The sequence below is a fragment of the Colwellia sp. MB02u-10 genome, assembly GCF_014077185.1.
GTDB lineage: Bacteria > Pseudomonadota > Gammaproteobacteria > Enterobacterales > Alteromonadaceae > Cognaticolwellia.
In genome coordinates this window covers 230,686-288,356 of record NZ_JACGVK010000104.1, presented here as the reverse complement: position 1 = coordinate 288,356, position 57,671 = coordinate 230,686, and the positions used below count along the sequence as shown (strand labels likewise).

43 protein-coding genes and 1 pseudogene (2 of these 44 only partly in view) are annotated in these 57,671 nt (G+C 38.4%); 23 read left to right on the top strand and 21 right to left on the bottom strand.

The window, feature by feature from the left end:
- The 4 genes from glpK to H4J59_RS05310 form a co-directional block, all read left to right on the top strand.
- Nucleotides 1-1,183, top strand: partial view of a glycerol kinase GlpK gene (gene glpK / locus H4J59_RS05325; protein WP_182237428.1) — the 3' portion only. The gene continues 296 nt to the left of window position 1, outside the view; only the last 1,183 of its 1,479 coding nucleotides appear in the window; its start codon lies beyond the left edge, outside the window; its stop codon occupies nt 1,181-1,183.
- A 343-nt stretch (nt 1,184-1,526) separates the two neighbouring features.
- Nucleotides 1,527-4,232: a TonB-dependent receptor gene (locus H4J59_RS05320; protein WP_182237426.1), complete on the top strand. Its 2,706-nt coding sequence runs from the start codon at nt 1,527-1,529 to the stop codon at nt 4,230-4,232.
- 193 nt (nt 4,233-4,425) lie between these two features.
- Entirely contained in the window at nt 4,426-5,946 is a 1,521-nt protein-coding gene (locus H4J59_RS05315) for a tryptophan halogenase family protein (protein ID WP_182189168.1), read from the top strand.
- A gap of 9 nt (nt 5,947-5,955) precedes the next feature.
- Nucleotides 5,956-6,702 carry a SapC family protein gene (locus tag H4J59_RS05310; RefSeq protein WP_182237424.1) on the top strand — a complete coding sequence of 249 codons (747 nt, stop codon included), beginning with the start codon at nt 5,956-5,958 and terminating at the stop codon, nt 6,700-6,702.
- A 72-nt stretch (nt 6,703-6,774) separates the two neighbouring features.
- On the opposite strand, the gene H4J59_RS05305 is transcribed toward H4J59_RS05310, so the two are convergent.
- Together H4J59_RS05305 and H4J59_RS05300 are read right to left on the bottom strand one after the other, a co-directional pair.
- Complete coding sequence (locus tag H4J59_RS05305; RefSeq protein ID WP_182194312.1) at nt 6,775-8,199, bottom strand: SLC5 family protein; 1,425 nt, start codon at nt 8,197-8,199, stop codon at nt 6,775-6,777.
- Between the two features lie 86 nt (nt 8,200-8,285).
- Nucleotides 8,286-10,253 carry a beta-galactosidase gene (locus H4J59_RS05300; protein WP_182237422.1) on the bottom strand — a complete coding sequence of 656 codons (1,968 nt, stop codon included), beginning with the start codon at nt 10,251-10,253 and terminating at the stop codon, nt 8,286-8,288.
- Between the two features lie 232 nt (nt 10,254-10,485).
- Between H4J59_RS05300 and H4J59_RS05295 the strand changes: the two genes are divergently transcribed.
- Nucleotides 10,486-12,621, top strand: coding sequence for an alpha-galactosidase (locus H4J59_RS05295; RefSeq protein WP_182237420.1), 2,136 nt, complete (start codon nt 10,486-10,488; stop codon nt 12,619-12,621).
- 244 nt (nt 12,622-12,865) lie between these two features.
- On the opposite strand, the gene H4J59_RS05290 is transcribed toward H4J59_RS05295, so the two are convergent.
- The 6 genes and pseudogenes from H4J59_RS05290 to H4J59_RS19785 all read right to left on the bottom strand — a co-directional run.
- On the bottom strand, nt 12,866-13,747 hold the full coding sequence (locus H4J59_RS05290; RefSeq protein WP_182237418.1) for an aldose 1-epimerase: 882 nt from the start codon (nt 13,745-13,747) through the stop codon (nt 12,866-12,868).
- 105 nt (nt 13,748-13,852) lie between these two features.
- A complete protein-coding gene (locus tag H4J59_RS05285; protein WP_182237417.1) occupies nt 13,853-14,764 on the bottom strand; it encodes an SMP-30/gluconolactonase/LRE family protein in 912 nt (303 codons plus the stop codon).
- Entirely contained in the window at nt 14,764-15,411 is a 648-nt protein-coding gene (locus tag H4J59_RS05280) for a 2-dehydro-3-deoxy-6-phosphogalactonate aldolase (protein ID WP_182237415.1), read from the bottom strand. Before H4J59_RS05280 ends, H4J59_RS05285 begins: the two co-directional genes overlap by 1 nt.
- A 37-nt stretch (nt 15,412-15,448) precedes the next feature.
- Complete coding sequence (locus tag H4J59_RS05275) at nt 15,449-16,402, bottom strand: 2-dehydro-3-deoxygalactonokinase (protein WP_182237413.1); 954 nt, start codon at nt 16,400-16,402, stop codon at nt 15,449-15,451.
- Complete coding sequence (locus H4J59_RS05270; RefSeq protein ID WP_182237411.1) at nt 16,403-17,170, bottom strand: SDR family NAD(P)-dependent oxidoreductase; 768 nt, start codon at nt 17,168-17,170, stop codon at nt 16,403-16,405.
- An 88-nt stretch (nt 17,171-17,258) separates the two neighbouring features.
- A pseudogene (locus tag H4J59_RS19785) lies at nt 17,259-17,510 on the bottom strand (hypothetical protein); the annotation flags it as partial.
- A gap of 540 nt (nt 17,511-18,050) precedes the next feature.
- Between H4J59_RS19785 and H4J59_RS05260 the strand changes: the two are divergent.
- From H4J59_RS05260 to fadR, 4 genes are all read left to right on the top strand, one after another.
- Entirely contained in the window at nt 18,051-18,749 is a 699-nt protein-coding gene (locus H4J59_RS05260) for a FadR/GntR family transcriptional regulator (protein ID WP_182237409.1), read from the top strand.
- Nucleotides 18,750-19,859: 1,110 nt separating this feature from the next.
- Nucleotides 19,860-20,450, top strand: a complete 591-nt coding sequence (locus tag H4J59_RS05255; RefSeq protein WP_182194226.1) for a GNAT family N-acetyltransferase — start codon at nt 19,860-19,862, stop codon at nt 20,448-20,450.
- Nucleotides 20,450-22,648, top strand: a complete 2,199-nt coding sequence (locus tag H4J59_RS05250; protein ID WP_182237407.1) for a hypothetical protein — start codon at nt 20,450-20,452, stop codon at nt 22,646-22,648. The genes H4J59_RS05255 and H4J59_RS05250 overlap by 1 nt, the downstream gene beginning before the upstream one ends.
- A 347-nt stretch (nt 22,649-22,995) precedes the next feature.
- Nucleotides 22,996-23,706, top strand: a complete 711-nt coding sequence (gene fadR / locus H4J59_RS05245; RefSeq protein WP_182237405.1) for a fatty acid metabolism transcriptional regulator FadR — start codon at nt 22,996-22,998, stop codon at nt 23,704-23,706.
- A gap of 73 nt (nt 23,707-23,779) precedes the next feature.
- Here the strand turns inward: fadR and H4J59_RS05240 are convergent, their stop codons facing one another.
- The 4 genes from H4J59_RS05240 to H4J59_RS05225 form a co-directional block, all read right to left on the bottom strand.
- A complete protein-coding gene (locus H4J59_RS05240) occupies nt 23,780-25,306 on the bottom strand; it encodes a SpoVR family protein (RefSeq protein WP_182237403.1) in 1,527 nt (508 codons plus the stop codon).
- Between the two features lie 23 nt (nt 25,307-25,329).
- Entirely contained in the window at nt 25,330-26,604 is a 1,275-nt protein-coding gene (locus H4J59_RS05235) for a YeaH/YhbH family protein (protein ID WP_182237401.1), read from the bottom strand.
- A 33-nt stretch (nt 26,605-26,637) separates the two neighbouring features.
- Entirely contained in the window at nt 26,638-28,572 is a 1,935-nt protein-coding gene (locus H4J59_RS05230; protein WP_182237399.1) for a PrkA family serine protein kinase, read from the bottom strand.
- A 309-nt stretch (nt 28,573-28,881) separates the two neighbouring features.
- Nucleotides 28,882-29,463, bottom strand: coding sequence for a Fe-Mn family superoxide dismutase (locus H4J59_RS05225; RefSeq protein ID WP_182237397.1), 582 nt, complete (start codon nt 29,461-29,463; stop codon nt 28,882-28,884).
- A 259-nt stretch (nt 29,464-29,722) separates the two neighbouring features.
- On the opposite strand from H4J59_RS05225, the gene H4J59_RS05220 reads away from it, so the two are divergent.
- The 3 genes from H4J59_RS05220 to H4J59_RS05210 all read left to right on the top strand — a co-directional run bounded on the left by H4J59_RS05220 (nt 29,723) and on the right by H4J59_RS05210 (nt 31,365).
- On the top strand, nt 29,723-30,064 hold the full coding sequence (locus tag H4J59_RS05220; protein WP_220469724.1) for a Grx4 family monothiol glutaredoxin: 342 nt from the start codon (nt 29,723-29,725) through the stop codon (nt 30,062-30,064).
- An 84-nt stretch (nt 30,065-30,148) separates the two neighbouring features.
- Nucleotides 30,149-30,754, top strand: coding sequence for a peroxiredoxin (locus tag H4J59_RS05215; protein WP_182135205.1), 606 nt, complete (start codon nt 30,149-30,151; stop codon nt 30,752-30,754).
- Nucleotides 30,755-30,978: 224 nt separating this feature from the next.
- Nucleotides 30,979-31,365: a hypothetical protein gene (locus H4J59_RS05210; protein ID WP_182237395.1), complete on the top strand. Its 387-nt coding sequence runs from the start codon at nt 30,979-30,981 to the stop codon at nt 31,363-31,365.
- A gap of 49 nt (nt 31,366-31,414) precedes the next feature.
- Here H4J59_RS05210 and rnt read toward each other — a convergent pair whose 3' ends face one another.
- Nucleotides 31,415-32,110 (bottom strand): ribonuclease T, encoded by a 696-nt coding sequence (gene rnt, locus H4J59_RS05205; protein ID WP_182237393.1) that lies wholly within the window; start codon nt 32,108-32,110, stop codon nt 31,415-31,417.
- A gap of 196 nt (nt 32,111-32,306) precedes the next feature.
- Here rnt and H4J59_RS05200 point away from each other — a divergent pair, with 196 nt between their 5' ends.
- Both H4J59_RS05200 and H4J59_RS05195 read left to right on the top strand, forming a co-directional pair.
- On the top strand, nt 32,307-33,173 hold the full coding sequence (locus H4J59_RS05200; RefSeq protein WP_182237391.1) for an OmpA family protein: 867 nt from the start codon (nt 32,307-32,309) through the stop codon (nt 33,171-33,173).
- 91 nt (nt 33,174-33,264) lie between these two features.
- Nucleotides 33,265-35,124: a M1 family metallopeptidase gene (locus tag H4J59_RS05195; RefSeq protein WP_182237389.1), complete on the top strand. Its 1,860-nt coding sequence runs from the start codon at nt 33,265-33,267 to the stop codon at nt 35,122-35,124.
- A 159-nt stretch (nt 35,125-35,283) separates the two neighbouring features.
- On the opposite strand, the gene H4J59_RS05190 is transcribed toward H4J59_RS05195, so the two are convergent.
- Complete coding sequence (locus H4J59_RS05190) at nt 35,284-35,661, bottom strand: hypothetical protein (RefSeq protein ID WP_182237387.1); 378 nt, start codon at nt 35,659-35,661, stop codon at nt 35,284-35,286.
- Nucleotides 35,662-36,041: 380 nt separating this feature from the next.
- Entirely contained in the window at nt 36,042-36,797 is a 756-nt protein-coding gene (gene cysZ / locus H4J59_RS05185; RefSeq protein WP_182237385.1) for a sulfate transporter CysZ, read from the bottom strand.
- 218 nt (nt 36,798-37,015) lie between these two features.
- Here cysZ and smc point away from each other — a divergent pair, with 218 nt between their 5' ends.
- The 3 genes from smc (at nt 37,016) to ligA (ending at nt 43,816) form a co-directional block, all read left to right on the top strand.
- Nucleotides 37,016-40,570 carry a chromosome segregation protein SMC gene (gene smc / locus H4J59_RS05180; protein ID WP_220469723.1) on the top strand — a complete coding sequence of 1,185 codons (3,555 nt, stop codon included), beginning with the start codon at nt 37,016-37,018 and terminating at the stop codon, nt 40,568-40,570.
- An 8-nt stretch (nt 40,571-40,578) separates the two neighbouring features.
- Nucleotides 40,579-41,640 carry a cell division protein ZipA gene (zipA, locus tag H4J59_RS05175; RefSeq protein ID WP_182237381.1) on the top strand — a complete coding sequence of 354 codons (1,062 nt, stop codon included), beginning with the start codon at nt 40,579-40,581 and terminating at the stop codon, nt 41,638-41,640.
- Between the two features lie 100 nt (nt 41,641-41,740).
- The gene (ligA, locus tag H4J59_RS05170) at nt 41,741-43,816 is read left to right on the top strand and encodes an NAD-dependent DNA ligase LigA (protein ID WP_182237379.1); all 2,076 of its coding nucleotides are present in this window, start codon (nt 41,741-41,743) and stop codon (nt 43,814-43,816) included.
- 20 nt (nt 43,817-43,836) lie between these two features.
- Here the strand turns inward: ligA and H4J59_RS05165 are convergent, their stop codons facing one another.
- Nucleotides 43,837-44,205 (bottom strand): hypothetical protein, encoded by a 369-nt coding sequence (locus tag H4J59_RS05165; RefSeq protein ID WP_182237377.1) that lies wholly within the window; start codon nt 44,203-44,205, stop codon nt 43,837-43,839.
- 378 nt (nt 44,206-44,583) lie between these two features.
- Between H4J59_RS05165 and H4J59_RS05160 the strand changes: the two genes are divergently transcribed.
- Both H4J59_RS05160 and H4J59_RS05155 read left to right on the top strand, forming a co-directional pair.
- The gene (locus tag H4J59_RS05160; protein ID WP_182237375.1) at nt 44,584-45,321 is read left to right on the top strand and encodes a hypothetical protein; all 738 of its coding nucleotides are present in this window, start codon (nt 44,584-44,586) and stop codon (nt 45,319-45,321) included.
- 264 nt (nt 45,322-45,585) lie between these two features.
- Nucleotides 45,586-46,380 (top strand): M48 family metallopeptidase, encoded by a 795-nt coding sequence (locus H4J59_RS05155; RefSeq protein ID WP_182237373.1) that lies wholly within the window; start codon nt 45,586-45,588, stop codon nt 46,378-46,380.
- Nucleotides 46,381-46,519: 139 nt separating this feature from the next.
- Here the strand turns inward: H4J59_RS05155 and H4J59_RS05150 are convergent, their stop codons facing one another.
- The 3 genes from H4J59_RS05150 to H4J59_RS05140 all read right to left on the bottom strand — a co-directional run bounded on the left by H4J59_RS05150 (nt 46,520) and on the right by H4J59_RS05140 (nt 49,881).
- Complete coding sequence (locus H4J59_RS05150) at nt 46,520-47,869, bottom strand: Na+/H+ antiporter NhaC family protein (RefSeq protein ID WP_182237371.1); 1,350 nt, start codon at nt 47,867-47,869, stop codon at nt 46,520-46,522.
- A 424-nt stretch (nt 47,870-48,293) separates the two neighbouring features.
- On the bottom strand, nt 48,294-48,737 hold the full coding sequence (locus H4J59_RS05145; RefSeq protein WP_182237369.1) for a response regulator: 444 nt from the start codon (nt 48,735-48,737) through the stop codon (nt 48,294-48,296).
- 73 nt (nt 48,738-48,810) lie between these two features.
- Entirely contained in the window at nt 48,811-49,881 is a 1,071-nt protein-coding gene (locus H4J59_RS05140) for a hybrid sensor histidine kinase/response regulator (protein ID WP_182237366.1), read from the bottom strand.
- Between the two features lie 369 nt (nt 49,882-50,250).
- On the opposite strand from H4J59_RS05140, the gene H4J59_RS05135 reads away from it, so the two are divergent.
- The 4 genes from H4J59_RS05135 to H4J59_RS05120 all read left to right on the top strand — a co-directional run bounded on the left by H4J59_RS05135 (nt 50,251) and on the right by H4J59_RS05120 (nt 55,370).
- Entirely contained in the window at nt 50,251-51,954 is a 1,704-nt protein-coding gene (locus H4J59_RS05135) for a GGDEF domain-containing response regulator (protein ID WP_182237364.1), read from the top strand.
- Nucleotides 51,955-52,029: 75 nt separating this feature from the next.
- The gene (locus H4J59_RS05130) at nt 52,030-53,265 is read left to right on the top strand and encodes an ATP-binding protein (RefSeq protein ID WP_182237362.1); all 1,236 of its coding nucleotides are present in this window, start codon (nt 52,030-52,032) and stop codon (nt 53,263-53,265) included.
- A gap of 60 nt (nt 53,266-53,325) precedes the next feature.
- Entirely contained in the window at nt 53,326-53,874 is a 549-nt protein-coding gene (locus H4J59_RS05125; protein WP_182237360.1) for a hypothetical protein, read from the top strand.
- A 59-nt stretch (nt 53,875-53,933) separates the two neighbouring features.
- Entirely contained in the window at nt 53,934-55,370 is a 1,437-nt protein-coding gene (locus H4J59_RS05120; protein ID WP_182237358.1) for an ATP-binding protein, read from the top strand.
- A 299-nt stretch (nt 55,371-55,669) separates the two neighbouring features.
- On the opposite strand, the gene pgi is transcribed toward H4J59_RS05120, so the two are convergent.
- Nucleotides 55,670-57,310: a glucose-6-phosphate isomerase gene (pgi, locus tag H4J59_RS05115; protein ID WP_182237356.1), complete on the bottom strand. Its 1,641-nt coding sequence runs from the start codon at nt 57,308-57,310 to the stop codon at nt 55,670-55,672.
- A gap of 132 nt (nt 57,311-57,442) precedes the next feature.
- Nucleotides 57,443-57,671, bottom strand: partial view of a carbohydrate kinase gene (locus H4J59_RS05110; protein WP_182237354.1) — the final stretch only. 704 nt of this gene lie beyond the right edge of the window; only the last 229 of its 933 coding nucleotides appear in the window; its start codon lies off the right edge, out of view; the stop codon is at nt 57,443-57,445.

The window sequence follows — 57,671 nt, the reverse complement described above, 5'->3', positions numbered from 1 at the left end:
AATTGTTTGGCAGGACCGTCGCACTTCTGAGTATTGCGAGTCAATACAGTCTCCCAGTATAGAAACCCTTATTAATGACAAAACCGGTTTATTGCTAGACCCATATTTTTCAGCGACTAAAATTCGTTGGATACTAGAAAATGTAACCGGTGCGAAAGAAAAGGCAGCAAGGGGAGAGCTTGCTTTTGGCACTGTCGATACTTTTTTGTTATGGCATCTTACCAATGGCACAGTTCACCGAACAGACGCCACTAATGCTTCAAGAACAATGATTTTTAATATTCATGATCAACAATGGGATAAAGAATTACTCGAATTATTCAATATTCCACCATCTATGTTACCTGAAGTAATGGATTCATCGGATGACTTTGGCTATACGGATAGTTCATTGTTTGGTGATGAAATTCCAATTTTAGGGATGGCTGGAGATCAACAGGCTGCTTTGTTTGGTCAAGCTTGTTTTGAGGAAGGAATGGCTAAAAGTACTTATGGTACAGGTTGTTTCTTAATGTTAAATACCGGTGATAAAGCTTTAAAATCCAAGAACAAACTGTTAACTACCGTCGCGTATCGACTCAATGGGAAAACCACCTATGCCATTGAAGGGAGTATTTTCATGGCTGGCGCCACCATTCAATGGATACGTGATGGCTTAAAGCTAATTAATAGCGCATGCGAAACTGAGTCAATTGCTGAAAAGATGCCCTTAGACCATGGTGTGTTTTTAGTGCCAGCATTTACGGGGTTAGGCGCTCCTTATTGGGATCCTAATGCAAGAGGGGCCATTCTTGGCTTAACCCGTGATTCAGGGATAAATGAGATTGTTACCGCGGGCTTACAATCGGTTTGTTATCAAACGAAAGATTTACAAAAAGCAATGGAAAGAGATGGTCTTAGACCGACACTGATTCGTGTTGATGGTGGAATGGTTGCTAATAATTGGTTGTTAAGTTTTCTTTCAAGTATTCTTGGCGCAACCGTTGATCGTCCTGAAATAATCGAAACTACAGCGTTGGGGGTTGCATATTTAGCAGGACTGAAGGCTGGTATTTTTCACTCAACTGAGCAGTTGGCTAATATGTGGCACTGTGATCAACGTTTTACGCCAGTACTTGATGACCAGCAGCGTAATGCATTGTATGGTAAGTGGTTAGACGCAGTAAAAAAAGTACAAAGTTAATTATAGATACGCGATAAATTTTTATTATTAAAATTTTTTGAATTTAGGTACAAACTTAAATATTGATGAAATCAATAGTCGTTAAATTTTAATAAATAAACATCTATGTCTTGTGCTGTTTTAGCATAAATCATATTTAAAAATCCTTAAATACATTGGTTGGCTATGAAAATAATAGTTGATATTATTGTTCAATTAATGTATTTATATGATAAATAAGCTTTATAGGTTAAGTAGTTTAAAAAGCTTAAAAAGCTTAAAAAGCTTTAAAAGTATAAAAAGCTTTAAAAGTATAAAAGCAAAATGTAGAAAAAACATTATAACTAAAATAACGGGGAATAAAATGTATACAAACAACCTTTCAAAATTCAATAAACGAACTGCAATCGCTATTGCGGTGGCAGGTGCGTTAACTAACGCTAGTGCCTATGCAGCTGACACAGCTAGTGCCAAAGAAAAAGAAGTTGAAACCATTGTCGTCACCGGTATGCTTAGTAGTATGAAAGCGTCAATGCTTGACAAGAAAGCATCAAATACTGTTTCAGATGGTATTGCTGCAGAAGATTTAGGTAAGTTCCCAGATCTTAACGTAGCTGAATCATTACAACGTATTACGGGTGTTTCAATTGACCGTAGCGGTGGTGAAGGTCAAGCGGTAACGGTTCGTGGTTTTGGCCCACAATTTAACACGGTTTTAGTTAATGGTCGTCAAATAGCGACTGATAGTGCTGGTCGTGAGTTTAACTTCGACATTTTAGCCGCTGATCAAATTACCGGTGCTGATGTATTTAAAACATCTGTAGCGAATATGCAAGAAGGTGGTATCGGCGGTACTATTGATATTTCTACCGCTAAACCATTTGATTACGAAGGTTTTCAGTTAGTTGGTTCATTAAAAGGCATGTATGAAAGTCTTTCTGAAGAGACATCTCCAGCGGCCTCACTATTAATTAGTAATACATTTGCAGATAATACAGCGGGTGTTTTATTAGCCGTAAGTCACTCAGAGCGTGATGTGCAAATTAACCGTATAGAAACGGCTGGCTGGATGCCAGGCAGATCAATACAGACAACTAGTGGTGAAGAATTATTTTCTAATGCATATATTCCTCGTAACTGGGATCAAATTGTTGATAATCAAGAACGTACACGTACAAATGCGAGCTTAGTATTTCAATATGCACCTTCAGATGATGTAAGTATTACACTTGATGGCTTTGTTTCAAAATTTGAAGTTGACTCTGTTGCGACTGATTTAGCGTCTTGGTTTGAACCGGGTCGTGTTAATAATGCAACTATTGATTCTGAAACTAGAACACTTTTAACGTTTGACCAAGTAGGCGGTGCTACTGATTTCGTTTCACACACACGTAATTCTCGTGATGTATCTACTGATGGTTTTGGCTTAAATGTTGAATGGCAAATTTCTGATCAGTTAGATGCTACATTTGATGTTTCAACATCGAGTGCTGAAAATGATCGTGCTGGCCGAGATCGTTTTAATGTGGTTGGTATTGAAAACAATTATGCATTTGATGGAACAGGCGCTATTCCAACAGTGATACATGAAGGTTTTGGTAATGGCGCATTACCTGATGCTTCGCTATCGCGTCTACATTATAACGAAAAAGGTAATCAATTTACTGATAAAGATGAAGTAAATGAATTTAAAGTAGATTTTGTTTACGAAGCTGATGGCGATATTTTTGAAAGAGCAAAATTTGGTCTTTATCGTCAAGAGCGTGAGAAATCAAGCTTTCAAATATTTGCGAGTCAATGTGGATTTTGTGGGTATGGTACTGCAGCTCCTAATGATGCTATCGATTTTCAATCTTTTACAGCAAATAATTATTTCCCAGGGTTAATCGATACTTTTTATACTTATGATGGTGATAAGTATGTTGATTATTTAGCTTCTGAAGGTTTTCCAATTGAGCCGACATTACAAAATAACCGTTATGCTATTAATGAAGATATTACAAGCTTATACGTAGACTTTACTTTGGGTTATGAGTTAGCTGACATGCCTGTAACGGTTAATTTTGGTGCGCGTTATTCAACCACAAGTGTTGAAGCTAAAGCGGTACAAAGTGATATTGCAGATGTTGTTGAAACAACTGATCCTACCTTATTCTCTAATGTCTTTGGTCCGGCGAAAGATATCAGTAAATCAAGTAGTTATGCTAATTTACTTCCTAGTTTAAACGTGAAGTTAGAAGTTGAAGAAGATATGGTAGTTCGTTTTGCCGTATATGACTCATTAACGCGTCCAACATTATCTCAATTATCTCCAGCGACTGTTTTTGGTGAACCTCGACGTCAAACACTTACGGCTTCTGGTGGTAATCAAAACCTTAAACCATTTACTTCAGAAAACTGGGATATCTCTTATGAGTGGTATTACAGTGATGCAAGCTTATTTTCATTCGCTGTTTTCAGTAAAGAAGTAGCAAACTTCATTTCTGTTTCTACCGGTTTAGAGTCATATGAAATGACTAATCGTTCAGGTCCTGATTTTAATTGTGTAGGTTGTGATTCTGCAACGGCACAACTAGAAGGCGAGTTGAATGGTCTGTTTGAAGAATATACGGTAGCTCGCCCTAACAATGGTGATACAAAACGTGTAACAGGCTACGAAGTTGCCTTGACACATATCTTTGAAAATGGCTTTGGTTTTACAGCAAACGCGACCGTTGTTAACAGTGATGAAGACGGTACTTCATTTGGATTAGAAGGTTTAGGTGATTCACAAAACCTTATTCTTTTCTATGAAGCTGACATGTGGCAAGCACGTATTGCTTATAATAACCGTGAAGGATTCTTACGTTTAGCGGATAACGGATTTAACGGCGAACCTGTTAATACTGATACTTTTGGGCAACTAGATGTTAGTGCTAGTATCGATGTTTCAGAAAATGTATCTGTATTCTTTGAAGGTACTAACATTACTGAAGAAGAGCTAGTACAAACAGGTCGTTACGCTAACCAAACTTACAACATTGAAGATAACGGCTCTCGTTACGCTATAGGTGTAAGAGCTAAGTTTTAATGATAAGTATTTAATTTAAAACAAGTATAACTTGGCCTGACTTGCTAGCAAGCAGGCCATTTTTTTAGTGAAAATAGTTGGTATATTTTCACTAAAAAAATGTAAAATGTTAACCAAGTTTTAAGTTTTCATACGATCAACTTACCGCAAATAATTACAAAAACCAGCGGGTTTTAGTTAGGAATACTCAAATATGTCAAACGCTATAAAAAATATTATTATTATTGGTGGTGGTACTGCAGGCTGGTTAACTGCGTCTGTCATTGCTGCACATCATAAACATGCACATAAAAACGAACTTAAAATCACCTTGGTTGAATCGTCAGACATTCCAACTATTGGTGTAGGTGAGGGTACATGGCCTACCATGAAAAATACTCTACATAAAATTGGTATTAAAGAGAGTGATCTCTTTAAAAAATGTCATGCTTCTTTCAAGCAGGGGGGTAAGTTTGTTGAATGGGTACATGGTAATGGTGACTTTTATTACCATCCGTTTACTTTGCCTTTAGGTTATGGCCGACTTGATTTATCGCCGTACGTATCAAACGTTAAAAACTTTGCTCGTGAAGCTAATTTTCAATACGATATTTGTGAAGCGGGTCTTGCACCACGCTCATTGGCAGAATCAGAATATCAAGGGCAATGTAATTACGGCTACCATGTTGATGCCGGCGCCCTTGCAGAGTTATTGAAAAGTCACTGTATTGATAACCTCAACGTTGAGCATATTATTGATACCGTTGATGAATGCATTAGTGAAAACGGCGAAAAAATTGATGCTGTAGTATTAAACAAGCATGGCAAGTTGACGGCTGACTTGTTTATTGACTGCTCAGGTGCACGTTCGTTGTTATTAGGTCAAACGTTAAAAGTTCCGTTCAAAAAAGTTGATGATGTATTGTTTAACGACACAGCGTTAGCGATGCGAGTTCCTTACGAAAATGAGGATACTCCCGTTGCATGTCATACGATTGCAACGGCGCAAAATGCTGGTTGGATATGGGATATTGGCTTAACTAATCGACGTGGCGTCGGACATGTGTACTCGAGTAAATTTTTAACCGATGAAGAGGCCGAACAAAACTTACGTAATTATTTAGGTGATGCAGCAAAAGGTTTAGAAGCGCGTAAAATTAGTTTTGAATCGGGTCATCGTGAACAGTGGTGGAAAGGTAATTGTGTTGCCGTAGGTATGGCTGCAGGGTTTGTTGAGCCGCTTGAAGCTACCGCTATTATGCTGGTCGAATTATCTGCACGCTATATTGCTGAAAATTTACCGGCGGATGAGAGTTTAATGCCAGTGGTCGCTAAGCGTTTTAACACGCAAATGTCGTATCGTTGGCAACGTATTGTTGATTTTCTTAAGTTTCACTACATGCTTACCAAGCGGCCAGAACCTTATTGGCAAGCACACTGTGATCCGAAAACATTCACTGAAAGCTTAAAAGAAGATATTGCATTATGGCAGTATCGTGGCCCAACAACTGATGACTTTACTAGCGCAATGGAATTATTCCCAGCGGCAAGTTATCAGTATGTGCTTTATGGTATGGAATTTAAACCTGACTTCTCTCGTCAAAGTTACTTACATAATCAACAGCAAGAAGCAGAGCAAGTGATAAATCGTAACGAACAATTAACTCAGCAAATGTTACAGAATTTACCACCGCATCGAGACTATATTGAAAAATGGCTAGCGACTTCAACTTAGAGAATCATAATGACTGAATTAATAGAATTGAGTAATAGTAAACACGGAAAATTGAAAGTGGCTGATAATGCTGCTGTGACCTTCATACAGCAACAACATATGTTAAAAGTACATGTAAAAGAGATCACTCAAGCGATCAGTGGTTTTCCGGTGTTTATCGTGAAAAACTCACAGACAGGCATGTGGAATCTGTCAGCATTAGCAAGTTTTAATATGGGTAAAAATTTATTTGTTCATAATGATAAGTGGGATGCAATATTCACCCCTGCTAGCATGCACACCTATCCATTTTATTTAATGAATTCAGCCGGAGAAAATAAGGGTTATACCATAGGTATAGCACCGAGTGACCCTGTTTTTTCAACAGTAAAAGGGCTTGATATATTTGAGTCAACGGGCAAAGCAAGTTTGATGTTAAGTCGAATTAAAACCTTATTAGAAGCCGATATAAAAAATGACAGACAAAGTTATTTGTTTACTGATAAATTGGCGAGTATGCAATTAATCAAAAGTATTAACCTTGTTGTGCAATATAAAGACGGAGCTGAACAAACGTTAACAGGTATGAACACTATTGATGAAGCTAAGTTACAGCAGTTATCAAATGACGAGTTGGCAGAGTTAAATAAGCTAGGTTATCTGATGCCGATTCATGCGATGTTAATGTCTATTTTTCAATTAAACAACCTTATTAGAAAACATAACCATATCGAAAACAATAAGTTGATATCACAAGTTAAGTTGGCGCTCGAATAAAGCGATTTAATGATAATATTTAACCAATAAAAAGCCACTCAAATGAGTGGCTTTTCTATATCAAATAGAAAGTTATGTTGGAGAAGCACTCGCTTCTTTTGTAAAGGCGAAGCTGGCTTTGTTTTTAAAGACAAAGCGATTTACCAGTAAGGCAAATGAAACACATGCAATTAAAGTGATAAACATTAAGTGGATATAATGTAAACCAAATGGTGCATGAAATGGTGAAAATTCAAATGACAATGAACCGTATAATAAAACACCAAAAAAGACTGCTGCTATACCTGCGTTCGCATGTACGCCCTTAAATAATAAACCAACAATAAATATTGATAGTATAGGCATACTAAATAAACCCCATAACTGCTGAAGTAAATTAATGATACTTTCAGCTTGTTGATATACAGGAACGAGAGCCAGGGTAACTATGGTAAGCCCAGCGGTGATCCACGCACTGAGTTTTTGTACATTTATGTTTTTATTAATATAAGGTTCATGGAAGTCACAAACATACAAAGCGGTTGCAGAGTTTAAATTACTATTATAGGTTGAGAGCACGGCAGCAGCCATTGCAGCGGCAAAAACTCCAGAGAGCCATCCGGGTAATAAATCCCCAACAATCTGTCCATAAGCAGTATCACCTATATCCCCGTAGAGTTTAAAAGAAACTATCCCAGGGATAACTATAATGGCAGGTACGATAATAATTCGAATGAACACCGCAGCAAATACACCTTTTTGGGCTTCCTTAAGGTTAGGGGCTGCCATTGCTCTTTGGGTGATAACTTGGTTTGTTCCCCAATAGAACATTTGAATAAAAATCATACCTGTTAGTAATGTAGGCCAAGGTATTGGAGAATCGTTATCACCAATAAGTGTTAATCTTTCCTCAGGAATACCTGAAAAGTCATAATCAATCGCATTCAAAGATAAAAATAAGACAACAATAGCCATTCCTAGCAGTAACACGCCGGAATAAGTATCTGATACGGCAACCGCTCTAAGACCACCAAATATTGCGTAAAGTGCACCTAACGTTGCAAAAGCAGTAGCAATGTACATTAAAGGAATGTCGACTTTGAACATTGTCTGCATAAATAATGAACCGGAATAAATCACTGCAGGGCAAAATATTAATGCACTACTGAGAAAAAACATCCCACCGATAACGGCGCGAATATGTTTGTTATTATAACGTTTCTCTAATAGCTCTGTGGTTGTGGTGCAGTTGTATTTATAATAGACAGGTAAAAAAACCTTCGCGAGAAGTATCAAGCCAATAACAGCGGCAAACTCCCACCATGCTAACAAGGCCATTTGTGTACCGTTTGACCCAACTAATTGGTCAGTACTTAAGTTAGTGAGTGTTATTGAACCAGCGACAAAATACCAAGCCAAACCACCACCTGCTAAAAAGTACTCCTTATTTTGTTGATTTTTTCCCTTCCCTCTACCGTGCCCTTTGCATTTTAAATAGGTTAAAAATGCAATTAACATAGTGATAAATAAAAATACTGCTATTTGAATATTCACGGATTCCCCTTACTAATCTTAGTTAGTTAATTAATTAATTATTTTATTGGTTATTGGTTATTTAATTTAATAATGGCAACATCATAAGGGCTCATGGAAGCTTGCCCCAATAGATATGTCCCCATATTTTTTGCTGGGAAAGTTTGTGCTATTCCCGCATAGTTAAAGATGTAAGCGAGATCACCACGATACACAATCCGCATATCTTTAGGTAACCTTACCGTGGCAATATCGAGCTCTGTTGCTAAGTGCTCAAACTGTTCAATTAGAAAGTCATCACAAGTTAAGGTGGCGATATAACTTGTATTTTCATGACGAACAACAGCGGGTGATTGATCGTGATACCTAGCATCGACGATAACGTCTTTGGTTATTTCTAACTCTTCACGCCAACATCTGCTTTCAAAGGTTTTATCTTTATACTTCAATTGTTCACTACAATCTGGACGTATGGTTTCAGTTGACAATACTTTGATGGGCAACAAGGCTTGAAGTTTTCCTGGAGGTAAGTTCGGTGCTAATGAAAGCTCGTCGGTTTTCCCCCCTGAACGTGGGCCAAAAACAAAATGAGCATTCGAGTCTTTACATTTTTCTATGAAAGCATCGTCGACAATCGGTAAGCATGGTGCAAGAATTAAATCGTATTGGCTAAAATCACCTTTAATCGAAATAAAATCTACAACTAGGCCTAATTGGCGCAATGCTGAATAGTAGGAGAACTCTATTTGTTGGTGGTTGTAACTGTCGCCTTGGCGTTCAATTTCACTCACCCATTGGTTAGTCGTACCTGATAATATAGCAACTCTTGCTTGTATTGGTGCATCGATAGAAAATTCTACGGTTTTTAGCTCATCGCGCATTTGTTCGATTTCTGCCCATGCGGCTGATTTTGAATTATCATTTCTTTTAACGCCTGCATGCATTTGCTCTTGAGCAAACGGTGCTTGGCGCCACCGAAAATAACAGACACAATCTGCTCCATGTGCAAAAGCTTGCCATGACCACAAACGTACCATGCCTTTTTCTGGACGAGGATTGTGATGTGCCCAATTTACAGGGCCTGGTTGTTGCTCCATGATCCAGAAGTTCTTTTTACTGATACCGCGACTTTGATCAAAGTCATAACTGGCAAAGTCTGGGTGGCCAGTACGCATATAAGGTTTGAATTCTTTAGCAGGTTTATCTTTAAAGAACATGTCAGATCGACCCAGTGGATAATTATCATAACTAACAAAATCTAGATTTTCAGCGAGAGCATAATTATCAGTTTGGGTGTCCACCATGGGAATAAAATTATGGGTGACAAACCTATCAGGTGCATATTGGCGAATTATCGCTATCATTTTGTTATGAAACTGGATCACCTGATCTGAGCTAAAACGTCGATAAGCTAATTGGTGAGCAGGGTGAGTCTCTGTAACCGCTAATATAGGGAGTTCAATTTGATCGAAGCTTTGATATTCCATTGACCAAAAAACGGTGCCCCAATCGGTATTAAGTTTATCAATTGTTTTATAACGCGTTTGACACCAAGCATGAAATGCTTTTTTTGCTGCAGGTGAACCACTGTGAGTGGTATCATGACATGCAATTTCATTATCAGTTTGCCAACCGCATATTGCTGGATGTTCACCATAACGCTTTGCTAAAACTTCAGAAATACGCATAGCTTCACGAAAATAATTTTTGCTAGAAAAATCATAGTGTCGACGAGAGCCAAAGCCACGCTTTGTTCCTGTATTAATATCAACAGGTAAAATATCAGGATATTTATCAATCAACCATTTTGGTGGGGTCGCTGTCGGCGTACACATAATGACTTCTAAACCAGCGTCAGCTAAAGTCTCTATTGCACGGTCTAACCAGTCGAAAGTATAAACACCTTCACTGAACTCTATTCTTGACCAAGCAAATTCGCCAATACGAACATAACGTAAGCCAAGCTCGCGCATTTCTTTAGCATCTTGTGCCCACATTTTTTCTGGCCAATGCTCTGGATAATAACAAACACCTAACATTTACTTTTTACCAATTTATTATTTGAAAGTATATTATGCATATTAACCTTATTTATATGATATATTCCAGTGAAATTATTAATGTGTTATCTTAAGCAGTCGTTTGGCAGTTCTTGATGTTTTAGATCAAATAATGCAATTCAGTAAATATATTAATATAGTAATCATAATTACATTCAATAAACTATAAATAAAATATCAATTTTAAATTTAAATTTGAAGGACGTTTACAATGAAATCAGACCAACACTTTGTTCAGCTCAATAGTTCTAATGCTAGCTTAATTATTGATTGCCAGAGTAAAACACCCGCTATAATTTATTGGGGAAAGCTATTATCTAAACAAACTTCTGCAGATATGTTATCGCTACTGTCTACTCGCCAAGAAGCAAAATGTTCGTTGGTTATTGAAGCGCCTATTTCATTGTCTCCTCTTTTAGGAGAGGGTTTTACAGGATCTCCAGGTATTGAAATTAACAATGACGATTATGCATGGTCACTGGGTGGTGAACTTGTTGATATTATTCAGATAGATGAACATAAAGTTTGTTTTGAAACGCTAGATGATATTCGTCAAATTAAAGTAGTCCATACGCTTTCACTGCATCACGACACTGATGTGCTGAGCGCATATACTGAGTTAGTGAATCTGAGTGAACAATCAGTAACGGTTAATTGGTGTGCGACACCCACAATTCCGTTGTCTGATCAAATGAATAAAATAATGTCTTTTGAAGGACGATGGTCAAATGAATTTCAATGCCATTCACTTGACTTATTTCTGGGCAGTTTTGTACGTGAAAACCGTAAAGGAAAAACCTCTCATGACAACTTTCCTGGGATGGTAATGCACAATAATTTCACCCATGAACAAGCGGGTGAATGCTTCGGCTTTCATCTTGGTTGGAGCGGTAACCATAAAATGCGTGCAGAACTGTTACCTGAAGGTCGCAGTTATGTCCAATTAGGTGAATTATTAATGCCGGGAGAGATAGTATTGTTGCCGCAACAATCGTATCAAAGCCCAATACTCTATGCTGGCTATTCTGATCAAGGCTTTAGTGGCTTATCTAACTGTTTCCATCAATATGTTCGCAGTGAATTATTATCGCCAAAACTCAGCCAAAAGCCCCGTCCTGTACATTATAATACATGGGAAGGGATATACTTTGAGCATGATGTCGACACATTGAAAGAGCTTGCGAATAAAGTCGCAGGATTAGGAGCCGAGCGTTTTGTTTTAGATGACGGATGGTTTAAAGGCCGTCGTGGAGATTTTGCTGGTTTAGGTGATTGGGTTGTTGACAAAGAAATTTATCCTAACGGTTTATCGCCTCTTATTGATCATGTTAATCAACAGGGCATGGAATTTGGACTATGGTTTGAACCTGAAATGGTGAACCCAGACAGTGATTTATATCGCGCGCACCCTGACTGGGTTTTAGCAACAGCAGGTAATCAACAATTAAACTTTCGTAACCAGTTAGTACTCGATTTATCACGTAACGAAGTGGTTGATTATTTATTTCATGCGATTGATGACATTCTTACCGAATATCCTAAAATTGTTTATATTAAGTGGGATATGAATCGAGACATTAATCACGCAGGTAACGCACAAGGCAAGCCGGCTATACATCAACAAACAACAGCTTTATATCAATTAATTGATCGCATAAAGCAAAAGCACTCACATGTTGAAATTGAGAGTTGTTCTTCAGGTGGAGCTCGTGTGGATTATGGTGTACTGGCTCATACTGACCGCGTGTGGACCTCAGATTCGAATGATGCTTTAGACAGATTAACGATTCAACGAGGTTGTTCATTCTTCTTCCCTAGTGAAGTCATGGGCGCTCATATCGGGCCAAGAGAATGCCATATCACAGGTAGAATTGTTAGTATGGAAATGCGTGCTGCAGTGGCATTTTTTGGTCATATGGGTTTAGAAATGGACCCCAGAGAATTAACTGATGAAGACTGTGAACAGTTATCTACAATTATTGCGTTACATAAAAAACATCGTCAATTAATTCACAGTGGTGAGTTAATTCGTTTGAATCAAGATGGTGACTCAATTAATTTTGGTATAATTAACCAGGATAAATCACAAGCACTTTTTGCTTATAATAGTATTAATGAAACGAAAAGAACTACGCCACCTAAGTATAGATTTGTCGGGTTATCTGCAGATAAAGTCTATAAATTAACACTGGTTTGGCCTACTAAACTTAAGGAATATTCACCTTCTGTTTTAAGTAAAATTCAGGGCCAAAAGTTTTCGGGTGAATCACTTATGCAGTTGGGCATGCAGTTGCCAGTATTATTTCCTCAGACGTCATTAATTTTTGAATTGAACGATACGCAATAACTGTTTTAAATATATTTGGATTTTTTAACGTCGACATAAAAGGGATTTAGTCGTTGAAATTAAAAAAATTCAGAGAATGTTTTAATACAAAATGTTCAATACTGAAAGGGCATAAGCCATGTTTTGATTGATTATCTTACAAAACATGGCTGAATACGTTTTTACCTTCTCATTGAAAGCTTAAGCCTGCATTTTATTATTAAGTGAGCAACACCATTGTAGTCAATTGTGTTTCGAGAATAGGCTAAGTTTCTTTAGGAGTAATAGACATTGATATTGTCATTCTTTCTTGAGGGTTTAGCGTCATAATGCCCGTATTATCCATTCCGTTGTTTGACATATTTATAGCATCGGTACTGTGAGTAACAGGTTCAAAACAAAAGTAGTTTTGATTTTTTGGACTGTATACCACTATAAACTTACAGTTTGAAGACGTGGTTATATCGGCTTTAGCCTTCCATTCTGGCCAAACGACTGTCGCTGCAGCAGAAAAACCAGTAAATACATTATCTAAATTACTATTCGTGATTAATAACCCTTCCGACTTAGCCAACGATTTAGGCGCACCCATCAGTGTTGTTGGCATACTTTCGTCATCCACAGCCCACATCTGTTCGACAGAACATTTTAAAGATGTTTTTTTCGTTAAGCTAAAGTAGGGGTGTAATCCTAATCCTGCCGGCATTTGACTCTTTGAGTTATTCATTAATGAAAGCTCAATACTCAACGCACTGCCTTTAAGTGTAAAAACTTGTTGAGCGCTATAAGAGAAAGGCCATTCGGCTTGTTGATAATGATATTCGAGCGTTAAGTTAGTATCGGTTTGATGTATAACCTTCCAAGGTAATTGCCAACCATGTCCATGAATACTGTGCTTTTCAGGTAAATGATTCAGCGGAAGTTGACTACTTTTTTCTTGCCAATTTAAAAGACCATATTTAATACGGTTAGAATAGGGTACAAGCGGGAAACAGCTACTACCTAGCACAGATTTTGCGTTATTGCTGTTTCTCAATATAGGTACAAAGCTATTATGTAATTTGGCATCATAAGCCAAAATAGCCCCACCTAATTCAGGTGAAATCTCTATTCTAGCAATATCACTCTTTAAAAATATTGAGGCCATAATTTAGTTAAATATTATTTATATGATAATTGAACTAAATTAAAACACTAAGATGTAGTCTTGTCTAGTGATAAATTTAGGATAATTAAGAGGATTTGTATTATTTTATGAATACGAGTTAAAGCAAATTGTGCACTGAGGGTCTACTAAACCAGAAGCACCAGTTAACTGATAAATAAAGAGGTTACCTGATAAGGGTTCTTTGGTGAGAGCAGAACTGGATAAGCCTTGTTTAGCGCTGGTGACTATTAACCAATCTAAGTTTGCGCCTCCGATAGTAACACATGAAGGTTGTGATACAGGGAGCACTATTGATAAGTCAATTTCGCCATTACAATTATATCTTATGACTTTACTGCTACCCCATTGCGCATTCCATAAGTAATCTTGGGCGTCTACTATTGAACCGTCAGGAAACGTTGAAGTGTTTGTTGTCGCAAATAATTGTTTATTGCTGATTGCGGCTTTTTCTTTACAAAAATCATATTGAAATATTTGATGGCTAGGAGAATCTGCATGATAGAGAATATCTCCTGCTTTGTTCCAACATAAACTATTAGAAATAAGTAAATCATCCATCTTTTTATGGCAGTTAAGTTGATGATCAACGCAATATAACGCGGATTTCTGTTTGGGTGTACTTGTTGATTCAACCATTGATCCTGCCCAAAATCGTCCTTGTTTATCTACTCGACCATCATTAAGACGGTTACCTTTTATGTGAAGCTCAGGTTGATTTATCCAATCTATCTCAGATGTTATAAAGTTATATCGAGCAAACCCCTGTTCAAAGGCTGCAATGATTTGATTATTAACTGGAGTAAATGCAAAGCTGCCCATACGTTGAGGTAAGGTAAATTTTTCTAATACTTCACTGGAAATATAATATCGGTACAAATCACATGCTTCAATATCTAGCCAATAAATAGCTTGTTGCTCGTCATGCCATAGAACGCCTTCACCTAACTGACATTGACAAGGAATAATTTTCAATAACGTAGCTGTTGTAGTACTCATTATGTTTGCCATTGTTTATTTATATTAGTATTGGGTGTTATATTGAGTACTTTATTTAATTTAATTACTTTAGCCGTAGTTTCATCAAGAGAGTCATTACTTTGATATAAACTACTCCCAAAGCCTAAAGCACTAGCCCCAGATGATAACCATTGTAAAACGTTATTTTGTGAAACACCTCCAACAGGAATGATATGTACGTCATTAGGTAAAACAGATTTTAGTGCCTTAACATGACTAAAACCGTAAGTTTGTGCGGGAAATAGTTTCAACCACCTTGCTCCAGCTTGATAAGCTAAAATGGCTTCGGTTGGTGTTGCTACTCCAGCTATAACATGTAATTTTTTTGATTGGCAATATTGAATTAAATCTGGGTCACAATGTGGTGAAACAATGAGTTTACCGCCAACATTTTCTATTTGTATAATTTGTTCTATGTTGAACACAGTACCAGCACCAATTAAGCAGTCATCTGGCAGAGCATTAACAAGTTTTTCAATCGACTTAATTGCTTGAGGCGAATTTAAAGGCACTTCAATGACACGGATCCCATGAGCGTATAAACATAGTGCTATTTCGACAACATCTTCAGGTGTTATACCACGTAAAATAGCAATGACAGGGTGCTTTTTAATATGTTTTTCCAACGATAATCCTTAGTTAATTGGCTCTTAGCTGTTAGTGTTATGGCTTGGATAATGCTGAAACTTGCTGGTATACGGCATTAAAACCTAATAGAGTCATGTCAGTAACTTCGCATATATTTGTTTTGATCCCATGCATTTCGAGTACTTGTGAAAATTGCTGACTTAAATGCTTAGTACCTATGATTGACACTTCACCTAATTCAGATAATTGCCATTCCTCTGCATTTAATGCGGCGCGTACATCACTACCAATTAACAAACCGGATAAATAGGAGGATGCTTGTGAGTTGGTTAATTCTCCAAAAAGCTGTTTACTCCTGACACTAAATAAACCGTGGGTAAAACTACCTAATTCACTTTTTAGCGTAAAGTCAGCGCCTTTTTTAAATGCCGGTTGATCGAAAGTCGCATTACCTTTTTGAATTAAAATACTGTGATTGGTTAATAAGTCAAAAAGTTCACCTGTCATCGCTGTTTTAAAGAGTTCAACGTTACCTTCTTTAATCAACACCCATTTAGTATGAGTGCCCGGTAAACAAACTAGATGTGTCCCTTTAACTCTTTGAGTATCTTGTTGTAACCACCCAAGCGTTTGCAGCTCTTCACCTCGCATCACATCATAGTTATCATTACTTAAGCGACAGCTCAACCCTGGAATAATAGTGATGTCATGGCCAGCACAAGTAAAGTTAACACCTTGTGCTGCTATGCCTTCAAGCTTGGTTGGGCAAGGGAGGTAGTCAGTTTCTTTCCAACCAATACTTGAGCCAATTTGTCCGATCATAAAAATAGGAATTTTGCCATATTGTGAAAGCCAAGGGGAAATACAGTCAAATAGGGTTTGTTCAAAGCTATGAATAACTTTATTTACCCCTAAGCTATACGCTTTATCAAGCAATTTTAGAGGGTTATCTTTATTTGCTTTACATAAAAAAGCACGTAAATGACTTGTTCCCCAATCAACAGCAACAATATATTCATGAATTAACAATTATGTTCTCCCGCCATCAATTATTATGCTTTGTCCTGTGATTAACGCACTGTCACTCGACGCTAAAAATAAGGCTAAATTTGCAACATCTTCTGGCAAAATTCTTGTTTTAAGCGCCATAGATTCAGTCCATTTGTCTTCTTCTTTATTCGTCAACCAGCTTGCTAATTGACGTTCAGTTGCTACCCAGCCAGGAACTATTGCATTAACCCTAATATTTTGATCACCAAATTCTTTTGAAAGGGCTTTGGTCATGCCTATCAATCCGGCTTTAGCGGTAACATACCCTGTCATATGTTGTTGCCCCATTAATGCATTGATAGAGCTGAAGTTGATGATGCTACCTGAAGCATTTTTTTTCATAATGCTATATGCAGCTTGAGCAGAAAAAAAAGCAGGGTCTAGATTGACTTGCATACATTTATGCCAATCATGTGCCGAAATTTTTTCAATATTTTGACGGTTATCATTACCAACATTATTGACGAGTACATCTAAACCGCCAAAATGCTCTGCGGCATCGGTAATAGCTTGTTGTAATGATTCAGATTTTGTCACGTCAATCGCTCTAAACCAGACATTATTGAGTGCGGTTGAAGGCAAGTTATTTATTAATTCTTCAGCTAGATCTTGATTTAAATCTATAAAAGCTACTTTTGCTTCTTGCTGCACAAACGCTTTAACCATAGATGCACCAATACCACTGGCGCCACCAGTAATAAAAACGACTTTATCTTTTAAATTTTTATATTGAGTTGATAAACCCATTTTAATACTCCAACTAGTTAAAAAGGTTATATATTTTTCTTAATAGCAGACAAAACATTATGATGCCTTGTCTGGTAATTCCCCCATTTTAATGGCGGTCGGTAGTAGACATTTTACTCTGTGTTAGTTTAATTTTTTGAATTGGAGTAATACCACCAATCCCCATGTTAGGTCGCTCATGGTTATAAGTCTATAACCATTGTGTTGCTCAAGTTGCGAATTTATGACTGATATATTCAAGCCCATTATCAGAGCGAATATTTTTATGTTTACCACGCCATTCAATAATTCTATCAAGTGATCTAATAACATGCTCTGCGGGCAAGGATATATCTGTATCGTTGCTTCAACGTTAAAGCTAGAGGAGAATTGCTATTTTTCATGATCACACCTCAGCTTTGGCTGATACCGGTAGCAGGTTTCGTTAATATAGAATATTCTACAGACTAGACTGATGCTGACATTATGATGATGTATCGCTGCTTGAACCATGACTTTACACTCAGAAGCTTTCAGCACTTTTTTGCCAGTGCTTCCTGAATAATTTATGCTTTTACACGCTCTTCAGCAGACATTTTTCAAAGGTCTACTTTATGCTTCTAGCTCTTTCATTCTTGCTATAAGTGAAGCATTTATGCCGCTGTATTTAAAACGCCATTTTCGGCTTGCTTTAAAATAGCTAATATTGGACTGTCACTAAAGTGTTTTTTTCATGAATGTTCTCCTGCTTATAGCATAAGAGAAGATTCTACTTTTGACTTCGATTGTTTTTAGGGGGGATTACCGTATTACTATTGATTAATGGGATAAACTTATATCATATTTTCATAAAATTAAATATGATATAACATATTAATTAACAAGTTCGGAACAGCACTAAATGAAGCCTTATCCTAGACAAAACCTAACCCATCAACTGACTCACGATCTAGGGATGGCAATAGTCAAAGGTACTTATCCAATTGGCCAAGGGCTGCCATCAGAAGCTGATCTTTGTTTGCAACATAATGTTAGTCGCAGTTCGACTCGTGAAGCCGTAAAAATGTTGTCGGCGAAAGGACTTATTTCATCACGCCCTAAACAGGGCATAAGAGTGTTGCCTGAAAGTAGCTGGAATATGTTTGATACTGATGTATTAACTTGGATATTAAGCAACAAACCTTCTCTGTCTTTGTTAAAAGAATTTACTCAAGTAAGACTGGCGATAGAACCTCAAGCTGCTGCATTAGCGTCGATGAATGCTTCCTTTGAACAATTGGAAGCTATTGATAAAGCGCTTATTCGTATGAAAGAAGCAGAACTAGGATTAGATGACCCTTTAGAGGCAGATATTGCATTTCACACCAGTATATTGGTTGCTAGTGGTAATCGATTTTTTGGGCAACTTACCGAGTTTATCAGTACTGCACTTAGAGTGAGTATACGTTATACAAACAATATTAAAGGTGTACCAGGGGCTGATGTTAAAAAGCATGCTGAAATTATTGATACCATAAAATCTAGAAACCCCGAAAAAGCTCGTAACGCAGTGACGATTATTTTAGACGAAGCACTAGAGTTAATTGAGTCTCAATTGTAAAGTTAAAGCGCTTTTTGGTTGACCGTACTCTGTATCTTCACCGGGTGTTAAAGTCCCCGGTGTTGCTTGAATAACTTTATTTACCAGCCATTTATTTACAGGTTAAAAATCTAGATTTGTGTGCCAATATCAGTGCATTTCAATATATGGTAAATCTACCGGTAATTAATAAACAATCAAATTAAGCAATTTTGAATACACTTTAACTGTTGTTTCTTTAGCGGTCAGTAACATATCATTAGCCGCGATAACACTAGATGCTGAAAATGTGTGTTGACACCTCAACTTATTTTACCTTGTTACCCATAACGTGCTAATTCGAAATATTCAAAACTGGCCTGTCGAGCGAGATGTGAAATGGCATAGTTAATGATGAATAGATATGAAAAGCCAGTCGCCTTATATTAAAGTATAGTGCCAAGCCAAACACTTATATTTCAAACAATTAAATATACCAAAAACACACTTTGCATATACTTTGCAAAAGTTAATTCCTGAGCGTACTCTTAATCCCAGTATTATTTACCTCTAAAACACTCAATAAATGGCTAAACAAGTTGCTAGACATGTAATAGATATGTAATAGATAAAACACTACATATTGTTAAATATGACAATAGAAATCTCTGGTACGCCCCTTTAGAATTGATAGAAAATGGTATACAAAAGATACTGAGAAAGAAGAACAAAATGATGCCATCCCAAAACGGCATTGAGCTACGTGCATTATATCCAATGAAGTTTGACCAAGACATACCTATTGAAGGTAAATGTGGGAAGTCCATAATGCGTTTATCTTGCTGAGAAGAAGAATCGACTCAGATACAGAAAAATCTGTAAAGTAAAATTTTTGGATAGGTTATTTATTTTATACCAATCTCATTAAGTTTGTGATCTTGTTGTGCAGAGAAAAATCTATTAAACCGATCATTGTTTCTCCTATAGCTTTCAGTATATCTAGAGCCGAGATTATAGGAATTGTCATAAAAAACATAGAAGGACAATACTCCGCTTGGCCTTATTCATAATCTCTGGTTGTTGTTGAAAAAAGAAAAAACATTTCTGGCCTAGTTTTGATATTATTTAGAAAAAGCAGAAGTAGTTAAATTCATGCAGACTAAACAACTTACACATGCCGAGGGTCCACTCTGGCAAGAGGCTATTGCGTTGTATTGCGATATATTTCCTCAATGGGAGCGAGAGCCGATAGTTGACATTGAACAAGCTATTAATAACGGACAATCTCGATGCATCTTGCTGTGCAAAGATAATCGAGTGCTCGGTATGTCATTAACTGAGCTTTACTCGCCCTTGTCTTTTGCCATGTTAGGTTATTTATTCATTGCGCCGCATCATCAGGGCAAAGGTTTGGGCAAACTGCTATGCAATGAATTGTTTAATTTTTTCGATGCTAATGCTGATTTAAAATGGTTATTAGTCGAGGCCGAGTCGGGACCTGAAGACTTTTACAAGCAATTAGGGTTTACCACGCTCAATGTTGAATATCTTTCACCCCATTATGATAATATGCAATCAACGCCAATGGCATTGATGTATCACGCTAGCTCGAAACACCCCCCCCCCTCTAAATATCAACTTGCTGACATCATTGAACAAATATTCTTGCAAAGCTATTACCTGATGCCTGATGATCCAAGATTAGAGCAACAACGCAACCGTATCTTATCCAAGGAAAATTAATGTCATTCGAGCAGAACATCGGACAACAAATCATTTTAACCAAGTTTTTTGAATATATTCGCTCAGAAAATTTTGAACAATGTTTCCATTGGGCAAAAACAGAGTTACAAGCCAACAATTCTCCCGCTTTTACGCTTGTTAATCAATTAGAAGACCAAGCCACAATAACCACTCAAAGTATCGAGAACATTAACAACGATGAAATATTATTATTGTTTTGTGCTTGCTATGGCTACGCTCGCCACGAGGTCGAAGAGAGTAATTGGTATAATCATGCTGAAACATTAGTGCGCTCAAGCATTACCGCATTAAAAGCGTTACCCTCGTGTGCATTCAACAAAACGCTACAACAGTTCGCCGTAATTCAAGTTGATATTTGCTATATCGATCGCGGTATTTATACCAGTCAAGAATGGTTGATGGCACAAGCAGCTGAAAATATTGATGCCCACTTAGTATGTATTAACGAACTAACCGCTGAGTTTAATGACGTTGAGTGCCAATTATATTCTGAGCATTTAGTGCAAGAGTTCAGTTCATATCGTCACTTTAGTGCAGGCGTTTCAATTATTGCCCAGTTGTGTGCTATCCGCTGGGGAGATCCTGAAATCCTTACTCAACAAATGGCCAAGCTTCGGCCAAAGTTTCTGGAAGCAGTTAAGGCATTAACCGACGATGACAAATACATTATGTCGACGGATTTGGAAGCGCTTTGGCCATCGTTAAGATTTTTTAGTGAAAATAGGCCAAAAGGTTCGGGAGAACTCTTTGTCGAACGTGGGGCAATTAATATTTCATACTTTGCTTGCGTCAATCACACGGTGACACGAGAGTTAAGGCAATCGCTATCAAACATCGTTGACCAAGCACCAAAAACACATAAACTCTATCTTGAAGACTGGGGAGCAGAAGCACCTCAACGCAATATGCTGAATGATATTTGGGCTGGAATTTCAAAAAACTTTGAAGATATTTATTCATGGCAATTACCAGAATTAACTATGCCATTCCGCAATAAAAACGGCAAAGACTCCAATCTTAATTTTGCAGTTGAGTTGATTTATTATCCCATGGGTATTTTTGCACTAAACCTAAAAGCACAATTAAATAATGTTAGCGCAAGTGGCGTTCGACATGCCATGTCACTGGGCACCCCATTTGCTATGGACCAAAAAATGCGCTGGCACAATCAAGATATGGGCTTACTAGAAGAGTTCGCTGAAAATCGTTTTATCGAATTAGCCAATAGCCTCAATAGCAATTTTGATCATTATGAAAAACCTGTTTCTGACATCCTCTCGTTTAATAAAACAGAGAATCGCTACGTATCCACATTGCTGGACCGGATAGTTGAATGTGTCGATGGCGAGTACGCTGCAGTCACGGCTAAATCGATTAAATCACATTTTGCTTACCCTGTTTTTGTCCTGCAGCAACGAGAGCTGCGAAGTGCGGTTGATGACTGGTGCCTTAGGACAGTGAACTCAGAATCGTTTAACTTGAACCAAGATTGCTATAACCATGAAGAGTTTGCTTATACCAATCATCATGAGTGCGTTTTAGGTCTACTTCAACAACCTAATTGGGTGATAGAACAATCTGCCGAAATGATGGGTGTTGCTGCCGCCATTAATAATCTATTTCAGCTCACCAATAAACGGTTAGATAAACAACTGAAATTTAGCTTAGATCAAGCATTGCCAACGCTGAGCGATAAAAAAATTACTGCTTCAAAGCTTAAATCACGTGTAGAAAAGTTACAAACTGAAGGGGAGTGCCTCAAACAGTTCACCAACGATGCTCATTGGTTACTGGATTTGATAAGCGCAGGTAGTATGATGACCTTTCCGGATCATACACGTATGATCCAAAAGGTCTTCAAGCATATGGATTTTGAAAAACTCCATATCCGCACTCAGAGCACTTTAGATAAGATTCAAAATCGCCAAGAAGAAATTATTTCAGAAACAGCCAAGCTGTATGAAAAGATACGCACTCGAAATAGTAAACGCTTCACCCGTGTTTTATCTGGTTCAATGGCATTGATATCTATAGGTGCACTGAAAGATATCTTCGATATCCTTAACGGCAGCAAGTTAGGGGTTAACATTTCAGGTCCCCTACAGGTGAGTATTGTGGCCTTATTCGCAATGATGCTGATTATCTTGCTAGTAAATAAGAATGGCAATGAAAAATAACAGCTAGACGAAATTGTACAGTCTAGGCAAGATATGGATTTAAAATTCTGAATTTAAAAAACAAAAAGCCCCGACTCTTTCGAATCAGGGCTTTCATATTTTGGTACCGCAGGACGGACTTGAACCGTCACTTCTTTCGAAACCGGATTTTGAATCCCCTTAAGCTGCCTAAACAATCCTAGCTGTAATCTGCTGCTAAATTTTAATGATAAAAATTCTCAAGCTGCCTGAATTATCGACTTAAGTGGCACTAGTCAATTATTATCAATTCTATTGCGCTTGTGTCCATTGGATCTTCTGGTACAATCTGTTTCAATTACAGTCAAATTTAAGTGATGTGGAGCCACATGGTTATAAAAGCGAACAGCCCAGCAGGATTTGCCGAGCAGTATATTGTAGAATCTATTTGGAATGGTGGATTTCCACCGGGCACTATTTTGCCCGCTGAACGTGAATTATCAGAACTTATCGGCGTCACAAGAACGACATTAAGAGAAGTGCTACAACGTTTAGCACGCGATGGTTGGTTAACCATTAAACATGGTAAGCCGACAAAAGTTAATAATTTCTGGGAAACGTCTAGCCTTAACATTCTTGAAACGTTAGCGCAGCTTGATCAAGAAGGAATTCCTGATTTAGTGGATAATTTAATGTCGGCGCGTACCAATATTAGTGCAATATATGTCCGTGGCGCAATTAAAAATAATCCAGAAAAAACCATTGAATTATTGTCAGCCATTGAAGATGTTGAAGATACTGGCGAAGCGTTTGCAGAGTTTGATTACAAGCTTAATAAAGACTTGGTTGTAGCCTCAGGAAACTCTATTTATTTATTGATTCTAAATGGCTTCAGAGGTTTGTATTCGCGTTTAGGTAGTTTGTATTATTCTCATCCGCGAGGCCGTGAAATATCACGAAACTATTATAAAAAACTGATTGAACTAGCTAAAGCGGGCCAATGCGATGAAGCTGTATTTGCGGTCAGAAAATATGGTATTGAGTCAGGTAAACTTTGGATTGAGCTAAAAGACGAAGTATTAAAAGAACTTGCTGAATAAGTAATAGCTAAGCAGCAATAACTTGAAGTTAACGTTATTATGTAAAGTAAATCATGTAAAGTAAATCAGGCAACTAAATAGTTGCCTTTTTTTGTACCAATTCATCTGGCTCTGGGCATTGCGCAATAATTTCGTCAACCCCGTATTTATTCTCTTGTAGCAGTTTTACATCAAATTTCCACAGGTAATATAAGTGCTTTAATACTTCATCTTTAGAGTCGGCGAGTGATACTTTTTGATGCGGGATATAGCGTAAAGTTAATGAACGATCGCCACTAACATCGGCATTAATAATTTGGATATTTGCTTCTAGGTTACTTAAATTGTATTGGTCAGATAACATAGTTCGAATTTGTTGATAGCCACTTTGATTATGAATAGCGCCTACTTCAATGTAGTTTTTATCACTGTCATCGTGTAAATGAAATAGTTTAAAATCTCGCATTAATTTTGGTGATAAAAATTGGCTTATAAAGCTTTCATCTTTAAAGTTTTCCATAGCAAAATGCACAGTATCAAGCCAATTACTGCCGGCTATGTCTGGAAACCAAAGCTTGTCTTCCTCGCTTGGATTTTCACATATCCGCCTAATATCCATAAACATATTAAAGCCTAGCGCATAGGGATTTATACCTGAATAATAGCGGCTGTTATAGTCAAGTTGTGCAACCACATTAGTATGGTTATGTAAAAACTCCAGCATGAAGGTATCTGTTACTAAGCCTTCATCGTAGAGATGATTTAGGATAGTGTAGTGCCAAAAACAAGCCCAGCCTTCATTCATCACTTGCGTTTGCTTTTGAGGGTAAAAGTACTGAGATATTTTTCGGACAATGCGCACTAATTCTCGTTGCCAAGGTTTTAATAGCGGGGCATTTTTCTCGATAAAATAAAGAATATTTTCTTGGGGCTCAGTTGGAAAAGTTGCCTTGGTTTTTTTTCCTTCTGTCTCATTATCTGCACCAATTCGCCACAGCATGTTTACTTGTGACTGCAGATAAGTCTCACGTTCTTCTTGACGTTTTAATTCTGCTTCCATCGATATTTTTTGTGGTCGTTTATAACGGTCAACACCATGATTCATTAGGGCATGGCAAGCATCAAGGCAAGCTTCAACCTCGTCAATACCATGTTTGTTTTCGCAGTCAGCAATATATTTTTTAGCAAACAGTAAGTAGTCAATAATCGAATTTGCATCTGTCCACGACTTAAATAAATAGTTACCTTTGAAAAATGAGTTATGCCCATAACAAGCATGTGCCATAACAAGGGCTTGCATCGCCATGGTGTTTTCTTCCATTAAATACGCAATGCAGGGGTCTGAGTTAATAACAATTTCATAAGCTAAGCCCATTTGTCCGCGCTTATAGGTTTGCTCGGTTTGAATAAACCTTTTACCAAAGGTCCAATGATTATAACCAATAGGCATGCCGACACCCGCGTAGGCGTCCATCATTTGCTCGGCGGTGATCACTTCAATTTGGTTCGTGTAGGTATCTAAACGATAATGTTGCGCAACACGCTCAATTTCACTTTGGTATTGTTCAAGCTTAGTAAATGTCCAGTCACTGCTATCGTCAAGTGGTTTACGTTTAGTCATAAAAACTCCAATGTATTGAATTCCTAAGCGGCTTGTACTTTTTTTCTTTTAAATAAGGCTCTAAATACCGGATAAATATCTGCCACTGTTTTAATGTGTTCAATTGAAAAAGCATCATCGGTATCAGCAAGTTGAGCATATTGTTGCCATAGGCTTTGATGAGCACGCTGAGATATTTCTATATAACTAAAGTATCGGGTTTTTGGCAGTATACTTTCGCGCATTAATTGCTGGCAGTGCGGAGAGTCATCGGCCCAGTTATCGCCGTCAGATGCTTGAGCGCCATAAACATTCCATTCTTTTTCGTTATAGCGCTGCGTCATTATCTCAATCATTAGCTCTAAAGCACTTGATGCGATGGTACCGCCGGTTTCTTGCGAATAAAAAAACTCATGTTCGTCAACTTCTTTTGCTTGGGTATGGTGACGAATATAAACCACGTCGATGGTTTTATACGTGCGCGTTAAAAATAGGTATAAAAGAATATAAAAACGTTTAGCCATATCTTTAGTGGCTTGATCCATAGAACCTGAGACATCCATTATACAAAACATCACCGCTTTTGATGTTGGCAGCGCTTGTTTGGCGTAATGACGATAACGTAAATCAAAGGAGTCAATAAAAGGTACTTTACTGATTTTATCTTTAAGATTGCCAATGGCCGTAATAAGTTTATTTTTAGCTAGAGTGTTATCGTGTTTATCTTGCTCTAGCAAGGTTAACTCAGCTTCGAGTATTTTAATTTTACGGCGCTTATCCGCGGTCATGGCAATTCTGCGCGCTATTGAGCCTTGTAATGATTTCACAATATCTATGTTGGAAGCGGCGCCTTCAGCGCAATAACCCGAACGCACAGTTTTATAATTAGTGACTTTATCTAACTGATTTTTTTCTAAGTTAGGCAACTCTAAATCTTCAAAAAGTAAATGTAGATATTCATCTTTGGAAATAGTAAAGACAAAGTCATCATCGCCTTCGCCAGAATCACTTGCATCACCTTGGCCGCCTTGCCCTTGCTGTTCTGGCGGTCGAGCAATGTGATCGCCACTGGTAAACTGGTCGTTACCTGGATGAACGCGGTCTTTAATGCCACCACTACCTTGATGAAAAACTGGCTCATTTAAATCTTTTTTAGTAATGGTAATATTTTCACCACTGGTAATATCAGTGACGCCACGTTTATTAACCGCCTCAGAAACAGCCTGTTTTATTTGGCTCTTATAACGTCTGATAAAACGCTGTCGGTTGACCGTGCTTTTGTTTTTACTATTTAATCGCCTATCGATAAAGTTTGTCATTTATGCTCCTAACTTAGAGGTACTAAGTACAACCTAAGAAGATTTTCTAACGCGTAAATACCATTCAGAAAGCAATCTGACTTGTTTTTTTGTGTAGCCCTTAGTCATCATGCGTTCAACGAAATCATCATGTTTTTGTTGATCATCGTTGGAGGTTTTATTGTTAAATGAAATTACAGGTAATAAGTCCTCGGTATTTGAAAACATTTTTTTCTCAATAACGGTGCGCAATTTTTCGTAGCTGGTCCATAAAGGATTTTTACCATTATTATTGGCTTTTGCACGCAGGACAAAGTTAACAATTTCATTTCTAAAATCTTTTGGATTACTGATCCCCGCAGGTTTTTCTATTTTTTCCAGCTCATTGTTCAGTGCTTCACGGTCAAATAGTTGCCCGGTTTCAGCATCACGGTATTCTTGGTCTTGGATCCAAAAATCAGCGTAAGTGACATAACGATCAAAAATATTTTGGCCATATTCAGAATAGGACTCTAAATAAGCGGTCTGAATTTCTTTGCCGATAAACTCAATATATTGTGGTGATAAGTAACCTTTGATAAAGGCTAGATAACGATCACTGATCTCTTTGGGTAGTTGCTCTCGTTCTATTTGCTGCTCAAGTACGTAAAACAAATGCACCGGATTTGCCGCCACTTCTAAATGATCAAAGTTGAAAACACGAGATAATATTTTAAAGGCAAAACGTGTTGAAAGCCCTGACATACCTTCGTCGATACCGGCATAATCTCGATACTCTTGATATGATTTTGCTTTGGGGTCGGTATCTTTTAAGCTTTCGCCGTCGTACACGCGCATCTTAGAATATATACTTGAATTTTCTGGTTCTTTTAATCGTGAAAGCACTGAGAATTGCGCTAAGGTTTCTAAGGTGTCTGGTGCACACTGGGCATGATTTAATTCACTATTTTCTAATAGTTTTCGATAAATTTTTACTTCTTCAGAAACACGCATACAGTAAGGTACTTTGACAATATAAACCCGGTCTAAAAAGGCTTCATTGTTTTTATTGTTTCTAAAGGTTGTCCATTCAGACTCATTGGAGTGGGCCAGTAAAATACCATTAAATGGCAGGGCGGAAAGGCCTTCGGTCGGATTGTAGTTACCTTCTTGTGTGGCGGTTAAAAGCGGATGTAATACTTTAATGGGGGCCTTAAACATTTCAACAAATTCCATTAATCCTTGATTGGCACGACATAAAGCCCCTGAGTAACTATAGGCATCAGGATCATTCTGAGCAAAGTGCTCTAATTGGCGAATATCTACTTTACCGACCAGAGCAGAAATATCTTGGTTGTTGTCATCTCCTGGCTCTGTTTTAGCTACGGCAATTTGGTCAAGAATGGAAGGATAAATTTTTATCACTTCAAATTTTGCGATATCACCTTTGAACTCATGCAAACGTTTTGCAATCCAAGGTGACATGATAGTACTGAGATAACGTGCGGGTATATTGTATTCTTGTTGCAATATTTTTCCGTCGGCATTGGCATCAAATAAACAAAAAGGGTGATCATTTACTGGACTGCGTTTGCCGTTTGCACTCAGGACATAAATCGGCTCTTGCTGTATTAACGCTTTTAACTTTTCAGCCAATGACGACTTACCGCCACCCACTGGGCCAAGTAAATAGAGAATTTGTTTCTGTTCCTCTAAGCCTTGTGAAGCATGAGTTAAATAGGCCACAATTTGCTCTATGGCTTCCTCCATACCATAAAAATCTTTAAAAGCGGGATAACGGGCAATAACCCGGTTGGAGAATATTCGGCTTAAACAAGGCTCATTCGAGGTATCTATCATGTCTGGTTTGCCAATGGCTTTTAACAACCGCTGTGCTGCGCTAGCATAGGTCATAGGATCATGACGACATAGACTAAGAAAGTCTTGAATTGAATAGCGCTCTTCTTGTGCTTCGTCGTAGCGTGATTGGAAATGTTGAAATATACTCATAACTGCCTCCAGAAGATAAGTCTTTCAGGCTAGGCTGATAATTCGACCATTTGAGATATGTTACTTATCAAACCCGACATAATAATGTGACTTTTTTTATCATTATTATTTTAATTAGTATAAGTTTAGATGTTAATTACGAAAACAGTTAAATAATAGCGAAAATAATTGTAACCACAGGGTGTTAGTGAGGAAGCTATGTTATTGAATAGACGATCAACTTCAAGGTGTATTGGTTGAGTTTAAGGCAAATAAAAAGGCCAGCAATGAATGCTGACCTTTTAAATTGAAATTAATCTGCTTTAGCGATTAAGCGAAGTTTGCTGAGGCAAAATCCCAGTTCGCTAAGGCCCAAAAAGCTTCCATGTAGCTAGGGCGAAGATTACGGTAATCAATGTAGTAAGCATGTTCCCATAAATCTACTGTGATAAGTGGTGTAACACCTTCATCAGTAAGTGGCGTCGCAGCGTTTGATGTATTAACGATAGCAAGGCTGCCGTCAGCATTTTTAACTAACCATGTCCAACTTGAACCAAAGTTATTAATGGCGCTAGCAGTGAATTTTTCTTTAAATTCTGCAAATGAGCCAAAGTTTGCATCAATAGCTGTTGCTAATGCACCTGTTGGTTCGCCACCGCCGTTAGGGCTTAAGCTGTTCCAGTAGAACGTATGGTTCCAAATTTGTGCCGCATTATTGAAAACACCAGCTGTTGATGTTTTAACGATATCTTCTAAAGATTTTCCTTCAAAATCAGTACCTTCAATAAGACCGTTTAACTTTACAACATAAGTATTGTGGTGCTTACCATAATGAAACTCTAGCGTTTCTTTTGAAATATGTGGTGCTAGTGCATCCATAGCATATGGTAGTGCGGGTAACTCGATAGTCATTATATTCTCCAGATAGTGATTATAAAAAATTATTCTTATGCAAATTTAAAGAGGTAGTTTGTTTTTCTAAAACCTAGTAAACTACTCAAGTATTAAAGCTTACATAGTTTACTCATGTATATAGGTATTACCATAGGTTTTATCAAGGCTATTATGTTTTAATATATAAGTTTTTTGCTTTAGTATTTATTGTTCTGTTTATTTTCATGAGTTTTACTTTAAGTACTGAGCACAATAAGTATTAATTTTTGAGGTTATTATGGATACGATCGAACGCATTAAAGAACAAATCAGTGAAAACGGCATCCTTCTTTACATGAAGGGCTCACCAAAATTACCTAATTGTGGTTTTTCTTCACAGGCTTCTCAAGCGTTGATGGGATGTGGTGAAAAATTCGCTTATGTTGATATCTTACTCAATCCTGATATCCGTGCTGAATTACCAAAATATGCTGACTGGCCAACGTTTCCACAACTATGGGTTGACGGTGAACTTGTTGGCGGTTGTGACATCATCATGGAAATGTATCAGCAAGGTGAATTACAAACCTTGATCACTGAATCTGCCGCTAAGCATAGCGCAGCAGAAAGTTCAGAATAACTATTGAATTATCATCTAACACCACCATATCAGGTGGAGTGAACATTAAGTAATTTAAATTTATTTTAAAAATTGGAGAATATAATGAGTGTATTAGTAGGTCGCGCAGCACCAGACTTTACAGCAGCAGCAGTTTTAGGATCAGGTGAAATTGTAGATAGCTTTAATCTTGCACAAGCCATTAAAGGTAAAAAAGCGGTAGTATTTTTCTACCCACTTGATTTTACTTTTGTATGTCCTTCAGAGTTATTAGCTTTCGACCACCGTATTGAAGAATTCAAAAACCGTGGTGTTGAAGTTATCGGTGTTTCTATCGATTCTCAATTCTCTCATAACGCATGGCGCAACACCGCGATAAACGATGGTGGTATTGGTCCGGTTCAATATACTTTAGTTGCTGATGTTAAACATGAGATTTGTAAAGCATATGATGTTGAGCATCCAGAAGCTGGTGTTGCTTTTCGTGCTTCATTCTTAATAGATGAAGAAGGCAATGTTCGTCATCAAGTGGTTAACGACTTACCGCTTGGTCGTAACGTTGATGAAATGATCCGTATGGTTGACGCTTTACAATTTCACCAAGAACACGGTGAAGTATGTCCTGCAGGTTGGAACAAAGGTGATAAAGGTATGACAGCGACGACAGAAGGTGTTGCTGCTTACCTTAAAGATAACGCCGATAAACTTTAACGCTTAAGTTAATTTATCAGTTAAAAAGCCGCTTTTAGCGGCTTTTTTTGTGGCTAAAATTTTAAAAGGCATATAAAAACCATTGAAAAATAGCATTTTATAACTAAGCTAATATCGAGCTCGCTGAGAATTAATTTGTTTGGTATGAAAAAATCACTCTTTACCACAAAGACTAGCTAATGCTGCAAAGACCAGCTAAAAAATAAACTCACAAAGGAATGTTGATGTTTTATCCAAAATGCATTTATGAAAACCGGCCGTACGCTTATTTTTTAGTTTGTGGCTATTTAATTGCTTCTTACGATACCTGGCCTGTGTTTGCCTCTGTCGGTTTATTCTATCTGGCGGGTTGTGCAACCTTGGTCACTCGCTCAAGCTATCGTCGCCTTGACCGTTATAAAGCTAATGAAAAGCAGTCAAATAACAAAAACACTTTACCTGAATGGCTTTACGAATACCTACCTTATAGTTACTTTGCTTTTGCTACGGTTATGTTATTAAACACCAGTTTACCCAGCTTACAGTTTTTAGCTTTTCTTTTAATGATGCTAGCATTAAGAAATTTGCTTTTCAGGGTCAATAATCGCCGAAAAGCAAAGTCATTATTTTAATTTTAGCCCGTTAACTATTGAGATGTGTAGCACAGCGATAGGGTTAAAATTATTCTTCAGCAGAACTTTCCTGTGCAGTTTCTTCGGGTTGAATTAATGGCCAACCGCCTAACTGTTGCCATTTATTAACGATATAACAAAATAACTCAGCGGTTTTTTCTGTGTCATATAATGCCGAATGCGCTTCACTATTATTAAAATCAATTTGCGCTGTTGCGCAGGCTTTTGCTAATACCGTTTGCCCTAATGCTAAGCCTGACAAGGTTGTGGTGTCGAAACTAACAAAAGGATGAAAAGGTGAGCGCTTAATTGAACAACGTTGAGTGACCGCATTAACGAAACCTAAATCAAAGGCTGCGTTGTGTGCCACTATAATCGCGCGCTGGCAACCAACCGCTTTCATTTTTTTTCGCACAAGTTTAAATATTTCAGTTATCGCTTTTTTCTCATCTACTGCGCCACGTAACGGATTAGTGGGATCGATACCGGTAAATTCTAATGCTGCTGGTTCTAGGTTAGCGCCTTCAAAAGGGTCAACATTAAAATGTATGGTCTCATCTAAACTTAGTTGGCCAGTAGTTTCATCTAAGGTCAGTGTAGTTGCGGCAATTTCCAGTAAGGCATCAGTTTGTGAATTAAAACCGGCGGTTTCAACATCAATAACGACGGGGAAATAACCTCGAAAGCGTTGAGCAAATAGTGATTTTTCAGTAGTGGTGTTAGTCGCTGTTTTATTATCAGACATAAAGGCAAAGGGTACGGGTTAGCAAAAATATTATTTGAGATTATCGCAGAAATAAACGGTTAAGACATCACCCAAAACTAAAAGCGGTGGATTTATTTTTGGCTATATTTTAATTAACTGTTAAAGTTATTGACGATTTTGTCGATAGCAAAGATGTCGCTATAAAATTTACCTTAATTGACATGAAATTATTTTTATGAAAAAAACTATTACGCTAGTTACATTATCATTACTGATTGCCCAAACAAATGCGGGGATTAGGCAATATCGCGCAGATATTTCAAACTCTAGCTGGCAGTTAACCGATAATTCTCGCTTGCAATGCACCTTATCACATCAAATTCCACGTTATGGTAAAGCCAAATTTTATAGTTCGGCGAACCGAAAAATGAATATGGAATTTGAACTGGAAATGATGCGTCTGCCTGACAGCTATTCTTTAGCCGAAGTACGTTCTGAAGCACCTAATTGGCGACCTGGCATTGCCGGTAGAACGTTGGCGAATATGACACTACATAAACAATTCTCACCCGGTCTACCGAAAAAAATTGCCTGGAATATGCTTAATGAACTTGATCAGGGCATGAGCCCAACATTTTACTATAACGACTGGTATAGTGATGATGATAAAATTACCGTTGGTTTATCTACCGCACGTTTTCAGCAAGCGTATCAAGCCTTTGTCAGTTGCGTGAGCAATTTACTAGACTTTAACTTTGATGATATTTCTTACACCGTGCTTAACTATCAATTTGGCTCTGATAAATTAACTAAAGCATCACAAAAGCGGATGAATATGATTGTTGAGTACTTAGCACTTGATTCCAAGCTAGACTTAGTGCTCATTGATGGCTATTCAGATAGTTATGGTGGCCGAAACACTAACTTGAAAATGTCACAACGTCGGGCAAATAAGGTCAGAGAACTTATTGTTAGCAGCGGTATCGATGCGAGTCGCATTGAAGCGAATGGTTATGGCGAAAAGCGCCACGTAGCTTCTAATGAAACCATTATCGGCCGTGGCAAAAACCGTCGGGTTGTTATCCGCATGGAACAGCCATAGCTTTATCTTAAGCGGTTAAAAATAAATAGCACTTGAAGAGGCCTGTAGATTCACTGTAACCTACAGGCCTTTTTAGCTTTGGATGTGATTTATGAAATTTTTAGTTCGCCTTGTTGCCACTACGTTTTGCGTTGTACAGCTTGCCTGGGTTCAATTAGCCTCGGCGCAAGCAGCCGATGCATTAACTTATGCAAACTATGACCAAGTAAAAATTAGCCACCTTTATCTAGACTTGAATGTTGATTTTGAGCAAAAGTCATTAAAGGGCTTTGCTGAATTAAGCCTTAACTGGCTGGACGATGATGTTGCTGATATTTATTTAGATACTCGCGATTTAGACATTCATCGTGTTATGGCAAAAAATGCCAGTAACCAGTGGGTGAAATTAACTTACCAGTTGGCTAAGCGTGATGATGTGATGGGTTCAAAGCTAACCATAAACACACCTTTTCAAACGCCAATGATTAGAGTTTATTATAACTCACTGCCGCAAGCCTCTGGCTTACAGTGGTTATCTCCTGAGCAAACCGCCGGTAAAGACAAACCTTTTATGTTTAGCCAAAGCCAAGCCATTCATGCCCGCTCTTGGATACCAGTGCAAGATACGCCTAGTGTGCGCATGACTTACAACGCTCGCATTACCACCAGAGATGACTTGTTAGCCGTGATGAGTGCGAACAATAAACCTAATGCTTTGCGTGATGGCGATTATTCGTTTGCTATGCCGCAAGCTATTCCCGCGTATTTAATTGCTATTGCCGTGGGTGATTTACAGTTTAAAGCGATGAGTAAGCAAACCGGTATTTATGCCGAACAATACATTTTAGATCGGGCCGTCGCTGAGTTTGATGATACGCAGTTGATGATCGATGAAACTGAAAAGCTTTTTGGCGCCTATCGTTGGGGTCGATATGACCTATTAATATTACCACCAAGTTTCCCTTTTGGTGGAATGGAAAACCCAAGATTGTCATTTATCACGCCAACAGTCGTTGCGGGCGATAAAAGTTTAGTCAATTTAATTGCTCATGAGCTAGCACACTCTTGGTCGGGTAACTTAGTGACCAATGAAAGCTGGCGTGATTTATGGTTAAACGAAGGTTTTACCAGTTATGTTGAAAATCGTATTATGGAAGCGGTATTTGGCGCCGACAGAGCCTTAATGGAACGCGCATTAGATGCACAAAATTTAAGTTATGAAATGGCTGAACTACCACCAGGCGATACTCAGTTGTATATCGACCTTAAAGGTCGTGACCCTGACGATGCTTTTTCTGGCGTACCTTATACCAAAGGGCAGTTATTTTTAGTTTACTTAGAAGAAAAGTTTGGCCGAGACAAATTTGATACCTTCATCATGCAATATTTTGATGATCACGCCTTTCAAAGTTTAGGTACCAAAAACTTTGTTATTTATCTAAAAGCTAATTTAACGGATAAATACCCCAATATCGTGAGTGATGTCGAACTCAATGAATGGATTTATGAGCAAGGTTTACCTAGTTACGCCCCTAAACCACGCTCAAATGCATTTATTAAAATTGATGATACTATTTCAAAATGGACCAGTGATCAGCTCGAGTTGGCGCAAATACCGACACAAAATTGGACCATACATGAATGGTTACACTTTATTAATAATCTGCCTTTGAGTATTTCTAATCAGCGTATGGCAAGTTTAGATAAAGCCTTTAACCTCACCAAGAGTAGCAACGCCGAGGTTGCTCATGCTTGGTATTTGTTAGCATTACGCTCTGGTTATGACGTGGTGTATCCGGCGATGGCAAACTACTTAGAATCAATAGGTAGACGTAAACTCATTGTGCCTTTATATAAAGAGTTGGCAACATCTGCAAAAGGCAAGCGTTGGGCACAAGCGGTATATAAAAAGGCACGTCCAGGTTACCACCCATTAGCACAGGGTACTGTTGACGCTATTTTGTTAAATTAAGTTCAACTTAAGTCCAGTTGTGGCGAGCAATGATTGAATTAATGAGCGAGTTAGCCATTTAATATTCAAAAGTTAAGGTAATAGAAAGTAAAAAAAACATCGCTATTTGCGATGTTTTTTATGTCTAGCCATTAGCTTTTGAATTTTTTATACAAATAATTATGGCTCTACTGTGCGTTTATCAACAATGATATCAACTTGGCGCAGCTTGTTTTGCTGTGAAATAACCACACGTATTTGCTGTAAATCTTTTTGGTAGTGTAAAGTTAAACGGCCACGTTTACGCTCTTGCTGAATCGGCTCACCATAATTTTTATTATAAAACGCTATTACGCCATCTTCAGTTACTGAGGTGAAGTAATTGATCACCACAGGTGTTTTATCATCAAATTTGGCAAATACGTGCGCGCCTTCAATGACCGGAATATCAATTGTTTCTGACTCAATACTGGCGGCGTTAATGCTAAAACTTAACATCAGCAGTAATAAAGTACGGGATAAAAATGAGGTTTGGGGTATATAGCCCAGTGATTGCATTGCCAGTTCCTTTTAAATTTCAATGTAATGTGAATGTAATATGAATGATAAATTTTAACCTAGATCACCAAGACTATGATCACTTATATTAAATAAAATCAGCCATGATAGGCTTGTTTATTTAATCATTAGAACGACAAATCATTAAATAAAGGCTGTAATAAAGGCTGTAATAAAGTCGGTAATCTAGATCATTTAATTAATAACACAGGTAGAGTATTAAGTGTGCCCGTTGATTTTTTTGCTGTCAAATTATAGTAAAACCTTCGTTGAGAGCATTGAACCGCATGTCAACGCACGTTTAAACAAACATCACAATATGCATAATGTTTGGGCTTATCGTTTAAAAGCTAGCAACTTATTGATTGTTATTTGATTTGTTATGAACGGTCAACAAATTCATCACGATAATGGTCAACCCAAAGTGCTGTAGCACCGCAAATAGCCACAGGCATCACAACTAAGTTTACTATTGGGATCATCGAGAATACGGCAGTGGTTATCCCAAAACTATAACTTAAGCCTTGGCGTTGCTTCAAGGCTTGACGCATGTGGTTAAAACTAATTTTGTGGTTATCAAACGGATAATCTTTATATTGAACTGCCATCATCCAAGCAAGAAATAAAAACCAAAGCACTTGGCCGATAACCGGTAATAGCCAATAAAGTAAAAAGAAAGCCAGTGCGCGTGGTAAATAGTAAGCCAGTTTAGTTAACTCGCGACTTAGCGTTCTAGGAATGTCTTTAACAACGTCGAAAGCCCCAGCATTATTTAAGGGTTGATTGGTCAATAACGCCTCAACTTTCTCTGATAACAAACCATTAAAGGGGGCGGCTAACCAATTGGCAACAGAGCTGAAAATAAATGAAAAAACAATCAACACAAACAACACAGCTAATGGCCAAATAAAACTACTGAGCCAAGAAAAAGATTCGCCCAGCCAATCGTCTAAGGTCAGCATATAACTTTCGAGCTGCAAAAACATATAATAAAAAGCATAACTAAAAAGAATCAAATTAACCGCTAAGGGTACAAATACAAAACGTCGAATGCCAGGCGTGCGGATCAACTCAAAGCCTTTGATAAAATATCCAGCACCACCATCGGCCAAAAGGGGTTTATTATTATTGTTCATTGTTGTTTTATTAACCTAACTAATTGATATTCATAGCCCGATTATAGGTTCCTTCGGCTAATATGAACAGTATTGTGATGTTACAAAGTACATCAATCTCTGATACAGTTACGTTAGTTACTGATGTTTTATTCTAATTTTATTAGCTAACAGAAATTTAGCGAGTTTCTTGCTTTAATTTTAGCTAACAAAATATTGCGATTAGGTTTTTCGATTTAATGCGACTCAAGCATATAAAGTTGGCAGGTTTTAAATCCTTTGTCGATCCCACCAAAGTTCACTTTGAACAACAAATGACCGCCATTGTTGGACCAAATGGCTGTGGCAAGTCCAATATTATTGACGCTGTGCGTTGGGTCTTGGGCGAAAGTTCTGCGAAAAACCTGCGTGGCGAAGCCATGACCGATGTCATTTTTAATGGTGCAGCCAGTCGAAAACCTATTGGCCAAGCGAGTGTCGAGCTAGTTTTTGATAATACTCAGGGCCGCATTCAAGGTGATATGGCCGACAGAAGCCAAGTTTCGGTGCGTCGAGTCGTTAATCGCGAGAGTATCAATACTTACTTTCTAAATGGCACAAAGTGCCGGCGTCGCGATATTACTGATATTTTTCTTGGCACCGGTTTAGGGCCTCGAAGTTATGCCATCATAGAACAAGGCACTATTTCTCGTTTAATCGAATCAAAACCACAAGAGTTACGGGTGTTTCTTGAAGAAGCGGCGGGCATATCAAAATATAAAGAACGCCGTAAAGAAACCGAAACTAGAATACGTCACACCAGAGAAAACTTAGCACGGCTCAGTGATATTCGTCTGGAACTTGATGTACAAATTGATAAATTGCATCAACAAGCAGAAGCCGCCAAACGCTTTCGTACCTTGAAACAACAAGAACGCAAATATAAAGCCGAACTGGCGGTGTTACGCTGGCAAAAATTTGATCAGCAACGTCAACAACATCAAACGCGAATTTTAGCGCTTGAAAGTAAAGTTGAAAGTCAAAATGCTGAGCTAAGTCAAAATGATTTAGTGATGATTGAATTAAAAGCCAGCATGCAGGCATGCAATGATAATAATCAAACACTGCATCAGCAAAAGCTTAATGTAACGCAAAATATTGCTCGCGCTGAACAGCAAGTTAAGTACTTAAAAGAACAGTCAGAAAAAAGTCAAACCGACAACGAACTCACTCAACAGCAATTACTCAATGCACAACAGTTAATTTTAACCGAGCAAGCGCAGTTGCAATTGTATAATACACAATTAAATGAACAACAACCGCAGCTGCAAGCGACAGAGGCGGCGTTAAAAACTTGTCAAACAACGTTGGCGCAACAGCAAGTAGAACAAAAAGAATTGCAAAACCAATGGCAGCAACATCAGCAAAAGCGTGACAAAAATCAGCAGCAAAAATTGACCATACATGCTCGTATTACTCAACAACAAACCATTATTGAACAGGTTACTCAGCAAAGCATTAAATTGCGTCAGCAAATAGCTTTATTACCACAACAAGACCCGGCTGCTGAGCAGGCATTAGTACAAGAAAAAACGCTGGTAACAGGCGCTATTGAACAATTGCAAAAACAACAGGATCAGATCACTGATAAAGCAGCAAACCTGCAGCAAGTGTCTCAAGAATTAAGTCAAACCTTTGCAGTAGCTGCTGGCCAGCACACGGTTAAAAGTCAAGTGATTGCAGCATTGCAGGTAAAGCTTGCTGATACATCGCCTTGGAGTGAAAAACAAGCCCTATGGTTTAGTCAGCAAAGCATTACTGACGTTGTGTCGTTGCAAAGTCAACTTGACGTGGCTCATGGCTGGGAGCAGGCGGTTGAAGTGGTATTATCACATTGGTTAGCAGGCCATGTTATTGAAACCTTGCCTAACGCTAATACGGATGGCAACTTAACGGCAGATAACTTGTGTTTTGTTTATCGAAACAGCGTTGAAATTTCGGCTCAAAGCTCTGATCAAAGCCCTGATCAAAGTAGTAATCAAAGTATGGATAAACATAGCATCGCGTTAAGCACAATTAACGCGAATACTTTAGCCAATAAAGTGAGGGGTGTTAGCGCGCTAACTCGCTATTTTAATACTATTTTTCTGGCTGAAAATTATCGTGAAGCTAAGCAAGAATTATCGAGTTTAGCGAGTTATCAAAGTATTATTTGCCCAGACGGCACTTGGTTGCATCATCACATGCTAACCAAAGGCAAGCTTGAACAAGGTTACGACTATATTAGCTTGCAACGCCAGCTTGCCAGCGAGAAAAAAGCGCTTCAGGATTTATCGAGCAGACAACAAAATACTGAGCAGCAGCAAAGTCAAACCAGCGCACAGCAAGTGCGATTAGCAAGTGAAAAAAGTACTATTAGTCAAAATATAACCTTAAAACACGCTAAACTTAATGAGCTTAACAACTTAATTTCATTAAAAGCCCAGGCGAGTGAACAACAACAAAGTCAGCAGCAAAAATTAACTGAGCAAATAGATGACTTGCTAAACAGTGAGCATATAGCTAAACAAAAGTTAGCTGATTTTCAAGCACAAATAGCACAAGTATCTGATGACAGCAGTGATAGCGTGGATGATTTTTCTGAACAACAAACACGATTACAAGCGTCAATTGAGCAAATTCAAACGCGCAGCCAAGTATTGTATCAACAACGACATCAATCGAGCTTAGTGGTTGAACAACTTAAAAATCAGCGTATGCAAGGTGAACAAAGTATTGGCTCTAATCAAGAAAATGTTAATTTACTGACCCAAAGGTTGAGCAGTAATAGCCAAGTTTTTACCGATAACAGTCAGCCAATACAAGAGTTTGAGCAACAATTACCCGAATGGCTCGAGAACCTAGTCGCCATTAATGACAAGCTGCAATTTAATCAGCAAACTTTGAATGACAGTCAAACACGTTTAGCGACCTTAGAATTACAGCAAAAAAGCAGTCAAAATAAAATTAGTGCGCTTAATCAGCAGTTAGCGCGTTTACAATTAGATAGCGAAGGTTTTAAATTAAGAGCTGAAAGTAGCTTGGAAATTCTAGCTGAGTTACAACAAAATATTGATAGTGTCATTGAGGCCATGCCCGCCAATGCGAAAGAAGCGCTCTGGCAAGCGCAGTTAATTAAATTGGCTAAAGATATACAGTTATTAGGGGCTATTAATTTAGCCGCTATTGAAGAGTATGAAAGCCAATTCAAGCGTAAAAGTTACCTTGACCAACAAGATCAAGATCTTAATAATGCAATAAGCACCCTAGAAGCGGCAATTGCAAAAATAGATAAAGAAAGCCGTCATAAGTTTAAACTGACTTTTGATCAGGTTAATAAAGACCTACAGGTGTTATTTCCCAAGGTCTTTGGTGGTGGTCAAGCGTACTTAACCTTGACCGGTGAAGACCTACTGGAAACAGGGGTTACCATCATGGCGAGACCGCCAGGTAAAAAAAATAGCACAATTCACCTATTATCTGGTGGAGAAAAAGCGCTGACCGCATTATCATTAGTCTTTGCGATTTTTAGATTGAACCCGGCACCATTTTGTTTACTTGATGAAGTGGATGCACCTTTGGATGATGCAAATGTGAGTCGTTTTTGTAATCTAGTGCGAGAAATGTCGCAAACAGTGCAATTTATATATATAAGTCATAATAAAATAGCCATGGAGATGGCGTCACATTTAACCGGAGTAACTATGTTTGAACCCGGTGTTTCACGTATGGTAGCGGTTGATATTGACGAAGCAATCGCCATGGCAGAAGTATAGGCAAGGTAATGGAAAATAATTTCAGAAACACATTAATTATTATTAGTGCTATTGTGATAGTCGCTATTTTTATTCATGGTTATTGGACGATTAGAAAACAAAAAAATCCTTATAAATTAAAAGCTAAAGTAGATCCTGTGGCATCAAAGCCACGGGGGTTTGATGGCTCAGGTTTTGATCAAGACGGGGTGAGTAAGCCAAAAGTGGTTGGCGCTAGCGCCCAAGATGATGAGCTTGCTGTTAAGTCTCATCGTGTTGAAGGTAGTGCAGATTTTTATAGCGAAGCACCCATGCCAAATGATGTTCCTCCGGCTGACTTTGACGAGAAAAGCCAAGAGCAAGGACTAAATTTTGGTGCTCTGCACAACGATACTGAAGCCGTACCAGAGCATTTAAAGCAACAAGCCTTGTCAGAGACAGCTGATTATGACAAAGACTGCTTTGAAGAGACAGCCGCTAATAAAACGGCCACCATTGAAGCTAATAGAAAAAAAGCTCTGCAAACTAAACCGGTTTATCAACAACCGGTGACACAGGCAAAGCCAGACATATTAGTGAATAAAGCCGCTGCCCTTAACAAAGATGAGCCTACTCCGTCGGCAACACCGGCAAGTGAAAAACCTGCCGCTATCGATATTGAGCCGCAAGTTATCGTGCTCTCGGTTGTTATGCCAAAAGGACAAGTGATGTCAGGCGCTGCGTTATTACCCACATTACTGACTTTAGGGATGAAATATGGCGAAATGAATATATTTCACCGTCATCAAGACAACGCCGGTAATGGAAAAGTGACCTTTAGCCTAGCCAATATGATGAATCCGGGTACGTTTAATCTTGATGATATGGAAAACTTTAGCACCCAAGGCATTACCCTTTTTATGACCTTACCTAATCCAGGTGATGCTTTTTCAGTGTTTGAGCAAATGTTAAATGCGGCTAAACAACTGGCGGTAGAGTTTCATGGGCAATTACTTGATCACAAGCGTAGTGTGATGACCAAACAAACTGAACAGCATTATATTAGCCTTATTCGCGAGTTTGAACGCAAGAGTCGCATCGGCTCACAGTAAAAAATTTCTGCTCGATAAATTTCATGGTCAATAATGTGCACTAGTAAACTTGCCGCACATTATTGACCGTAAAAACTCACTCTCAAAGTAAATAAAAATTATGTCTGAACAAACGGTTACTACACGCATTACTGAAATATGTCAGTTGCTCAATCACTACAATCATCAATATTACGTGCTTGATGAGCCCAGTGTACCTGACATTGAATACGACCGGCTAATGCGGGAATTAATGACCTTAGAAACCGCACACCCAGCACTGAAAACCCTTGATTCACCTAGCCAAAAGATCGGTGGGGCGGCGCTTAAATCTTTTAGTCAAGTAACACATCAATTACCTATGTTGTCGTTAGACAATGTTTTTTCAGCCGATGAATGGCAAGCATTTGTTAAACGACTACTCGATAGGTTAAATCGAGGCGGTGCAAAATCAAGACTTGATTTTGCCATTTGCGCCGAGCCTAAGTTGGACGGTTTAGCGGTAAGTTTACGTTATGAAAACGGTGTTTTTGTTCAAGCGGCTACTCGTGGTGATGGCACAGTGGGTGAAAATATTACCGAAAACGTGCGCACCATAAAATCTATTCCATTACGTTTACAAGGGACAAGTTTTCCTGATATTTTAGAAGTTCGTGGCGAAGTGTTCATGCCAAAAGCCAGCTTTGACGCTTTAAATAAACAGGCGATAAAAAAAGGTGAGAAAGGTTTTGCTAATCCACGCAATGCCGCCGCAGGCAGCTTACGACAGTTAGACTCTAAAATTACCGCCAAACGTAACTTGGGCTTTTATGCTTATGGTATCGGCTTTGTTGGCGCTTTAGTAAACCTAGCAGACCGTGAAAATGACAGAAAAAGTATTGACGAAAGCTGGTTGGAAAATTCTCATTATCAGCGTTTATGCCAAATAAAAGCTTTAGGCTTACCTATGTGCCCTGAAGTAAAACTATTAGAAAATGCCACGCAAGTAGAAGCCTTCTATCAAGATATTTTACAACAACGCGCTGCCTTAAGTTATGAAATTGACGGTACAGTATTTAAAGTCGATGACATTGCCCTGCAGCAGCAACTCGGCTTTGTTGCTCGCGCACCGCGTTGGGCTACCGCCTATAAATTTCCAGCTCAAGAAGAGCTAACCATACTGGAATCAGTCGACTTTCAAGTTGGCCGAACTGGTGCAATAACACCGGTTGCCCGCCTTAAACCCATATCTGTTGGTGGCGTTACTGTTAGCAATGCTACCTTGCATAATCAAGACGAAATCGACCGTTTAGGCATACAGATAAAGGATACTGTTATCATTCGTCGCGCCGGTGACGTTATTCCGCAAATCGTCAGTGTGGTGCTTGAACGTCGCCCTGAAAATGCCCAAGTTATTAGCTTTCCAACCCTGTGTCCGGTTTGCCAGTCTGCGGTTTTAAAGGCAGAAGGGGAGGCGGTATTACGTTGTACTGGCGGTTTATATTGTCAGGCACAACGTAAAGAAGCCATTAAGCACTTTGCTTCGCGCAAGGCGCTTGATATTGACGGTTTAGGCGATAAATTAGTTGAGCAGTTAGTAGATGAAGGCTTGATAAAAACGCCTGCCGACTTATTTAAATTAACCACACTTGATGTCAGTACCATGCAGCGCATGGGGCAAAAGTCAGCTGATAATTTAATTAAAGGCCTTAAGGTTGCAAAAAACACCACCTTAGCAAAATTTGTTTATGCTTTGGGTATTCGGGAAGTAGGTGAAACTACCGCAGCAAATCTAGCACAATATTTTCTTAATTTTAGCGCGATAAAATCGGCGACCGAAGCACAATTACAACAAGTACCCGATGTGGGTGTGATAGTGGCAAAAAATATTATTAACTTTTTTGCCCAAGCGCATAACATTGAAGTCGTTGAAGAGCTTAAAAATATTATATCATGGCCAGATATTGAACCTAAGAGTGACGATGAACTACCGCTAAAAGATCAAACCTTTGTACTCACCGGCACCTTAAGTAAAATGGGCCGCAATGAAGCTAAAGCGGCATTGCAAGCTTTAGGTGCAAAAGTGTCGGGCAGTATTTCAGCCAAAACCCATTATTTAGTTGCTGGCGAAAAATCAGGCTCTAAATTAGTCAAAGCACAAACCTTAGGCGTTAGCGTCTTAACAGAAGATGAGATGATCGCGCTGCTCAATAGCTAAACCATTAACTAGCTAAGCAACTAAATAGCCAAGCGCAGAAAGGCATAAATAAACAATACTATGGGCAAGGGCAGCAATATGGCAAATAGTATTGTTTCACACCATTCAATGCTTCGATAGAACCTAAACCAAGGACCATTTTCTTCTCGTGTTGAGGGCAGCACCTGAAAGAAAAACATAAATGCTGAAACCACTAAGCTTTCAATCGCAACAAATAAAATAAGTATTGCTAACCAAACCAATACACCAGGGGTTTTGAGTTGAATTTGTGATTGCAAAGCAATATAAAGCACAAAAAAGAATAGGCTCCAGGCTAAAAGTTGCCATTTAAAACGGGCAAAGGTAATAGCAATATAATTAAAGAGTTCTGGGGTAATTGAAAATGGCATTAAGTGAAAAGTAACTCCTGCTCGTTATGATTAAGTTAATGTAGAAAAAGACTTGAGAAAACTCAAAGTGATTAATTTTTATTGTCGCTGTTGTCTTACTATTAGGCAAAATACTAACGCAGGTTCAGTATATCGATTAACGTGATGAAATGTCAGTGATACTATGCCAGTAAGATAAAAAATTTAACTGGTCTGCGTTAGTGAAGGTAAACTTTATACCGCATACTAGCTGTCTGCTTACGTGCTTAAGCCCTGAAAAAAATGCTGAAAACACTGTGTTGAAAAAAGTCTGCTGAAACGTCTAGTGAACATAGTGCTAACTTAGGTCAATAAATGACATAACATTAAGGTAAGCGCGCCATGAAGGAAATTAATCGCATGAATAAAAAAATACATTGGGCTGTGATCATCATGATCACCACCCTAGCTAATTCTGCTACGGCAACCCCCTTAACAAAGCATGCAGTGCTTACACAAGAAAAAAAATCACTGGTTCAAAGCCTTGAGCAAGTTGCCATTACTGCTGGCAGTACTTATATAAATAATGATATCAGTACTTATACAGAAGAAAATCCTAAACTAGCAGCCAAGCCACAAAAAGCGACGCCCTTAGCTAGAGTGCTAGCGCAGTCGGAAAATCAATTGTCAGCCGACAGCTTTAACGAAGATATAACCTTAAGCCTAGAGATTAGTGAGCTTAGAGACAATAGTGGTTTAGTTTACTTAGGGGGTAAAGTTTCTCTCGCTGACCTTAGCGGTTACTTAGAGCAACTAAAAACGGTATTAGGCGAAGAGCAATATGCTATTTATCGCCAGTATCAAGCGGCGCGTGATCAGCAAACTTTTCATATTACCTTGGTCAATCCGTATGAATATCAAACTATTAATAAAGCACAATTAAAATTACCTGAGCAATTTCGTGTTGTTTTACATGGTTTAGGCCGCGTTGAAAATGATGAGAAAAACAGCTACTTTGTGGTTGCATCCTCTGCGGATGGACAATTTATTCGTCAAAATTTATTGTTAAAAAATAAAGACTTTCATGTCACCTTAGGCTTCTTTCCTGATGATATCTATGGAGTCAGTAAAGGCCAAGACACGCTAATCAACAAATAATACCAATCTCACTAATTATCTGATCATTTTGACTAGTTAAAATAACCAATTACTGCGTTATTTATTTAATAATTAGAACAACTAGTTATTAAAATAAATGCCTTATATTTGGTCATTTTCCCTGCGTATAAAGTAGACCACCTAATTAATGAAATTAGTATAAATTTCATTCCTTAGCATAAGCGATTAAAGTATTTATGTTAAAATAAATTTTTTAAGCCATTTTTTTTGGCTGTATTTTTAGACTGTATTTTAGGAGAAGAGATGAAACTAACCTTGGCACTATGCCTAGCAATAATGACCTTAACTGGTTGTACAACGTCTTCAACGGGTCGTTCACAGCTAATGATGATGTCAGAAAGTGAGCTTAATAAAATGGGGAGCGCATCATTTGAAGAAATGAAAAGCAAAGAAAAAATTAGCCAGTCGCCCCAAATCAATCGTTATGTACAATGTGTTGCTAATGCGATCACCAAGAATGTGCCAAAATCTGCTCATAACGGCGCTTGGGAAGTAGTGGTATTTGATTCAGAGCAAGTCAATGCTTTTGCACTGCCAGGGGGTAAAATAGGCGTTTATACCGGCATATTAAAAGTAACAGAAAACCAAGACCAATTAGGCGCTATTATTGGTCACGAAGTTGGGCATGTAATAGAACATCATTCTAACGAGCGCTTATCGTCAAATCAGGTTAGCCAAATAGGCCTATCAATTGTCAGCGGGGTACTTGAAAGCCAAAATGTTGAAAGTCGAAATACCGTCATGGCAGGTTTAGGTTTAGGTGTGCAGTATGGGGTGTTAATGCCCTATGGTCGCAGCCATGAAAGTGAAGCGGATATTGTCGGCCAAGACTTAATGGCAACATCAGGTTTTGACCCAAAAGCGAGTATCAAGCTGTGGCAAAATATGGCGAAATTATCAAAAGCTGCGCCACCTGAATTTATGTCGACCCATCCGTCAAACGCCACGCGTATTAAACAGTTAACCGCACACTTACCTATATCAACGCCAATTTTCAAACAAGCAATAGCGCCTAAATGTCTACAACCGGCAATTTAACTTAACTTAACATAACTGGGTAAGTTTAGTTTCAGTTTCAAACTTAAGCTTGAAACTGAAACTAAGGCCGCTAGGCTAATATTTGTTCATGTTAAGTGACCATATTAGCGCAGCGGTTTTTTTAGCTTGAGTAAGTCGCTTATTTTCTCGTAATACGCCAAAAAGCGAAACTAGCCACAAAAAATAAAATCATTGGGTAGTAGGCATTTGCGACCACTTCTAAAGGGGATATTTTTAAGGTAGCGCCCAGCAATAAAGCTTGAGCACCGTAGGGTAATAAACCTTGGTTTATACAAGCGTAAATATCTAATAAACTGGCTGAATGAGCTGGGCTGAGTTCACCATCAGTGGCCAAGTCTTTTGCCGTTTCACCGGTAACAATAATAGAAACCGTATTGTTTGCAGTGAAAAAATTACAACAAAAGGCTAAAGCGCCAATACCAATACCAGCAGCACGCTTTTTATTGTGTGGGCTAATCTTATGCGTTAAGCCTTCAATACTCGCTGTTAAAGCACTTAAACCCCCTTGGCGTTTAATTAATTCACTTAGACCACCAATAAATAACGACAAAATAAAGATATCTTGCATACTGGCAAAGCCTTTATTGATGTCACTTACCCAACTCGCCAATTGATAACCGTTGTTGAGCATACCAATCGCCGCGGCTAAGATAATACCGATAATGAGCACCATAAAAACATTCACACCTGACAGCGCTAATACCAAAATAACGATATAAGGCAAGAAACCGATAACATCAAGGTCTTGGCTAACCTCGTGGTTTAAGGCAACCCCATTGGCGGCTAAAATAGCTAAACAGATTAATGCGGCAGGCACAGCAAACTTAAAGTTTACCCGAAACTTATCTTTCATGTGCGCGCCTTGGCTGCGGGTCGAGGCTATCGTGGTATCAGAAATTATCGATAAATTATCACCAAAAATAGCTCCAGATATAATACAACCAGCAATAAGGCTAGCATCGATATCAGCAGACTCAATAAAGCCTAAAGCAATCGGCGCTATGGCAGCAATGGTGCCCATTGACGTTCCCATGGCGGTTGCAAGAAATGCTGCTACTAAGAAAAGGCCAGGCAGTAAAAAGTAATCAGGAAAAAAAGATAGCCCTAGCTGCACACTCGCATCAACACTACCCGTTGCTTTAGCCACAGTCGCGAAAGCGCCAGCCAAAAGATAAATAATACACATAGTAATGATATTTTGATGACCAGCCCCAGCGATAAATTGGCTAATTTGCTCATTTACTGTCTCTCTACCCATATAAATAGCTAATAATATGGCTGGAATAATGGCAATGCTGGCGGGTAATTGGTAGAAGGCAAAGTCAACGCCTTGCAGTGTTAAAACGATACCCGTACCCAGAAATATGGCCAGAAAAGCCCCAAAAGGTAAGAGGCTTTTTAAACTTTGTTTTGGGTTTTTTTTGGGCAATGACGCTGGCGTAGGTTCAGATGAAATATTATGGCTCATGAATAGGATCTTTTTAGTTATTATTTTATTCAAACTAAACAATAACTGTATTTGGTGGAATGTCTATATTGAATAGCATTATATGGTGTAAATTTCACTTGTCAATCTAGACGTCTAGATGTTCGTTTTTATTTTTCAATAGCTGCTCACAGCACAAGGAGATTACGTCTGGGGCTAATACTACTGAACTTATGCAGAACTTAAATTATGCTTGCTTAGTTAAAGCTTAGTTAAAAATAAAGACCATATGAAAGATAGTGAGAGCATTCGATGAACATCAAGTGAGTTGCCTGGTAGTTTCATAAGGAAAACAATCCCTACTGGTTTTCGCCAGCAGAGATTATCTACTATGGCTGAAGTATTGATACTATTTTCTCACTTGTTACATATGCGAGTTAAAATCAGGCTCACAACAGCTAATATTTTATTTTGGTAACTCAGATGTTAGTACCCAATAGTAGTTTAATTCCTTCATTTTTTTTGAAAAGTCTTCGAATTTCAGGGGTTTAGTAATGTAGCCACTAGCACCTAAACGATAACACTCTTTTATTTCTGGCGCTGTTTTTGAGGTACTGATCATCACAACAGGAATAACGCACAGGTCATCATCGGCTTTCATTATTTTTAGCGTTTCAATACCGCCTTGTCTGGGCATTCTAATATCTAAAAAAACAATATCTGGCCGGGTAAATTTACTCTTGTCTTCGTATGGTGTTTCGTTTTTTAGATAAGCAATAGCCTGCTCACCGTCCATGACATGTGCTATGGTATTTTTAATATTAAAATCGTTAAAAGCATCTATCATCAGCTCTGCATGATCGATATTATCTTCCACCATTAATGCCGAAATAGGTTTGAAATTATCCACACTTGTCTCCTTGTTGGTTTGGGTTTTTTAAAGATAAGTTAGCCCATGGTTGATTCGTGAAACATGAGTATTTTTATGCTTCTTTTTTAAATTTAAGGGTAAATTTACTGCCTACGCCTAATGCTGAGTGTGCTTCGATACTGCCATCGTGGTGCGCAACGATTCGCTTAACGATACTTAAGCCTAAGCCAGAGCCTGAAAATTTCTTACCATTAGCCAGTCGATTAAAAGGTGAAAATATTTTTTGGGCGTGTATTGGATCAAATCCAATACCATTGTCCCGTAAAACAATGTCAATATAATTACCATTATCTTTCATCGTTATGTCAATAATTGGCTGGTTATTATTGAACTTTATGCTGTTAGCGATAAGATTTTGGAACAGCAGTTGCAACAACGCAGGGTTACCTGAAATGGTCGGAAGTTCGTTTGGCATATTAGCTTCAAAATCAATTTGCAGGGCGCTTTTTAGGGACGCCACAACTTTTTTGACGACCAACTTCAAACAGACAGTTTCAAAGCTCTGGTTTACATAGCCAACCGATAAGTAACTTTGCAAGTCAGAGACTAAGTTTTGTACTTCTGAGGTACTTGTTTCAAGATAATCAAACCATTGCAATTCATCTGCCGTGCAACTGGTTCTTTCCATCAAATCTGACTTTAACGCTCTGGATACACCTTTAATACGGTTAATGTGGCCATTGAAATCGTGCGATAAACTATCACAGAATACTTGCATGTCTTGATTATATCCAGTGGCTTCTTGTTGGTGTCTGAAACGTTCAATAGCATACTGGCATGTTTTGTAGAGTAATTGTGCTGTCAGTTCATCTTTAGATAGATAGTCTTGCACACCCTTGTGCAGCAAGTTTTGGGCTATTTCAATACTGTGTAGTGAAGTCAATGTTACCATGGGCAATGGATGGGTTTGTGAGCTTAACCAGTCTACTGTTTGTGCTATTGATGAGTCAGGAAGCTGTAAGTCGCACAAGCAGATATCAAAATACTCAGAAAACAACAGTGATTTTCCAGCGGCTAAAGTGTCAGCTCGAACAACTTGAGCGTTTATCCCAGTAATAGACGCAAACGCATCTTCAATAATCTCAAAATGATCGGGGTTATCTTCTATTACTATCACTTTCATATTAGGTGTTATCCGTGGTCATTAATCCAGATACTTCGTACATAATGCAAACACAAATTGTTTACAAAATAGATACAAAATATGCACATGCAAAGCGATTTATAAATAAAATATGCTTAGACATTATCAACTTATATTGATAATGTCTAAGCATATTACAACGAAAAATTTGTATGAAATAGGCATTGAGCGATCTAAAGTACTACCCGTAATGGATCAGAATATATTTTGCGTATTTAGTCAAAGCCAGCTTTAATTTTGAAAAAAAGGCTTTCAATACACGCATAATATGATCTGATTTTGCAAAAGTTTTAAATAGCCTGATTAATAGCTTTTAAAGCCAATATACATACAGGGATGAGATCAAAAATGAAAATACTAATTGTTGATGATGACGAAATCGATATGGCGATCGTTAAAAGAGCGCTAACCGCGTCTTTGCAAAATAATTACCAAGTAAAATACGCCGACTCTGTTGCCAGCGGTCTTGCGATGATGGATGCCGAATGCTTCGATATTATTTTGCTTGATTATCACATGCCTGAAGTTAATGGCATTGAAATGATTATTGAAATACGCTCCCGCCCAAACTTAGGCAATACGGCCATCATTGTTATCAGTGCAGCGCAAGGCTCCTCAATCGCGCTTAATTGCATTGAAGCGGGTGCGCAAGACTTTATCCCCAAAAGTGATGTTTCATATATTAAACTCCATCAAGCGATTATTCATTCGACCAAGCGCTTTGAGATGGAACAAAGAATGCACCAAAGCTACCTAGCCGTAAAAAATATGGCAGAAAAAGACCAGTTAACGGGCTTGCATAACCGTTATTATTTTGATGAGACGCTTAAATTCATGATTGCCAATAGCAAACGACTGAAGGTCTCAGTTGGCATGTTAGCGCTGGATTTAGACAACTTTAAGTACGTCAATGATACCTTAGGTCATGATGCAGGAGATCAATTATTGGTTGAATGGGTTGCTCGAGCCAAAAAATATCTCCGAGATAACGATGGCTTTGCACGACTCGGTGGTGACGAATTTGCTATCACCTTGGCGAATATACATTCGGCTGAAGAAGTTAACATGATTGGCAATCGCATCTTAAAGTCAGTGCAAGAACCTTTTTATATTGATGGTCAACGTATCAATTGCACGGTAAGTATTGGCGCCGCTTTGTATCCTAATGATGCTGATAGCCGTCATCAATTGGTAAAGTGTGCTGACATCGCGATGTACCGAGCAAAGCAAAACGGTAAAAATTCGTTACGTTTTTATCAGTCACATTATCAGGATGAACTCAACCGTCGCTTCTTAATCCAAAGTGAAATCAGTGACATTCTCAGAGACTCATCGTTCAGGTTATTCTATCAACCGGTTTTTTCTGCCCATAACGAAAAAATACAAGGTGTTGAAGCGCTGATTAGATGGCCTGACACACTAAAATTTTATACCCCCGATGAGTTTATTCCTATAGCAGAGGAAACACGTTTAATTCATGACTTAGGACAGTGGGTTATTAATGCCGCTTTAACTGACTTAGCCTCATGGCAAAAGCGTTTTGATCCTAACTTTACCATGGCCATTAACATTTCAGCGCTGCAATTGCAGGATGCGCAATTGACGCAAAAAATTAAAAATAAAACCCAAGAGCATGGTGTTTCTCCCGATACCATTACCTTAGAGATTACTGAAACAGCATTACTAGCTGATGACGAGGTGACGCGAGATACGCTGAATTCGCTTTCATCACTCGGCTTTAAAATTGCCTTGGACGATTTTGGCATGGGATTTTCCTCCATCGCCCATTTAAACAATTTCCCGATTGACGTGGTTAAACTGGATAAATCACTACAGAAAAATGAATCAGATACTAACCGTAAAAAATGTTTGTTGGAAGCGGTGACACATATGCTGAAGTTACTCAGTTTTACCGTTGTTGCCGAGGGGGTTGAAACAGCTAGCCAGTTGGCTTTATGCCATAAGTTGAAAATTGATAAAATACAAGGTTACTTACTGGGTCGGCCTATGCCAGCCGATTTGCTAGAGGCAAAGTTACTTGAACAAAGTTAATCCCCCAAGCGGCGCTTTATTAGCTGCCGCAATATTAAGCATACAAGTTAATACTAAACCGAGTGAGCTAAAAAGATGAAGTCAGCTGCAATAGCCAATAATGAATTGGCTCGTTTAACCGCTTTGGATGAGTATAACATCTTAGATACGCTAGCAGAGCAGGCTTATGATCAGCTAACTGAGCTAGCGTCTAGTGTTTGCGGCACACCCGTTGCTTTGATTTCTTTAATTGATGAGAAGCGACAATGGTTTAAGTCTCATCACGGGCTTGACGCGCAAGAAACACCGCGCGAGATTGCTTTTTGTTCGCATGCTATTCACCATGATGAATTATTTGAAATACCAGACAGCCGCGAAGACGAGCGTTTTCATGATAACCCTTTAGTGACTGGGCCCACTCAAGTCATTTTTTATGCCGGAGCCCCTCTAGTGACACCCAGTGGTCTGCGATTAGGCACCTTGTGTGTTATCGACCATAAACCATCATACTTGACCGCACTACAAAAAAGGCAGTTGCTCATTATTGCCCAACAAGTGGTTACGCAATTAGAACTGAGAAAAGCGGGGCAAATTCAACATGATCTTTTGGCGCAATCACGGTCATTAGAGCAATCGCTGTTATTAACTAAAAGCTTAGAAGCAAAAAACAAAGAGCTAGAGCAGTTTGTCTATACGGTATCCCATGACTTGAAATCGCCCTTGGTGACCATTAACGGTTTCACCAGTATGTTAGCCAAAGAGTTATCAGCTTATACCACGGAAAAGCAGAAACATCGTTTTCAAAGAATACTTGAAAATTTGACTCATATGGGGGATTTGTTGACTAATTTATTAGCGCTTTCAAGAGTGATGAAAGCTGAAATCAGCAAAGCGCCGATTGATCTAACAACGCTAATTGAACAAAATTGGCAAAGATTGATGACAGGGTACAAAGAGCTGGAGGTCGAATTGGTTTTAACCAAGCCGCTGCACGCTATCTGGGCCAATCAAACCCTGTTGTCTCAATGCATTGAAAATTTGTTAAGTAATGCCATTCGTTATCGAAGTGCTGAGCAGGATTTAACATTAAAAATTTACACCGAAGAGTTGGAAGATTCAGTCTCTTTGTTTATTAGTGACAATGGCATAGGCATAGCAAAAAGCGATCAAAAACGTGCTTTTAATGTCTTTGAGCAAATTAATCCAGGCAAAGGCACAGGTATTGGTTTAAGTCTAGTTAAAGCCACCATGGGAAAACATAACGGCTCGGTAAGCTTAGTGTCTGAATTAGGTCAGGGTAGTTGCTTTGAACTGCGTTTCCCTAAAACGTAACCCCTATCATTTTACTAATAACAATAACAATTAATTAAACAAGCCATAAAAGGAATGCAGATGAACGAATGGTTGCAACAATTCGCTAACCCCAATTTTATGCCTCACGGACACTGTTACCTTTGGCGACCTGACATATTATGGACTCACGTGACAGCCGATATCACCATTGGTGTTGCGTATTATCTGATCACCCTTATTATCGGTATATTGCTGTATAAACGTAAAGAAAGCGTGCCACACAAAGACATATTTGCCTTATTTATGGCATTTATTTTCTTTTGTGGTACCACACATTTTGTGGCAATTTATGTCACTTGGTACCCCGCTTATGAATATCAAGGTTGGATAAAAGCCTTGACCGCTTTTACCTCCATTTTAACCGCGATTGTCTTGGCGCCCAAACTACCTCAGCTTATCCGATTACCCGGTGTGGAAGTCAAATACCATAGCGCTATGGTAGAGCTTGAAGCGATAAAACAAAAAAACAAGCAAATGAGCTCAGTTTATTCAGCCACACTTGACCGAGAGGATCGGATACTTGAGTTGAAAAAAGAGGTGAATGCACTGATGAGCGAACTCGATCGAGAACAGGGCTACGATGTTTAACGACAAAAAATACCTATGTTAAAGTTTTTTATACTGAGCCGTTATTGTCAGGAGTCTAAATGAATACCAAAAATGCTGTACTGACTACCTTGCTGCTGTTTTTTATCACACTTGAAATGCTCATTGCCCTGGATTATAAGTCAAAACAAAAAGAGTTAAATCAAAAGCGTGTTGCGATTTATGCCCAGATCAGTGAACTTAAAAACCAGATTGGTTACGTCGGTTTAATCGATAATTTTAAAAACGCTATTTTGCGCGCCGAAGATAGCCACCATATCGACAAAGCCTCGGAAAATTTACGTGTAGCCACCATTCAATTGCATAAGATTGAGCTGCAAGGTGGGTTAATCCTTGGCGAGCTGAAAATGCCAGCGACTAGGGATATGCTGACAGCTTACAGAGAGCGCTTAACCTTGCTGCCTAGTTTACTTGATAAAAATACCAACGTTCGTGAACTTGGTCATTATCTGCGTTACGACGACAAACCGTCTCATTTGGAAATAGAAGCGATATACCAGAAAGTTTCTGTCTTATTTGCCAGCCAGTTGTCGGATTTACTCGATCGAAAATTTAAGTTGGGTTTCCTGGTGATGGTTGCCTTATTACTCACCTTAGTAGCGATAATACGATTTTTCTTTAAAAAGCAACAAGAAGCACTCGAGTTAAGTAAGGCGCTAAATGTCAAAATGGAAAGTCACGAAATTGATATGGCACGTTCACAAACAATTTTATTGAGTGTGATGCAAGATGTGGAAAAAGAAAAACGTCAGGCCACCACACTTAATGAAAAATTAATCAATAAGAACAAACAGATGGAGCAGTTCATTTACACCGTGTCTCACGATCTTAAATCACCTTTAGTTACCATCGCAGCATTCAGCCAAAAGTTGCAAGCAGAACTTGTTGATACCTTGACAGAAAAGCAAAGCTATCGGTTGAGTCGCATTATACAAAATGCCGATAACATGGAACTACTATTGGCCGATTTACTCGACTTATCTCGCATTGTACAACAAGCTATTACCACCGCTAATGTCGATGTTAATATCGTGATTGAACAGCAGTGTCTTGCGTTAGAAGAAGCTATTTCAGAAGCGAGTGCGAGAATCAATATTGCTAAAAATTTAGATACCGTGAGTGCGAATGAGCGCTTACTGTCTGAAGGAATATTAAATTTGTTAAGTAACGCACTACGTTACTTAGAGCCTGCCCGGCCTTTAATTATTGAGATATTTACCACAAAAACTTCGTCTGCTACCACCCTTCATATCAAGGACAATGGCATAGGTATCGACTCAAAATATCATAAAATAATTTTTGGCTTATTTGAAAGATTATCTACTACCAAAGGCAGTGGGGTTGGCTTGACGATCGTGAAAACAATTATGGACAAGCATAATGGACGGGTGTTAATTGACTCTCAACAGGGCGAAGGATGTTGTTTTTCTCTTGAATTTCCGAATATTGCGGAAAATACAAATACAAAAGCTAGCTGAAAATTTCTCATGAGTTTTTGATCATCAAGCAGCAATGAATAGTCTGAATAATAACGTAAATTTCTTAAGTCATATCTTGCTGAATATTCACTTTAGCGGCTGTTTTTTGGTAAATAGAGTATTGCGTTCCACCTTAGCTTTGTACTCGATGAAACTCTCAACTCTCAACTCCCAACTCTTAAATCTCAACATGAAAAATATTTAACTTAATGTTTTTATTATATAAAATACTCAAATGAAAGAAAGCCTTAACTCATATTGTTAAAGGCTTTCTAGCATTTATTTAAGGTATTATGGTGTTAAGTTATGCTACGTCTTTTTCGACAAATGTTGATCAGGCCTTTAGTTGAGCCATCCATATCTAAAGGTATATCAATATTTGACAGCTTACTAAATATGTCATTCCCGAGTGCTTTGCCTAATTCTACACCCCATTGATCAAATGAGTTTATTTGCCAGATAACGCCTTGAACAAATACTTTATGCTCGTACAGGGCAATTAAGCTACCTAAAGCTTTCGGGGTTAATTTTGGCATTAAGATGGTGTTACTGGGTTTATTGCCTTTCATGACTTTATGAGATGATAAGTAACTTATCTCATCGGTGCTGCATTTTGCTTTGGTCATCGCGGCAATAACTTGTTCTTCAGTTTGACCTTCCATTAACGCTTGGCTTTGTCCCAAACAGTTGGCAATTAACATGTCATGATGATCTGAAATATCAACATCAGGGTTAAGCGGGAGAATAAAGTCGACCGGTATGGGTGTTTTACTTTGATGAATTAACTGATGAAAAGAATGCTGTCCATTGGTTCCTTCACTACCCCAAATAATAGGGCCGGTATCGTAGTTGGTTTCTTTATTATCTAAGTTGACCGATTTACCGTTACTTTCCATATCCAGTTGTTGAATGTATGCCGGTAAACCACGTAAATAATGGTAGTAGGGCAATAATACTTGCGATTGCGCACCATGGAAATTTCGATACCAAATACCTAATAGTGCCATAATTACCGGCATATTTTCTTCAAATGGTGCTTGTCTAAAATGTTCATCCATTTCAAAGGCGCCATGTAAAAACGCTAAGTAGTTATCAAAGCCAATACCCATAGCAAGCGGTAAACCAATGGCTGACCAAATAGAATAGCGTCCACCGACCCAATCCCACATGGGGAAGATATTTTTTTCACTGATACCAAAACTTTTAGCCGCTGCAATATTAGCCGATACACAAGCAAAGTTATGTTGAATATCACTGAATTTGGCTTGTTTTAAAAACCATTCTTTCGCCGTTTCAGTATTTCTTAGGGTTTCTTGGGTGGTTAATGTTTTTGATGAGGTGATCACCAAGGTGGTTGCTGGATCTAAACCCGACAGCACATCATGAATATGACAACCATCAACATTGGCGACATAATGTACATTCAAGTGTTTTTGACGATATGGTTTTAAGGCTTCAGACATAATTTTAGGCCCTAAAAATGAGCCGCCAATACCAATAGCAACAATATCTTTAAAAGCCTTGCCGCTATAACCTTTGGTAACGCCCGAGGAAACATCATTCACAAAACCTTTGATTTTTTCTAAGGTGTCATTGACCAAGGGCATAATATTCTCGCCATCAACATACACCGGCTCATTAGAAAAATTACGTAAGGCGGTATGTAACACTGGGCGATTTTCAGTGGTATTTATTGGCGCGCCAGAAAACATTTTTTCTATTTTTTCATCAACACCGCACTGTTTCGCCAAATCAACAAGCAAGTTCTTTGTTTCTGGCACCAAATGATTCTTGGAGTAATCTAAGGTTAATCCTGCCGCGGTTATGGTGAATTTATCAAAGCGTTCAGGGTCGATACGAAATAAAGATTTTAAGTGTATTATTTTGCTGTCTAAATAATGAATTTGTAAGTTTTGCCATGCCAGTGAATTAGTTAACATGTGTAATAAGCCTTTCTAATAAAATTTAAGTTTTTGTCAAAAAATGGAGTCGTGCGCAAAAATTACTTTTGCCGAACGATAACAGTGCTATCTATTCAATGTTAGTGCTATTGGCTTTAACAAGCCAAAGCGTTAATCTAATTTACTGAGCACTGCTTGATGAGTCGGTGGTTGGCAACCTATTTTTGAGACGTTAATAGCCGCCGCCAAAGAGCCAAATTTTAACGCGTAAGCTAAGTCTTGCTGTTTTGCTGCGGGTGTTAGCGCATTATCACGCAGTAATTGAGCTAGCATCGCTGAAAAGAAGGTATCTCCAGCGCCTACGGTATCGCCCATAGGCACAGCTTTAAATACATCTTGC

Bases quoted from the DNA above. Each gene is read 5' to 3' on its own strand.
- H4J59_RS05320 (WP_182237426.1), top strand. From the start codon at position 1,527: ATGTATACAAACAACCTTTCAAAATTCAATAAACGAACTGCAATCGCT.
- H4J59_RS05315 (WP_182189168.1), top strand. From the start codon at position 4,426: ATGTCAAACGCTATAAAAAATATTATTATTATTGGTGGTGGTACTGCA.
- H4J59_RS05310 (WP_182237424.1), top strand. From the start codon at position 5,956: ATGACTGAATTAATAGAATTGAGTAATAGTAAACACGGAAAATTGAAA.
- H4J59_RS05305 (WP_182194312.1), bottom strand. From the start codon at position 8,199: ATGTTAATTGCATTTTTAACCTATTTAAAATGCAAAGGGCACGGTAGA.
- H4J59_RS05300 (WP_182237422.1), bottom strand. From the start codon at position 10,253: ATGTTAGGTGTTTGTTATTATCCAGAGCATTGGCCAGAAAAAATGTGG.
- H4J59_RS05295 (WP_182237420.1), top strand. From the start codon at position 10,486: ATGAAATCAGACCAACACTTTGTTCAGCTCAATAGTTCTAATGCTAGC.
- H4J59_RS05290 (WP_182237418.1), bottom strand. From the start codon at position 13,747: ATGGCCTCAATATTTTTAAAGAGTGATATTGCTAGAATAGAGATTTCA.
- H4J59_RS05285 (WP_182237417.1), bottom strand. From the start codon at position 14,764: ATGAGTACTACAACAGCTACGTTATTGAAAATTATTCCTTGTCAATGT.
- H4J59_RS05270 (WP_182237411.1), bottom strand. From the start codon at position 17,170: ATGGGTTTATCAACTCAATATAAAAATTTAAAAGATAAAGTCGTTTTT.
- H4J59_RS05260 (WP_182237409.1), top strand. From the start codon at position 18,051: ATGAAGCCTTATCCTAGACAAAACCTAACCCATCAACTGACTCACGAT.
- H4J59_RS05255 (WP_182194226.1), top strand. From the start codon at position 19,860: ATGCAGACTAAACAACTTACACATGCCGAGGGTCCACTCTGGCAAGAG.
- H4J59_RS05250 (WP_182237407.1), top strand. From the start codon at position 20,450: ATGTCATTCGAGCAGAACATCGGACAACAAATCATTTTAACCAAGTTT.
- fadR (WP_182237405.1), top strand. From the start codon at position 22,996: ATGGTTATAAAAGCGAACAGCCCAGCAGGATTTGCCGAGCAGTATATT.
- H4J59_RS05240 (WP_182237403.1), bottom strand. From the start codon at position 25,306: ATGACTAAACGTAAACCACTTGACGATAGCAGTGACTGGACATTTACT.
- H4J59_RS05235 (WP_182237401.1), bottom strand. From the start codon at position 26,604: ATGACAAACTTTATCGATAGGCGATTAAATAGTAAAAACAAAAGCACG.
- H4J59_RS05230 (WP_182237399.1), bottom strand. From the start codon at position 28,572: ATGAGTATATTTCAACATTTCCAATCACGCTACGACGAAGCACAAGAA.
- H4J59_RS05225 (WP_182237397.1), bottom strand. From the start codon at position 29,463: ATGACTATCGAGTTACCCGCACTACCATATGCTATGGATGCACTAGCA.
- H4J59_RS05220 (WP_220469724.1), top strand. From the start codon at position 29,723: ATGGATACGATCGAACGCATTAAAGAACAAATCAGTGAAAACGGCATC.
- H4J59_RS05215 (WP_182135205.1), top strand. From the start codon at position 30,149: ATGAGTGTATTAGTAGGTCGCGCAGCACCAGACTTTACAGCAGCAGCA.
- H4J59_RS05210 (WP_182237395.1), top strand. From the start codon at position 30,979: ATGTTTTATCCAAAATGCATTTATGAAAACCGGCCGTACGCTTATTTT.
- rnt (WP_182237393.1), bottom strand. From the start codon at position 32,110: ATGTCTGATAATAAAACAGCGACTAACACCACTACTGAAAAATCACTA.
- H4J59_RS05200 (WP_182237391.1), top strand. From the start codon at position 32,307: ATGAAAAAAACTATTACGCTAGTTACATTATCATTACTGATTGCCCAA.
- H4J59_RS05195 (WP_182237389.1), top strand. From the start codon at position 33,265: ATGAAATTTTTAGTTCGCCTTGTTGCCACTACGTTTTGCGTTGTACAG.
- H4J59_RS05190 (WP_182237387.1), bottom strand. From the start codon at position 35,661: ATGCAATCACTGGGCTATATACCCCAAACCTCATTTTTATCCCGTACT.
- cysZ (WP_182237385.1), bottom strand. From the start codon at position 36,797: ATGAACAATAATAATAAACCCCTTTTGGCCGATGGTGGTGCTGGATAT.
- smc (WP_220469723.1), top strand. From the start codon at position 37,016: ATGCGACTCAAGCATATAAAGTTGGCAGGTTTTAAATCCTTTGTCGAT.
- zipA (WP_182237381.1), top strand. From the start codon at position 40,579: ATGGAAAATAATTTCAGAAACACATTAATTATTATTAGTGCTATTGTG.
- ligA (WP_182237379.1), top strand. From the start codon at position 41,741: ATGTCTGAACAAACGGTTACTACACGCATTACTGAAATATGTCAGTTG.
- H4J59_RS05165 (WP_182237377.1), bottom strand. From the start codon at position 44,205: ATGCCATTTTCAATTACCCCAGAACTCTTTAATTATATTGCTATTACC.
- H4J59_RS05160 (WP_182237375.1), top strand. From the start codon at position 44,584: ATGAATAAAAAAATACATTGGGCTGTGATCATCATGATCACCACCCTA.
- H4J59_RS05155 (WP_182237373.1), top strand. From the start codon at position 45,586: ATGAAACTAACCTTGGCACTATGCCTAGCAATAATGACCTTAACTGGT.
- H4J59_RS05150 (WP_182237371.1), bottom strand. From the start codon at position 47,869: ATGAGCCATAATATTTCATCTGAACCTACGCCAGCGTCATTGCCCAAA.
- H4J59_RS05140 (WP_182237366.1), bottom strand. From the start codon at position 49,881: ATGAAAGTGATAGTAATAGAAGATAACCCCGATCATTTTGAGATTATT.
- H4J59_RS05135 (WP_182237364.1), top strand. From the start codon at position 50,251: ATGAAAATACTAATTGTTGATGATGACGAAATCGATATGGCGATCGTT.
- H4J59_RS05130 (WP_182237362.1), top strand. From the start codon at position 52,030: ATGAAGTCAGCTGCAATAGCCAATAATGAATTGGCTCGTTTAACCGCT.
- H4J59_RS05125 (WP_182237360.1), top strand. From the start codon at position 53,326: ATGAACGAATGGTTGCAACAATTCGCTAACCCCAATTTTATGCCTCAC.
- H4J59_RS05120 (WP_182237358.1), top strand. From the start codon at position 53,934: ATGAATACCAAAAATGCTGTACTGACTACCTTGCTGCTGTTTTTTATC.
- pgi (WP_182237356.1), bottom strand. From the start codon at position 57,310: ATGTTAACTAATTCACTGGCATGGCAAAACTTACAAATTCATTATTTA.